The organism is Larkinella sp. (genome assembly GCF_965227735.1).
GTDB lineage: Bacteria > Bacteroidota > Bacteroidia > Cytophagales > Spirosomataceae > Larkinella.
Map to the genome: position 1 here is coordinate 7593602 of NZ_OZ245776.1, position 57671 is coordinate 7651272.

Below are 57671 nucleotides of genomic sequence, written 5' to 3' on the forward strand. Positions count from 1 at the left end.
CGCGTTTCAACCGGGCGAGTGCTTCCAGAAAAATACCCGGGTTGGCATACAGATCGGTTTGTCGGCCAAGCCGCTGAAACCGTTCGATGGCTTGGTCGTATTTATTGAGCCGCAGGGAAACAAGACCGGCGCGTTTTAGTGCTTCCGGATGCGCGGGCTCCCGCTCAAGCATGGTTTCAAAAACCGTTTCTGCTTTTCTGAATTCCCCCATGTTATAGAACTGAGAACCGGTTTTCAGGCTGTCGCTCTGGCCATCGAGCGAAACGGGCAGTTGGTCATAGTGTTCAGAGAGATATTGATCAGCCACTTCGCGGGCCGACGGGGACGTTTGCCAAACCGTCAGATACCAGCCCAGCAGCAGAAGCAGACAGGCGGCTACTGCTGCCAGCATCCGCACCGGCAATCGGCGAACCGGCAACGGTTGCAGGATCCGCCGGGTTTCCTGACGGGCGGTCTGGCGGGCCAGCAGGTAAAAGGCCACGGAGCGGGCCAGGGCCGGATTCCGGGGCAGGGTGGCTTCAAAGCGATCCCGATCCTCCGGTGACAGCCGCCCTGCAAAGTAATCGTCGATTCGTTCCAGTTCATTCATCACAGTTGCTGCATTTCCATATTGAAGATGGTGTGGTATGCGTTGGCCTCTTAGTCGTGTTTTTACCGGATTACGCTAACAGCTTGTCTGAAAATTCAGACAAGCTTACGGTTTACGGTATTCGGTTTACGGTATTCGGTATTCGGTATTCGGTTTTCAGTGTTCGGTGAGTCTATCGCCTTACACGCTATTCGCGGTTTTTTATGCGCCAGCCACCGAAAACCGAAAACTTGTTTCCAACACGCCCATTTCTGCCGACTAAGGAATTGAACCCAACCCAAGGAAATGTATGGCAGTCCGTATTGTGATTTATGAGGGAGATTGTAGTTTTCGAAAAGCCCTGTCGAGTCAGATCGCCGTCACGGCGGGCTATGTTTTGCTGGGCGCGTTTGCGGATACGCAGGAATTGGAAAACCAACTCCGCGGGCTGAATCCGCAGGTGGTTCTGCTGGATATTGAACTCTCCATAGAACTCGGAAAAACCGCTAACGGTCAACTGCAACGCGAATTTCCGGAAGTCGATGTGTTGTTGCTGACCAGCGATGACCTGGACGAACGGGTGATGGAAGGAATCTGCGCGGGCGCTTCGGGGTATTTGCTCAAAAAAAGACCGCCCGACCGGATTTTACGGGCCATTTGCGAGATTTACGACCGGTAGCAATGACCGAAAAAACCGGCTGGCAAAACCGGTTTTATAGTTTTTTAATCAGCACTTCGGCTTCGGTCTTTCCTTCCAGATTCTGCTCAATGACGGTTTTGAATAGCTTTTCTGCTTCACGAAGATCGTCGGGTTGTCCGCGTTTGAGTCGGGTCAGGGCTTCCAGAAACACACCTGGGTTGGCAAACAGGTCGGTGCGTTCACGCAGCCGGTGGAAATGATCGATGGCCTGGTTGTACTGGCCGGTTCGGAGGGCGACGAGTCCGGCCAGTTTCCGAGCGCGGTCGTCGGCGGGGTTGCGTTGCAGCAAATCATTGAAAACCGCCCCGGCCTCGGGTAGTTTCCCTTCGTTGTAGCGGGCAATCCCGGTTTGAAGGCTGTCGGCTTCCCCATTCATCTGGGTCGACAACTGGCTGTAATTCTGTTGAATATACTGATCAGCCATTTCAGCAACCGACGGCGTCTGACGTTGAAACAACCAGTAGCCCCCCAGTCCGAGGATGAGCATGGCACTCGCTGCCATCGCCAGCCAGGCGCGAGCAGGCAACTGACGAACCGGCCCCGACTTTTCCCGTAACGTTTCAAAGCGCGCTTTCCGGTCGGCGCGGGCTTCGTTTTGGGCTGCCTGCCGGGCGGTCAGGTAGAAAGCAACGGCTTCGGCCAGCGCGGAATCGGTTTCCAGGGACGATTCAAATCGCGCCCGTTCCTCCACCGGCAGGCGGCCCGAAAAATAGTCATCGATGCGTTCCAGGTCGTTCATTGGTATAAGTCCCTCAAACGTTCTAAACACCGCAACCGGCTGGTTTTGGCCACCGCAGCCGTGTTGTAATTCAATTGCCGGGCAATTTCCTCGTCAGAATACCCTTCGCCCCAGGCCAGAATCATTTCCCGGCACTTTTCACCGAGCGTACCAATGAGTTTACGCAGCCGCTCGACATCGCTTTGGGCAATGAGTTGCTGCACAACCGAGCGGGCCGAATCGGGCAGTTGCAGCAGCGAATCATCCAGTGAAATGGCATCATGAACCCGATCCCGCTGCGTTGATTTTTTCCGAATCAGGTCAATACACTTGTTGGTGAAAATCTGATAAATGTAGGTTTTGAGTTCCGATCGTCCTTCAAACCGCCCTGCAAGGATATTCTCGATGACGGTGAGAACCGTATCGGAATAGGCACTGGCGCAGTCATCCTCTCCCAAACGGTGTTTGCGGGCGCCGTCGGCGATCAGATAGGCGTATTTTTGGTACAGACGATCCTCGCATTGTCTGCGCTGAACACCACCGGCTTCTAGTCCGGCAATCAAGTCTGAATCGGTTGGCTGGCGAGCAAAAAACCGCATGAGTAGGAGAGTCTGCTGGAACCAAATATGCCGAAAATTGTGCGCTTTTCAATTTTTTCTGCACAAGATGTTACCAACGTGGGGAAAGAGTGCGACTAAGAAGTCAGAACAAAACTTCTGCACACACCATGAAAACAATTTTTAGTAGTTCACTTCTCTGCCTGCTTTCTGTTGGGACCTTACTCGCACAAACGAAGTCTTCTGGCGAAGACGTTACGTCAATCGACCGTCCCGGTTATTGGGAAGTCTCGACGGATTACCGCACCAACGGAACGGCCATCCGGTATTTCAATGCCGATAAGCAATTGATTCACCAGGAAATTCATGCGAACAAACTGGTCAAGCTAACGAAGAACAACGTACGACGGTTGAATGCCACAATGACGGAAGTGACCCGCAATCAGTTGCAATCCTCCCACGTCAAAACGGTGAGCCTGCCGACCAACAACGAAGACCCGAGAATTGTCCACGACCGCAAGCGACTGATGACTGCGGAACGCCGGGCCTCGACCGCCGACATCATGGCAAGGGTTGTGCCTGCAGCCGTTGGGTATGAAGCCTTCCTGAAGGTGTTCATCTACAACCCGCACGAAGAACGATTGCGGATCGAGATTCTCAACGCGAAGGGCTATTCGGTTTGTCAGGAGTTTAGCAACAGTTACCAGCGGTATTACCGGTTCAACCTGAGCAGTATGCCCGCCGGTGACTACCGGGTTCAGATCTACAAGGCGTCGGAAAGAAAGCCCAGTTTCGAAAATCTGGTTTCATTGAGCCGCAAACCATCACAGACCTTATTTTCGATGAAACCCGAACTACCGGTGGGCGCAAAAACCGACTCGCTTATTTCGAAAAAAGACTGATCATTCTGATAGGTAAATGAATCGGATTCCGGGAAGACGCGCTGTTTTTCCGGAATTTTCTTTGGTTGAACTGTTAAAATTTAGATGGTTTGCAAAAATGCCATCGTATCGACGCCATCGGCATAATCGCTCAGACCGGGGCGCTGCGTATGGCCGAGGGGAACACTGGCCGGATAAAAACCGTCTTTCGAAGCCACGCACTGAATTCGGTCGGAAAGGGCATTCAGTTTGCCGGTGAGGGTTTCCTGATCGGCGTAAGTCTGGTAATAAAGGGTTGAAATGGGTGAGACCAGGCCTTCGTTTTCGGTTATGAGCAAAAAACCGTTGTCGAAATGTGGCACACCGTTGATAAGGTAAATCGATTTGTTGTAGTCGTAGTTGTTGTTGTATTTATGGTGGCTCGTGAATTGAAAAGCGAGCGGATCCAGTCGTTGCAGGAACGGAATGAAATCGTAGTGTTCCGGAACGAACAGCGTGGAGACGTTGCGGCAACCCAGACCAAAATAATCGAGGGCGTCGTGGCCCAGCTTGTCCAGATCGCCGGTCGTTTCTTCGCCGGTCAGGATGGCGACAGACGAGCGGTTCCGGCGGATAATGTGCGGTTTTTTGGAGAAATAATATTCAAAGTACCGCGCCGAATTGGAACTGCCGGTGGCGATGAACGCATCAGCCTGGTTCAAACGCTCAATAACCTGGATTCGATCCGCAAATTTGGGGTTGATTTCAATGATTTTTTGTATTAAATAATTGATAAGTACAAAATCTGGCGTACTTAGCTTGGCCAGCAGGTGATGGCCACTCAGCAAGACACACAATAAATCATGAAAACCAACGGCGGGGATATTGCCCGCCATGACAACGCCCACATTTTTAGGGGTTTCAGTGGTGACGTTATAACCTTTTATCCATGCCAATAACTTTTCTTCATTCAGGTATTCATCAACAATGGCTAGCAGGGCTTTCAAGCTGTTTTCCGGCGTAAACCAGTGGTTGGAATAATAGGCTTTTTCGGCGATTTCAGGCAATTCAGACGTATTTTGGGCTTCTTTTAAGAAATTTCCCAACTGGACAAAAGTGGCAATGCGTTCGCTTAAATTCATTCTGATTTGGGATACTGGACGGACTATTGAACGGGCAAAATTAAATTATAGTTTGGTGTCAAACTTTAAATAATTATATTTGTTGATTAATTAACATTCACAATTAACCAGCAACCGTTTCGAAAGGTACGATTCTTTCCCGGAAGAAAGCGTTCCCCACGAATCATTAACTTTCTACCTGCAAATGGCAATCATGATCACAGATGAGTGCATCAATTGTGGTGCCTGCGAACCAGAATGTCCAAACACGGCCATCTACGAAGGTGGCGTCGAGTGGACCTGGGGCGGAGGAACCGAATTGGATGTCGTCGATTTTGGTGATGGTACGGTAGTCAACGGTAAAGATCCGCAAACCCCGGTATCCGACGAATTTTATTACATCGTTTCTGATAAATGTACGGAATGTGTTGGTTTCCATGAGGAGCCACAGTGTGCAGCCGTTTGTCCGGTCGACTGTTGTGTACCCGATCCGGACAATGTGGAAGAAGAAGATACGCTTCTGGCCAAAAAATCCTGGCTCCATGCCGAAGCGGCCTGATTGACTCACCAAATATCCCCGAAAAAACCCGGATCACCGATCCGGGTTTTTTTTTGCCCCAATTTTTAAAATCGTAGACAAAAATAGAACTATTCAAATAATTAATTGAATGACATGTTAAGGTGTAACTTGTATATTATTCCAAAATAACGTCGGTTTGCAAAATATGCTATATTGGTACATTTTACTTAAAAATACTTAATATGGCTTTAGTTTCGAGTGACTTTTGGCAATTTTAGTCCATTTTTAAGGAAAAACGGATTAAATTTTACCAAATACTTGCAAATTAGGTATTGAGTAATAATATTTGTGCGTCAATTTAATTAATCAGCTAATTCTCGAACAAACCAAAGAAAATTATGAAAAAAACTGTTTTACTGGTATGTTGTTCGTTTTCTATCTTATTGTCCAAAGCTCAGGACGCCACGACAACTACTTCTAAGCCGCAGGAAGTAGCTGCCACAGAGCCTGAAGCCGAAAACAAGGGTAAATTTTCTTTCTCAGGCTACATCGATTCGTTTTACAGCGGTAATCTCAATAATCCTCTTTCCGGTAGCAACCTCGGGGCTGCCGGTACTGCCCGCGTTTTTGACCAGCGGGCGGGTCAAATTTCTCTGGGTCTCATTCAAACCAAAATTGGGTACAGCACTGACAAGGTCGATGCCGTACTTGACCTGACCTTTGGTCCGAATGCTGATCTGGGTAACTATGGTAACGTGATCGGACCCCTATCGGGCGGTACGTCCCTGGCGGCCATCAAGCAGGCCTACATCAACTGGAAGACGTCCGACAAATTCTCGATCATGGTGGGTCAGTTCGGTACCCACATCGGGTACGAAGTAATCGACGCTCCGGTCAACTACAATTATTCTTTATCGAACCTGTTCAACAACGGTCCTTTCTACCACACCGGTATCAAGGGTACCTATGCTTTCAGCGACAAAGCGTCGTTGATGTTGGGTATTGTCAATAACGTCGATAGCTGGAGAGACAACAACAAGGCGAAAGGCATCATTGGTCAATTGTTCTTTGCACCGGTTTCGGGCTGGAATGTCTACCTGAATGGGATTGTGAGCAACGAAGCCAACCCGGATTCAACGGGAAAAGCTGTAAAAGGGATGTACTCCGTATTCGATTTGACGACGACGTACCAGATCACGGAGAAATTTTACCTGGGTCTGAATGCCGCCATCGGTTCACAGAAAGAAGATTTTCAAGGCTACGCACCGGTTAAGACGGGTACTTCCACCTGGAGTGGTGTAGCAGTTTACACGAACTACGCGTTCACGGGCAAATTTGGCCTGGGCGCCCGCTACGAGTATTTCGACAACAAAGACGGCGCCCGCGGTCTGCGCAATTATCTGGGCGAAGGTACGAGTGTCAACTCGATCACCATCACGGGTAACATTACGGCTGCCGACGGCAACCTGCTGATCAAACCGGAGTTCCGGCTCGACAGCTACGCCAAACCCGGTGGCAGCAATACCGCTGAAGCCCAGCAGTTTGAAGACAGCGACGGCGCATTTACCAAATCCTCGCAATCGACGCTGGGACTGGCCTTTATCTACAAGTTTTAGTACGCAACCCCACACTGGTCTTTCGGGACCTTTCTCAACCTAATGTACAACTAAACCGTTCAAGTATCATGCAAAAACCATCTTACTTACCGCTTGCCCTATTACTGATAGTCAGTGTATTGGGTGTGATTTTTCCAGCCGTTCCGAAGGGAATTGTCACCGAAGGCATCAATTCGGGAGATACGGCCTGGATGCTCGTTTCCGCTGCGCTGGTCTTGTTGATGACCCCCGGTCTGGCCTACTTCTACGGAGGTATGGTGAACAACAAAAACGTCATCTCGACGATGCTGCAAAGCTTCATTGCGATGGGTGTCATCAGTATTCTCTGGGTGGTAGTCGGTTTTAGTCTGGCTTTTGGCGAAAGCATCGGGGGTTTCATCGGAAACCCAACCACTTTCTTCATGTTCAATGGTGTACTGGATGGCAAACCATGGCCGTTGGCAGCAACTGTTCCCCTGGTCGTATTCGCGTTCTTTCAGTTAAAATTTGCCATGATTACCCCGGCTCTCGTAACCGGTTCGATGGCAGAACGGGTGAATTTCAAATCCTATGTATTGTTCATGATCCTGTTCAGCCTGATTGTGTACACGCCCCTGGCTCACATGACCTGGCACCCGGACGGTTTCCTGTTTAAACTGGGTGTTCTGGACTTTGCCGGTGGTACCGTGGTTCACATGTCGGCCGGTTGGGCTGCTCTGGCGGGTGCTTTGTACCTGAAACGCCGTAAATCACACATGGAAGCCAGCTACTTCCCACCTGCCAACATTCCCTTCGTTCTGCTGGGTACGGGTTTACTGTGGTTCGGCTGGTTCGGTTTCAACGCCGGTTCGGCAGTAGGCGCAACGCCCCTGGCCGCTTCGGCTTTCGCCACCACCAACACGGCTGCGGCTGCGGCTGGTTTGGGCTGGGTGTTGTTCGATGCTGCTAAAGGCAAAAAAGTATCCGGTTTGGGTTTCGCCATTGGTGCGGTTGTCGGTCTGGTTGCCATCACCCCGGCGGCTGGTTTCGTAACGATCCCGACGTCGATCTTTATCGGAACGGTCGCTTCTCTGGTTAGTAACACGGTGGCTCACCTGCGTACAAAATCAAGACTGGATGATACGCTGGATGTGTTCCCTTGCCACGGTGTAGGGGGTATGGTCGGGATGCTGATGACGGGTATTTTCGCATCAAAAGGTGTTAACTCGGCGGTTGTTGACGAAGGTCTGGCTTTCGGTGATACCAAATTGTTCTTCATCCACCTGATGGCCCTGGTGATCGTATCGGTTTTCGCTTTCGGTGCTTCATACCTGCTGCTGGTCATCACCAACGCCATTCTGCCGCTGCGGGTTAGCGAGGAAGACGAGAAAGTGGGTCTGGATGTTAGCCAGCACGACGAATTCTTAGTAGACGCTTAGTCCAAGATATACTGACAGAGCCACAGGGGTTGCCTGTGGTTTTGTTGTACTCGATGAAGGTATCTGTCTTTGACGGATACCTTCTTTTTTTGGAAAGGAATTATTAATTCCCTTAAAAGAAATGCTTCAATGAACATGAACGACGGCAGGTTCCGAGTCACTTTCCGTCACTTCCATTAACCCGGCATTGTTGAGGCCCGTCAGCAGAACGTGTTTGGTTTCGTTGATGAGCAATGGATCGTAGGTGGCCGTCACCCGAACGTAATTTTCGGTGAAGCCCAGCATCTGACCGTTTTCGATGTCTTCTTCAAATAAGACGGAGGCTTCCCGGCCGACTTGTTGTTCGTAGAAAAACCGCCTTTTTTTGTCGGAAAGGCTGTGCAGCATTTTCGAGCGGTCGGCCCGTTTGGACGGATTGACCACTGGTTTCAGGTTCAGAGCGTGCGTGTTGGGCCGCTCGGAATACGTGAAAACGTGCAGATACGAAACCGGAAGTTCGTTCAGGAAATGAAAGGTTTCCAGAAAAGCCTCGTCCGTTTCGCCGGGATGGCCCACAATCACATCGACACCGATGCAGGCATGAGGCATCAGCTCCTTGATTTTCGCCACCCGCTCGGCATAGAGTTCGCGCTTGTAGCGACGGCGCATCAACGCCAGCACCGCATTGGAACCCGACTGGAGCGGAACGTGGAAATGGGGGACAAACCGTTTCGAGCGGGCCACGAAAGCAATGATGTCGTCGGTCAGTAAATTGGGTTCGATGGACGAAATCCGGAACCTTTCGATGCCTTCCACCTCATCCAGAGCCTGAATCAGTTGCAGGAATGTTTCTTTCGGCGGAGAGTCAAGTCCGGTTTTGGGTTGTTGCCCAAAATCGCCGATGTTGACCCCGGTCAACACAATTTCTTTCACGTTGCGGGCGGCAATTTCGCGGGCGGCCCGCACCACATTGGCAATCGTGTCGCTCCGGCTGTTGCCCCGGGCAAGCGGAATGGTGCAGTAGGCGCAGGGGTAATCGCAACCGTCCTGCACTTTCAGAAAGGTGCGGGTTCGGTCGTTGAGTGAATAGGACGCGTGGTAATCGACGGCTTCTTCGATGGGCGAATTATAAACGGCGGTTTTCCCGGACGGTTCTTTCACAAAGTCTCCCAGCAATTCAGCCAGCCGAAATTTCTCGGAGGCTCCCAAAACCGCATCCACGCCGGGAATGGTAGCAATTTCCGCCGGTTTCAGTTGCGCGTAACAGCCCACAATGGCCACATAGCCATCGGGGTTGATGTGTTGCGCTTCCCGAACAATTTTCCGGCATTTCTTGTCCGCATTGTCCGTGACCGAGCAGGTGTTGATGATAAAAATATCGGGCTTTTGATTAAATTCTACGCGCTCATACCCCTTTTGCTCCAGGATGCGGGCCAGGGTGGAGGTTTCGGAGAAGTTGAGTTTGCAGCCGAGTGTATAAAAAGCAATTTTTTTCATTTGACTGCAAAATTACAAAACTATTCCGTACAGCCGCAATCAAACCGATAAGGTGGTGGAACGAAACCCGTAAGGTTTTCAAGCTTTTCGAAACTACTTATTCAGAAAATCCTGATAGGATTCTTCTTCGTAGGCTTCGCCCAGTTCGATATCCTGTTTTTGAATGACGCCATTGGAAGAAATGAGTTGGCGGCTGGTGTTGTCGAACAGCAGATGCCGGTTGGGCTGGACGACGCCAAAACCGTTGTTAAATGCAAAATAAGCAAACGGGCGGTTCTGGGGGTTGAGCAAATCCCGGCTCCATTTAAAATCGGTAGCGTCAACCTTCAATTGGTGTAACAAGGTGGCTGCCAGATCAGTTTGGGAGCCGATGCGGTCGATGACCTGCGGTTTGGCTTTCAAAGCGCCCCCCAGCCACAGCATGGGAATGTGGAAATCCCGCACGCGGTCGGTCGACAAAACCGGCAGCCGGTGGCCGTGATCCGCCGTAATCACAATGAGCGTGTTTGCCCACCACGGCTGTTTTTTGGCCTGGGCGATAAACTCACCCAAACTGCGGTCGGCATAATACATCGAATTCAGAAACAACGATTCTTCATCCGTGCCGGGAAACACCGTCGGCATCGGGACTTCAAACGGTTCGTGACTGCTTAAGGTGAATAAGGATACAAAAAAAGGCTGCTTTGCTCCGTTCAGATCCGACAGAATCCGGCTGTATACCACATGGTCGTGGGCGCCCCATTTGGAATTCCAGTCGCTGGATTTAAAATTCGGTTTGGAAATGATCCGACCAAACTGGTTGTGGTAGAGGTAGGATTTGATGTTGGCAAATTCGGTTTCACCGCCGTAATAGAACGACGTTTCGTAACCAGCTTTTCTGAATTTCTCCCCCAATGTCGGCAATTTTGACGATTTCGTTGGTAAAGTCATGATGGAAGCCGTGGCCTGCGCCGGAAAACCGCTTAGCAACGCAATCAACCCTTTTTCACTGCGGTCGCCACTGGCGAAAAGCTGGTTGAACAGGATGCCTTCGTGGCTGAGCTTTTCGAATTCTGGGGTAATACCGGCCCGCCCGCCTAAACCGGCAACGGTTTTGGCCGTAAAACTTTCCCAGACGATGAGGATGACATTCGGCTTTGGGTTAGTGAGCAACGATTGCTGGTTGCGAGCCGGCTGAAAAAGAGGCTTTAAAGTTAGGTTAGCCTGACCTTTTGGGAAAAAGGAGAAGGGGTTTTTGCCGTATTTATTACGCTCCAGAACGGAATGCATAAAATTCCATTGGGGGGTTACGGCGGCATAGTTCGCAAAAGCTACCGGTGAGAAGTAAACGGCGCTGACATTCATGGGAGCCAGTTGGAGTCCCCCCCGAATCGGAATAACCAGGGCTGCTGTTGCGACCAGCAAGAGGGGCGTTGCAACCCACCGCCGAACTGGTTTCAACCGAAGCAGCAGGGGGTGAATCAGCCGTTTAAAATAATAATCACCCACGAGTAACATGCCCACAAAGAGCGTAGTCAGCGATAAAATCGGCGAAGCCGCCACCGACGCGGCTGCTTCCCGCGGGGATTTTAAGTAGTGCAGTGGCGTAATATCCAGGTGAAAACCCCAGGTGCGAAACACCTCAAGATCGGCAACCGTAATCAGGGAAACGACGATCAGTTCGACGAGGGTGATGATTCGCAGGGACCGTGCGAGTTTCGGAGAAGACCAGTTGGGCAGCAAGGTGATGAACAGGGCAGGAATCGCGGTGAGGTACCCGGCCGTTGAAAGGTCCATTCGCAGCCCGTTGACAAAAACACCCGCAATAGCCGCGGGATTCAACTGACTGGTTTGGGGTTGATAGATCAAAAAAAGAACGTGACCCACCAGCAACCAGCCGGTCCAGCCCGTCAAATACGCCACCAGAATAAGCAAACGACTCTTCATTATTTTTGTAAATACAATGACCAGGGGGCCGCAAAGGTAACACGATTCTGGGCTCGATAATGCCTTATTATGTAAACGGTTATAGAATTGTGGTTTACTTTATCTTTTGTAGATGCAATTTGTTCTGGGGTAGATCCAAAATTTGGATGAAATAGGTATTTTCTCAGATGAAAGATTTTCAATTGTCAAAAACCTGTTTTTGTGATTTTTAGCAATTTCTCGTGAAAAATAGGTTAAAACGGATGTTATTTCTTGGAAATTACAACAAATAATCAGTATTTTTGGGTGTTTTTAATCTAAAAACCACCTCGAACCTAATATGTCAAACTTTCGGTTTAAAGCTCTCGAAATTGCACAAAGTCGGCAAGCCCTATCTGTTCCACCTCCGGCAGAACGTGTAACGGAATACTATGGCGCCTACACATTCAACAATGAGGTTATGCGTTCCCTGCTGTCGCCGGAAGCATATCTGAAAATCACCCAGGCCATTGACACCGGCGGTAAAATCGACCGCGACATTGCCGACGAAGTGGCAAATGCCATGAAAGCCTGGGCAACGGCGAAAGGTGCAACCCACTATACGCACTGGTTTCAGCCATTAACGGGAGCAACGGCCGAAAAACACGACGCTTTCTTCGATGTGACGATGGATGGAAAAGCCATCGAAAAATTCAAAGGTGGTGCCCTGGTTCAGCAGGAACCGGATGCCTCTTCGTTTCCAAGTGGTGGTCTGCGCAACACCTTCGAAGCGCGTGGCTACACCGGTTGGGACCCCAGCTCGCCGGCTTTTCTGATGGACAACGGTGCGGGTGGAAAAACCCTCTGTATTCCTTCTGTATTTATATCGTATACCGGCGAAGCGCTTGACTACAAAACACCTTTGTTGAAAGCCCTGCTGGAAGTTGACAAAGCCGCTACGGCAGTTTGTCAGTATTTCGACCGGAATGTTACCAAAGTAACCCCAACCCTGGGTGTCGAGCAGGAGTATTTTGTCGTTGACAAAGCTCTGTTCTATGCCCGTCCGGATTTAGTAATGGCCGGTCGGAGTGTTTTCGGACATTCTCCGGCGCGTGGTCAGCAATTGGAAGACCACTATTTTGGCACGATTCCGCCCCGGGTGAACGCCTACATGGTTGACTTTGAATTTGAAGCCATGAAATTGGGCATGCCGGTTCGGACGCGTCACAATGAGGTAGCTCCGGGTCAGTTCGAGGTAGCACCAACGTTTGAAGAAGTGAACCTGGCCATCGACCACAACGCGCTGTTGATGGATCTGATGGAAAAAGTGGCCGAAAAACACAACTTCAAAGTGTTGTTCCACGAAAAACCGTTTGCCGGCATCAACGGTAGCGGGAAACACAACAACTGGTCACTGGGAACCAACACCGGCGTTAACCTGCTGGCTCCCAGCTCGAAACCCAAAGAAAGCCTGCGGTTTCTGACGTTTCTGGTCAACGTGGTAAAAGCCGTTCACGATCACGCAGATTTGCTGCGCGCCAGCATTGCCTCGGCGGGTAACGAATACCGGCTGGGTGCCAACGAAGCCCCCCCGGCCATTGTTTCCATCTTCCTGGGCGAGTCGCTGACGAAAGCCCTGGAAGACCTCGAAACCAAATCGGAAGTGATTGTCAACAAAGGCGATAACGTCTATTACAAGCTGGGAATCAACCGCATTCCGTCGCTGTTGCGCGACAACACCGACCGGAACCGGACCTCTCCGTTTGCCTTTACCGGAAACAAATTCGAATTCCGCGCCGTGGGTGGTGGAGCCAACTCGGCGTCTACCATGACGGTTCTGAACACGATCGTGGCCGCTCAGTTGGTTACTTTCAAACAGGAACTGGATGCCCGTCTGGCCAATGGCGAGAAGAAAGAACTGGCCATCGTCGAAATTCTGAAAGAGTACTACAAGTCGTCGAAACGGATTCTGTTTGAAGGAAACGGCTATTCGGATGAGTGGGTTGAAGAAGCCGCCAAACGGGGTCTGTCGAACATCAAGTCGACACCGGAAGCGCTGGGCGTGTATCTGAAACCCGAATCGCTGGAATTGTTCGAGCGCGTGGGTGTTCTGAGCCATGCCGAAGTAGAATCACGCTACGAAATCGAACTGGAGAAGTACATCAAAAAAGTACAGATCGAGTCGCGGGTAGTAGGTGATCTGGCCATGAACCACGTGGTTTCAACAGCACTGAAATACCTGAACAAACTGGCGGAAACCGCCAAAGCGCTGGTTGATCTGGGCATGACTGACGAAGCCGAGCCGATCAAAGCCCTGATCAAGGAGATTTCGACCCGCGTCATCGCCATCAAGAAAAACGTCGAAGAAATGACGGAAACCCGCAAGAAGGCGAACAACTTGACCGATACGGCCGAAATGGCGAAAATCTACGCTACGGAAGTAAAAGACTTTTTCGACGTCATTCGCTACGAAGTTGACAAGCTGGAACTCATCATCGATGATGAAGACTGGCCTCTGGTAAAATACCGCGAGTTGCTTTTCGTCAAGTAATAGTAATTTTCCAACCATATCGTTACATAAAGCCTGCGCCAATTGGTGCAGGCTTTTGTTTTGGTACGGCATCAGGCTATTTTTTTAGCCCTGTTTGTCGGTTTTGACAACAATCAGTGGTTTATTTACATTTCTGCCTACAAGACCAAAAAACCGGTTTTGCGCGTTTAAAAAGGAAAGACCCAACCTCTAACCGAACTAGTAATGCCGTTTTCGATGGACATCCTGCTGCGCGATTTAAGCCGCCTGCCCCACCGGGGAGCGGCTACAGTTTACGAAGCGTCCGCGATTGAACGGTTGTCATCGGCTCTCCGTGAGCTGCAGGCGACTGTCACGGTTGAATCCTTCCGGACGCCCCGCACCTATGTAACAGTTGTTTACTGGCTGATTGCCGGCCTCGTTACGGGACTATTAACGGCGCCCTGGCTGGGCTGGCTGGCCGTTGTCTGGACCTGGGGATGGGTAACCCTGGCCTGGTTGTTTTTCAACTGGCGGTCTTCGCCCGTCACCCGGCTTCCTCCGCAGGTAACTTCCCACAATGTCATTGGCCGCTGGCGTGAAACCGGGTTTGGTTATGCTGGTGACCAGGAAAAACCGGTAATGAAAGTCATTTTGATGGCGCATTACGATACCGCTCCGATTTCGCTCTTATATCGGACCGGCACCGTCAATAGTTTCCATACCACCATTGTGCTGTCGCTGGTGTTGATGCTGGGGGCCGGGCTGTTGGTGCTCTTTGAACAACTGGGCGTAAACAGCGACTGGATGCCGTGGATTCGCTACGGCCTCATCGCGTATTTTGTTCTCCAGGCCCTGCTCGGAACACTCGGATACTGGCTCTATGGCTACACCAACGGAGCAAGCGACAACGCCACCGGCGTTGCGGCCGCCATCGCCACCGCCGAACGGCTAAAGCAATTGTATATGCCCGGACTGGAAACCGAGGTGGTGCTGACCGGAGCGGAGGAAGCAGGTATGATTGGCTCCCGGGCCTATCTGGACAAACACATCGACAGTTGGCCCCAGGGACGGACGGTGGTGGTTAACTTCGATACGCTGGGCAATGGGTCGCTGCGAATCATTAAACATACCGGAACCGTTGAAGTTATTGAGTACACCAACGATCTGATGAAAACGGCAGAGCGTTTGCTGGAAGAAAAACCGTTCCGGGGGGTGGTCAAACCCGGGCGCTGGCACACGGCCGATTTCGACAGCGTCTGGTTTGTGCGCCGGAAAATTCCGGTGATGACGCTGACGGCGATGGATGCCAAAGGCCGGATGCCCAACATTCATCGCCCGGAAGATCAGTTGCTGGTGACGGACGTTAGTGCCATTCCTACGGCGGTCGATTTTGCCATTCAGACGCTTGTGCGACATTACCAGACGTATGAAATCACCGCCGAGCGGTTGTGAATTGAACGGTCTGCCGGTTTTAGATGTTGAATTTTACGGGCGAGTTTGTAGATTTGCCCAATCGATCACACGCAAATTATAACGATTACGGCAATGAGTACGTATAAAAACGAGGGATTTGAACCCGCGACGATTCAACTTCTGAAAGAGGAATGCCAGGAGGAAGGAAGTTCATTCGTCTACGTAGAGGATGAAGATGACGATTTGGAGGTTCTGAATTCAGGCGAATGCGTTCACATTCAGTTTGTTGGTAAACATAAGGAAAGCGAAGTTATCTACGACGCCATAATTTATACACTGCGGCTTCACCACAGCAGCCTGGTGTATGAAATGGCAATGGAAAAAGTCAAGAAATCGTTTCCCCAGTATATTCCGGTGGAGGAACGGAAGCCCGATTACCGGATCGATGCGGAACTGGAAGAAGAAATCGAGTTGTTCTTGACCGAGTTGATCGAGGAAATTGAGGAGACCGAAGCGGTGAAAGTGCAGGAACACATTGAGATCGATCACGAGTTTGAATACGGAATCAGCCTGGATGTTTGCCTGAATGTGGAAGAAATTTCGGAAGAGGTCATCGAAGACTTTATTGCTCAGTTCAACAGCAACACGCTGAAACTGGACAAGACGATGTATTCCTTTACCAACGACGAACCCGAAGAGTAAGCGTTAATTTCGACGGTTCGTCCGCATTTATGCACCTGTTTTATCAGCCCGAAGCGGACACAAACGCTTTTCTGAGCGAAGAAGAATCCCGGCATTGCATCAAAACGCTGCGGCTGGCCAAAGGAGCTGCTATCGATGTGACCGACGGCCGCGGCAACCGTCACAACTGTGTCATTGAAACCGCCGACCCGCGCCGGTGTACTTTTCGGATTGTTGACACGCACAGCGAGGTTCCCCGTCCATACCGGATTCACCTGGCCGTGGCGCCGACCAAAAATATGGACCGGATCGAATGGCTGGTGGAAAAAGCCGTGGAACTGGGTGTCGATCAGTTCAGTTTTTTCGTCAGTCAGCACTCCGAACGCCGGTTGCTCAAAACCGATCGGCTGGAAAAGATTGCTGTTGCAGCCATGAAGCAGTCCCTGCAGTTGTTTCTGCCGGTAATTGATCCCGTACTGGATTTCAAAACCGTATTGACCCAGGCTGCCGACGAGCGGTTTATTGCGCATTTACCTGAAAATGAACCGGCGGTGTCTTTGCTGAAAGCCGCCAAACCGGAGCGGTCGACGCTGGTATTGATCGGTCCCGAAGGCGATTTTTCGGAGCGTGAAATGCAACAGGCGATTGAAAATGGGTTCAAAATGGTTAAATTAGGGGATACCCGGCTGCGCACTGAAACGGCGGCTCTGGCGGCCTGTCATACGATTCATCTGATTAATACAACAACCTGAACATGAAGCGACTTACTGGATTTCTGCTAACGGTTTTGTTTTTCACGTTGACGACAACGTTGTCGGTGAAAGCCCAGTATTCGTATAAAATTGCCAAATTGAAATACAACGGCGGGGGCGACTGGTATGCCAACAAAACGTCGATTCCCAACCTGATCAAGTTTTGCAATGCCAACCTGCGGATGAATATTTTTCCGGAAGAGGATATTGTGGAAGTGGGCAGCCCCGAATTGTTTTCGTATCCCTTCGTTCACATGACGGGTCACGGCAACGTCGTTTTTTCGGATGCTGAAGCCCAGAACATGCGCCGGTATCTGATGTCGGGCGGTTTTCTGCACATCGACGACAACTACGGGCTGGATAAATTCATCCGGCGCGAGATGAAAAAGGTGTTTCCGGAACTGTCGTTCATCGAATTGCCGTACAATCATCCGGTTTATCACCAGAAATTCAACTTCACAAATGGCTTGCCAAAAGTACATGAACACGATGGGAAGGCACCACAGGGATTTGGATTAATCTGGGAAGGGCGTTTAATCTGTTTTTACAGTTTTGAGTGCGATTTGGGGAATGGCTGGGAAGACCAATCGGTCTATAATGACCCGGAAGAGGCTCGTCAGCAAGCTTTACGCATGGGAGCCAACCTGTTACAGTATTCGACAACCGCTTTTTGAGAAAAATAATAAAAAATAAAAATTTGTCTTATTCGGTTAACTATCGACGTTATTGTTGTAGATTTGTAGAATCTAATTGCACTGAAGTTGGTTTTTAGCCATTCACCTTTAACTAATTTAATCCCGTGGTAATAATCCTTATTGCCTTTGTTGTTCACTGGTACGTATCGCTTTTCTGCCAGACATTTTTTCTGCACCGGTATTCGGCTCACAAAATGTTCACGATGAGCAAGGTATGGGAACGCTTTTTCTTTTTCCTGACCTATCTCTCACAAGGGTCCTCGTATTTGAGTCCTCGCGCTTACGCCGTTCTGCACCGGATGCACCATGCGTTCAGTGATACTCCCAAAGACCCACACTCTCCACACCACACGAAAAACGTGTTTACGATGATGTGGAAAACGAAAGATCTGTACAATGCAGTCCTGAACCGGGTGCGGCCGATAGAAGCCAAATTTGACCGTAACTACCCGGAATGGTATGCGCTGGAAAAAATCGGTGATTCCTGGATTTCCCGCGTAGCCTGGGGAACCCTGTATTCATTGTTCTACATCTTCGCCTTCGTTTACCTGGATATGCACTGGGCGTTTTTCTTCCTGCTGCCGATTCACTTTCTGATGGGACCGATCCACGGCGCGATTGTGAACTGGAGCGGACACAAGTACGGTTATGCCAACTTCGACAATCACGACCGGTCTAAAAACTCTATGTTTTTCGATTGGCTGATGATGGGCGAGTTGTTTCAGAACAACCACCACAAACGGCCAAATGCCGCTAACTTCGGTGCGCGTTGGTTTGAACTCGATCCGACTTACCCGGTGATCCGGTTGCTGTCGGCGCTGGGAATCATTAAAATGCGCCCCGCAAAAGTAACGACCAACGAATTCGAAACCGGGCACGATCGTCTGGTGGAACATAACGAGAAAATGTCGGCGTAATCTGCCCTGACTTTCCAACGAAAAATGCCCGCTAGTCTTGACTGGCGGGCATTTTTCGTTTGGAGAGTAAAGAGGTGAGACAAGAGAAGAAAGACAAGTCCAATCTGATAAAAGTCTTTACTCTCTTGTCTCACCTCTTTACTCTTTTTCACAACAACTCCTTCGCCACTTCATCCCACGAGAGCACCCGTTGAAAAATGGTATTGTCGCGGTTGTGGGGAGCGTCGAACAGGAGACCTTTCCCCTGAAAACTGACCAGATTATACGGCATGTCGTCGATCATGATGTCGGCCCGCAGAATGCTCTTGTCACCGCAGAAGACCCGGTTTTTCCAGTGAATGTGCGGAAAATGCTGATCCAGCCAGTCGTATTTTTCCGAAAGGGAATTGCGAAACTCCATAGCCGCCGACGTAACGAACAGGTCGTACTTGTCGGAAAGCGCCTTTGTTACTTCAATGGCACCGGGCATAACCGGAATGTCGGCGAAGAAACCCGGTTCGTGCACATAATCTGCCAGGCGTTTGTAAACGTCTTTCTCCAGCAGTTCATGAAACGAATTATCCCGGAATACGGTGGGCAGTGCCGTTGTATCGAAATCACGGCGGTAAATGGCAATAAACTTGCCGACGGTGTCCGCCAGCACATCATCCATGTCGATGGCAATACGTGGTTTCATTCTTTGAATTTTATGCCAATGGCTCTTTTGCCGCTTGAATAGACAATGGCATCGATGGGCCTCTTGGCTTCGGTTGCTTCTTTTTTGACTCGACGAACAAACTGTTCGACATCTTCTTCAATGGAATTGTTCACAATGCCACTGGTTAAGTAGGATTTGGCTTTCACACCCCCGGAAGCATCGACAACGGTTTCGTAATCCAGAAGCGGCTCATTCATGATGTAAACGGCCAGCCCATCAATTTTCCGAACCTTGGCGAGTCCTTTGTTGGCACCGGCGTCTTCTTTGAACTTGACGGCGATGGCGGTTTTTGAGCCTGAAATGACGACGGCATCGAACACTTTGTTGTCTTTTTTACCATCCTTGCTCGCCCGTCGGACAAACTGGGCGGCTTTTTCAGAAACTCCTTCGTTGACGACACCGCCGGTAAACAGCGACGCGGCTTTGGCACCGGATGCGATTTCGAACACGGTTTCGTAAGCGCGCAGCGGTTCGCACATCACGTACGTTTCAATGCCCTGAATTTTTTCAACCCGTGCGTTCACTTGCGCGAAAACGGTGGTAAAACTGAGAAGGCTACAAAAAACAGCGGGAAAAAACAGTTTCAATTTCATGAGTACAGTATGTTCTTTGAGTAAAATGACCTGAAACTACAATTCTCGCACTCCCAAAACCCGTATGAAATGCTTCGCCTGGCATTTTTGAGTCCTGAAAGGCACAAATGCCGGGATGAACGGTTAGACAATTTTTCGGTCCGGATCAAACCCTTCCAGGTAATCCGAAACGCGCTTGACAAACTGCCCGCCCAGCGAACCGTCGACCACCCGGTGGTCGTAGCTGTGGGAAATAAACATCTTTTGCCGAACCCCGATCAGATCGCCCTGGGGCGTTTCGATCACCGCCGGTTTTTTCTCAATGGCTCCAAAAGCCATGATGGCCACCTGCGGCTGCACGATGATGGGCGTTCCCATGACGTTGCCGAACGTGCCGATGTTGGAAACCGTGTAGGTGCCGTTGGCCAGATCGTCGGCGGTGAGTTTATTCTCTCTCGCACGACGGCTGAGGTCATTCACTTTCCGGGTCAATCCAACCAGGTTGTACTGATCGGCGTTGTGAATGACCGGCACAATCAGATTGCCGCTCGGCAGTGCCACGGCCATGCCAATGTTGATGGCTTTTTTAACAATGATCGTATCGCCGTTCACCGAAATATTGATCATTGGAAAATCCCGAATAGCCTTCACGACGGCTTCGATCAACAGGGGGGTGTAGGTAATATTTTCGCCGTACTGATGCTGAAAGGCCTTCTTGTTGCGTTCGCGCCATTGCACCAGAACCGTCATGTCGGTTTCGACAAACGAAGACACGTGGGGCGCAATCCGCTTCGATTCGACCATTCGTTCGGCGATCATCTTCCGCATCCGGTCCATCTGAATGATGTCGTTCTGGCCGGTAATGGAAGCAGCTTTTGGAAATGAAGAACCCGTTGAAACCGGCTCGCTTTTCCGTTTTTCAACGTACGCCAGAATATCGTTTTTGGTGATGCGGTTTTCGGCACCGGTTCCTTTAATGGACGCCAGTTCGGTCTGGGAAATCCCTTCGGCCTTGACAATGCTCAGCACCAGGGGCGAATAAAAACGGTTATTCTCGGCCACACTCGTTTCAGCATCGGTCCGGATTTCCGGATTGCGCGACGAAATCTGCGAAATATCATCTTCGAGTTTAGCCGCCACACTGGCCACGTCCTGCTCCTCGGTTTCTCCGAATGAGAGCGTGTCCGGCGTCGGGGATGTCGGCTGATCCTCCGCAACCCCCTCGACCTGTTCGACTTCAATCCGGGCCACCGGGCTGCCAATGGCCACAACGTCGCCATCGTTCACGAGAGTTTCTTTGAGAATACCGGCATGGGACGATGGCACCTCGGTGTCCACTTTGTCGGTGGCCACTTCCAGAATCGAGTCGTCGGCTTCAATGCGGTCGCCGGGCTTTTTGAGCCAGGAGATAATCGTGCATTCTACAATACTTTCGCCCATTTTGGGCATAACCATGTCAACAAGTGCCATTGGCAGGGAGTTTATTTTTCGTCCAGCAACGTTTGCCGGAGGAGGTTTAAAACTTGAACAGTCGTGTTTTGAATATTCTGCTCGCGGTAGGGCCCCAGTTTCAGCAAGCGGGCGACGGTCTGTTTTTCGGTCGAACAGGCAATCCAGATCGTACCGACCGGTTTTTCGGGCGTTCCACCATCGGGACCGGCAATGCCGCTGGTGGCAATGCCGACGTTGGCTCCCAGCTTCGTTCGAACGCCTTCCGCCATCTCCCGCACGGTTTGTTCACTGACCGCGCCGAACTGGCTCAGGGTCTCCGGTTGAACACCCAACTGGTTGACCTTGACAGTATTGCTGTAGCTGACCACTCCGCCGACGAAATACCGCGATGAACCGGCGTATTTGGTCATCTGACTCGCTACAAAACCGCCCGTGCAGCTTTCGGCGGTGGCCAGCATCCAGTTTCGTTCGGACAATAACTGCGCCACTTTGGTTTCCAGTTCATCGTCGTCATACCCAAACACAAAAGGCTGAATCAACGGCAGAACGGCTTCGACCTGTTCATCAATTTCCTGTTTCAGCACCACCGGATCGGTGCCGGTTCCGGTGAGCCGGAGCCGCACCTGGCCGAAATGGGGCAGGTAGGCCAGTTTGATGTGCGCGGGCAACGCATCTTCCCAGTTGGCAATCGTTTCGGCCAGAAAAGACTCGCCGATTCCCACCGTCCGAATCATCTTATGAACGATCGTCGGCGTTTCAAACTGGTTCTGCAACATCGGAATGATCCGGTATTGCATGAGGTTCTTCATTTCAAATGGTACACCCGGCAAGGAGACATAAATGGTTTCGTTTTCATTGAACCACATGCCCGGTGCGGTGCCCCAGTCATTCGGCACGTAGGTGCAATTGAGGGGCAGATCGGCCTGTTTGGCGTTAATTTCGGTAATTGGACGGCCCCGGCTTTCGAAAAACTTCGTCACAAACGCCAGCGCTTCGGGATTTCGGTCGAGGGTCGTATTAAAATACTCGCAAATGGTCACTTTCGTGATGTCATCTTTGGTGGGGCCGAGGCCACCGGTCAGAATGACCAGATCAGCGCGTTCGGTGGCTTCCTCCAAAATACTGAGAATCGCTTCCTTTTGATCGCCAACCGACGATTTCCGGACGGTGCGGATTCCGATTTTTGTCAATTCCGCCCCGATCCATTGGGTATTGGTATCGGTAATTTGTCCAAACAGTATTTCGTCACCAATCGTTATAATTTCGGCCAGGATGGGTTTCATGAAAAAAAATCTACGAGTTTTTGTGGCTCGACCCTTTACTTTTTGTCAGTTTTGCTGTCTTATAGAGAAAGGCCGATTGACAAACTAACAGAAGAACGCTGTCTTTCGAGCCAAAAATACGTAAAAAAACGGTTTATCTTTTGCCGACCGGCCATCGGCTAACGTTTCACAAAGAGAATCAACCTGAGAAGCACATGAAAAAAACAGTCCTTTTTGCTCTCCTGCTTGCCGGTTATTCCGGTGCCGCAATTGCCCAGTCCGATTCGACCCAACCGAAAAAGAAGGGCATCTTCGGACAAATTCTGGATAAAGTAGGCGATGTCGCTTCGGGCGGAAGCTCATCCAATGACGAAATTGCCAATGGATTGAAAGAAGCCCTTCGGATCGGGATCAGCAAAGGCTCCGATCAGGCTTCGGCCGTGGACGGATATTACAAAAACACGCTGATCAAGATTCTGATGCCGCCGGAAGCCCAGAAGGTGGAATCGGCCCTGCGTAAACTCGGCATGGGAAAACAGGTCGACCAGTTCATCATGTCGCTCAACCGCTCGGCGGAGGATGCGGCCAAAAAGGCCAAGCCGATCTTTCTGAATGCCCTGACGTCGATGACCATTCAGGATGCCGTCGGTATTTTGCGGGGGCAGGACAATGCCGCCACACAATACCTGAAACGCACTACCTCGGATCAGTTGATGGCGGCTTTTACGCCGGTCATCGACAGTACGCTGAAAAAAAACAACGCCACCCGGTATTACGGGGATCTGGTTCGCACTTATAACAAACTACCCATTGCCACCACCAAAGTCAATCCGGATCTGACCAATTATGCCGCCACGAAAGCCGTCGACGGTATTTTTACGCTGGTGGCTCAGGAAGAGAAGCAAATCCGCGAAAACCCGGCAGCCCGCGTCAATGATTTGCTGAAGAAAGTATTTGGTCAGCAGTAAACCTGCATTTAGCGGTTTTTTGGTTTTGAATCGTCGGGGCAGGATTGCAAATCCGTCCCACAAATGGTTACCTTTGAAGTCTTGAAACTCCGGTTAATTGCCCCCAACCCCTTAAAGGGGCTATAAATACAGCTAGTTTAAGCCTCCTTTAGGGGGGTGGGGGCAATTAACCGGAGTTCTTTACTGTACTGAAAAGCAAACGATGAAAAAATCAGAAATCAATTTTGCGGTTGAATTAGACGACCACAATATCCCCGAAAAAATTTTCTGGAACGCTACGGATAATCCCAATGAAGGACTGAGTGATACCAAAGCGGTAGTGGTTTCGGTATGGGATCATTACAACCAGGGAACGCTGCGCTTGAATTTGTGGACTAAAGACATGGCCGTCACCGATATGAAGCGGTTTTGCGTCGAAGTGCTTGGCAGCCTCGCCGACACCATCGTTACGGCCACGGGCGACCAGTCGATGGCCGATCAGATCGACAACCTCTGCCGGGCCCTGAGCAAAAAAGTGGAAGAAGAATACCGCGAGCAGCAGAAACAGGCATAGCGAACGACAGATTGTATTCGGTTTACGGTATTCAGTTTTCGCCGGGCCGCCGGAGCTGTGCGGTTCCCCTACGGAACTGACGCGATAAACCGAAAACTGAATACCGTAAACCGTAAACCCTTTACTGATGAAGATTTTGAGTTCAGTCGTGATTGTTGTTTGGCTGACGGTCGGTTTGGCCGTTGGGCAGGGGGTTCAGTTTCGGGCAGACCCGTTGACAGCGGTCTTAAGTGCGGCCCGGAAAGCCAAAAAGCCGGTTTTTGTGGAAGTGTATTCGGAAACCTGCCACGTTTGCCAGAGTTTCATTCCCACGTTTGCGAACAAAACGGTAGGGAAATTCTACAACACCCGCTTCATCAGTACCAAAATTGATATTTCCAACAAGAGTACCATCGCTTTTCTGGACAAAAACCGCCTGTTTGTTCCCTCTTTACCGCTGTTTTTATATTTCAATTCGCAGGGAGATCTGATTCACATGGCGATGAGTAACAACTCGACGGATGAGGTGATTCGGCACGGAACCACGGCGTTGAATCCGGAAATCCGGTCGTCGGCTATGCGGAAACGATTTGAAGATGGGGAGCGCTCCGCGAATTTTCTGATCGATTACGGGATGTATGCCCGGGTGACGCGCGATACGGTGACAAACATCCGGGTGATGAACGAGTATGCCTCCCGGCAGGCGGCCAATACTTTTACGAACCCAACGAACTGGCTCGTGTTGCAAAAGCTGATTCTGGACGTCGGCAACCCGCTTTTTCAGTACATGATCGGTCACCTCGATCAATTTATCAAACCCAACGGTGCGGAGCAGGTCAAAACGGTTGCGGAAAATATTCTCATGTCTTCGTTGTACAGTAGCCGGGGTAATCAGTATCCGGCCGCCAAAATCATCACCATCCGGAACCAGCTTCAGCAAGTGGGTATCGACGGACGCGTCGCCAGTAACCGCACGCTGCTGCCCGAAATCAACGCCTATTTTCGGGCGGGCCAGGCCACCAAAGCGGCCTCCCGAATGGACGATCACATGGCCCAGAACCAGTTCTCCACGCCGGAATACCTGTATGTGATTCGGTTATTCAACCGGAAAAGCCCGGATGCCAGCGATGCGCCGACGGTAGCCCGCTGGGCCAACAAAGCCATTCCGCAGGCAAAAAGCCCCGCCGAGCAGGCCGATTTGTATTTTGAACTGGCTGAGGTTTACCGCCGGGGTGGAAAAACCGCCGAGGGCTTGAAAGCCGCGCAAAAGTCGCTGGAAATGGCGAAAGCCGCTAAAATCGATACGAAGCGGAATACCGAGCAGCTAAGCCGGTTGAAGTGATCGTCAGGAATAAATGACGTTGGAGAAGGGCGGTTGTTTCAGCAGATACGCCGAATTTTCATCGCCCAGCTCGATGGCCCGAATCAGGTCTTTTTGGGCCGGACCATACTGGTCGAGCTGCATCCGGGCCAGTGCCCGCCAGCGGATGGCGTCGGGTTGCTGACCCCGGAAATACCAGACGGCTTTGTCAAACTCCTTGAAGGCTTCACCGAACTGATTCAGTTGGTAGAGGGCAATGCCTTTATCGAGGTATGAATCGGGAATGGTGTTGTCGAGGCTGAGGGCAACCGTCAGATCGAAAAGGGCCGAATACGCATTTTCATTCCGAAGGTGGCATTTTCCCCGGTAGGCAAACGCCAGGGACGATTTGGGATGTTGTTTAACGGCCTGATCGAAGTAGGCAAATGCTTCATCGTAGCGATGAAACTGGACGAGATTGATGCCTTCGGCAAATCGAACACGGTCTTTCTCCGCCTGCGTGTCGTGGTCGATCACAAAATACCGGACAACCAGGTAGAAAATAAAGAAGAATCCTATCAGCGCAACTTCCATAACCTGAAGCTTTCAGAAAACTACTGTAAACTAGCTGAAAAACCGGGCATTTGCAACCCGTATCCTATTTTTCCAGTTCTTGCCGAACGGTTTTTGGTAGACTGGCAACGATCAAGTCATAGGAATGGTCAATCCATGTTTTCAGATCAATTTCCCGAATCGTTCCGTTGATGAGAACGGTGTTCCAGTGTACTTTATTCATGTGATAACCGGGCCGAACTGCATCGTATTGCTCGCGTAATTCAACAGCCAGTTCCGGGTTGCATTTCAGATTGACCGACAGCGGGCGGGCCTCCAACGACGTTAAGGCAAACACTTTCCCGCCGACTTTGAAGACGAGTATGTCTTCGCCAAACGGAAATGACTCGTTGGCACCGGGTTTGCTCAGGCAGTAATTGCGCAGCGTTTCAATGTTCATCGCATGATGGCTCGGACAATCATCACAATCAGACAGAACAGAAACATGATGATGGAAATCCGGTTAATTCCGTGCATCATGCGAATGTTGGTGTTCGTCGGGCGACTGGGGTCCGGTTTCTGAAAAACCCGGTAGAAATACCGGAAGACGTCACCCAACTTGAAATAATCTCCAATCTTAGACATAGTGAGTTAAGAGTTAAGAGTTAAAAATCAAGAGTTAAATCGGTGAGAGAATGCAGAGTGGCTAACTCTTCACTATTAACTCTTAATTTATAACTCAGATTCCGGTTCGTTCCAGCGACCGTCTTCTTTTATCAATTCGATCAGTTCATCGACGGCGTGTTCGGCGGTGACCGACTTTTTGATCACTTGCTGACCCCGATACAACGAAATTTTGTCTTTGCCAATTCCAACGTAGCCATAATCGGCGTCGGCCATTTCGCCGGGTCCGTTGACGATACAGCCCATGATCCCGATTTTAATGCCTTTCAGGTGGTCGGTGCGTTTGCGAATTGTGGCCGTGGTTTCCTGCAAATCGAATAACGTTCGTCCGCAGGAAGGGCAGGAGATGTACTCGGTTTTCGACATCCGGGTTCGGGCCGCCTGCAAAATGCCAAATGCCGTCGAATTGTACCGGTTTGCCGTCGCCAGGCGCTCTTCAGTTGACAGGTTGGGAAGTCGATCTGTCGCCAGCCAGGCTCCATCGCCCAGGCCATCGACCAGCAATCCGCCGATGTCCGTGGCGGCATACAATTGCAAAGAGTCACCCTGACTATCCGGAAAACTCCGCAGCGTTACGACCGGGCAGGGAATTTCGCGGATGATCAACTCGACGTACAATCGCCGGAGTTCGGCCATCGCGTGGGCGTTTTCCGTTCGAACCACCAGCACAACGTGTTGATCTTCACGGAGCGCATTAGCCAGGTCATCTGAAAAGTCACCCAGGTGGGTCACAACGAAATTGAGAACCGGATGCAAACCGCCCGGTTTTTGACGGCTGTTCAGGTAGGTATTCGTGTTGAGCAGGGGGAATTTATGAACCTGATCGGGGGCGGAAAGCCAGGCCGAATAATCCAGAATTTCTTTCAACCCGTTGGGCAACATGAACGAAGCAGGCTGAGAACCGGTATACAGGTAATCGGCGCCCAGATCATTCATCCGCCATTTGTCGGGAACGGGCAAATAAAAATGGCCGATGGATCGGAGTTGTTCGTGGTGGGTAACTGGTATCTCGGAATAATCGGCAATGACGCGCGGTACATTGACGCCACCGAAATTGGCGACTTCTCTGGTTTTTCGCCGGGTATACTGATACGGGTTAATGGGGTAGTTCCGGATTTCCGGAATGGCTGTATGGCCCGCCCGTTTTGAGTAGCGGTCGATGAGCGCCTGCGCCACCGGGGCTTCCAGTTCGGGATCTTCCGTCAGCGAAACCCGGACGGTATCGCCCAAACCGTCTTCCAGCAGCGTACCAATGCCGACAGCCGATTTGATCCGGCCATCTTCTGCTTCCCCCGCTTCGGTAACGCCCAAATGCAGCGGATACGGTTTTAAGCCTTCGGCATCCAGTCGCTGAACCAACAGGCGGTAGGCTTCCACCATCACCTGCGGATTGCTGGATTTCATCGATAGGACAATGCTGTGGTAGTTTTCATCGTCGCAAATCCGCAGGAATTCCAGGGCTGATTCCACCATGCCGAGGGGTGTATCGCCGTAGCGACTCAGAATCCGGTCCGAGAGCGAACCGTGGTTGGTGCCAATCCGCATGGCCGTGCCGTATTCTTTGCAAATCCGGATCAGGGGAAGGAATTTGGCCCGAATGCGTTCCAGTTCGGCGGCATAGGACGCGTCGGTATACTCGATGACTTCAAACCGCTTCCGGTCGGCATAATTGCCGGGATTGATCCGGACCTTTTCGACGATCCGGGCGGCCAGTTCGGCGGCATTGGGTGTAAAATGAATATCGGCGACGAGGGGTGTTGTGTAGCCCCGGGCGCGTAGTTCCTTGCGGATGTTTTCGAGATTTTGGGCTTCTTTGACACTGGGTGCCGTAATCCGGATGTATTCGCAACCCGCTTCGATCATTTTGATCGACTGCTCGACCGAACCCAGGGTGTTCATGGTGTCGATGGTCGTCATCGACTGAACCCGGATGGGATAATCAGAGCCCAGCGGGACGTTGCCGATGGGAACCGTGATGGTTTTGCGACGGGAGTATCCGGTTAAGGAGTTGCAATAGAGAGCCGGTTTTTCGGCGGATGGTACTAAAGACGGTGTTGCGTAGTCAAGCATAGCCTAAACAGCGAGTGCGGAAGAGGACAAAGGTACAAAACCGGCGCGTTTTCCCCGCAAAAGCTAGTAATAGAACCCGCTTTTCTCCGAAATTGTTCATTTCGGAAAATCAGAAAAGGAAACCGAAATACGTTGATAATCAGTTGATTAGTCTATTCTTCAACTTTCGTGCCTTCGTCTACCCGAATAATATAGGCAGCACCGCCCTGGCGTTCAATGGCTTCGGCGACGGCCCCCGCGTGGCCGGGTGCGTAGGCAAACATACAGCCACCGCCACCTGAACCGTTGATTTTGCCGCCCAGCGCCCCGGCATTCAATGCCGCTTCGAGCATCCGGTCGATTTTTGGAGTCGAAATGCGTTGGGCATCCCGCAGATTGGTGTGGTGGCGATTGAGTAAATTGCCGAGCCGAATGTGATCCAGATCGGCCGATTCCAGCACCTGCCGGGCTTCACGGAGGAGATCGCGGTTCGAAACCGTGCCTTCCAGCAGCGTATTTTCTTCGTACGATAAGAAAGGGCGGTAGTCGTCAATTTCCAGAACATCCGTGGTATGGAGCGAGAATTCCGGGTTGACGGTTTTGATTTTCCGGACAATCCCGTTGACCCCGTTTCGCACCCGGCCCAGAATATCCAGTGTATCTTTGGCTTCCAGCGAGTCGCCCAGCACGAAAGCCCCGAGTTTGGGCCGTAATTCTTCGATTTCAATGTGCGGCTCCGACTCCAGGTAGATCACATCGCCGATGGCGGTGGAATAATGATCCATCATGCCGCCCGGTTCGCCAAACTCGAGCACTTCGGCTTCATTGGCCATGTTCCCGATTTCCTGCCGACTCAGCAGACGCGGACGGTCACTCAGGCGCATCAGAAAATGCAGCCAGGAAGCCACCAGCGCCGATGAACTCGACGTACCGGAATTGATCGGGATATTTCCGTGAACCTCACATTCAACCCCCTTCGAAAACCGGTAGCCGTGTTTCAACAAAACATTGTAACTGCTCCGAAAATAATCACGCGGTTTGGTATACACCAGACTGGAATCGGATAGCTCGAATTCTTCCCGCTCGTTAACATCCGGCAGGTTGATCACCACTTTTCGATCCGACCGGTGCGAACCGGTAATCCGGATTCGCCGGTTGATGGCTGCGGCAATGACGGGCAGCCCCAAGTAATCCAGGTGTTCGCCGAATAAACAGATTCTGCCGGGAGTTGAAACGCTTAATAGACTCATCACCAGGTGTGTTTTTTGCTTCCTGCCAGCGCGTAATATAAGATGTAGCTTAGCAAAGGCAGGATCATCGCGTAGGCTAGTTTCGGACTAACGGCGTCGGTCAGGTAGCCGTGCAGCAGGGGCAGTAACGCACCGCCGGAAATCCCCATAATCAATAAAGCAGAGCCCAGTTTGGTGAATTTACCCAGCCGATCGAGCGACAACGGCCAGAGGGCTGGCCAGATTGGTGCAATGGCGAATCCCAGGAGCGCGATGCACAGAACGGACGTAAACCCGTTGGTCAGTAAAGCGCCAATAGTCAGAACCAGACCGAGACTCGTGCCGATGATGAGTGATTTTTGTTGCGAAAGGAAACGCGGAATCAGGATGATGCCCAGAATGTAACCGCCCAGCATACCGTACAACGTGTAGGCCGTAAAGTATTTGGCTTGATCATTTGAAAAACCGAGCGCAACGCCGTAGTTGATGATCGTATCGCCCGAAATGACTTCAACCCCCACGTAGCAAAAAATGGCCAGAACACCGAGAACCAGGTTAGCATGTTGCCAGACACTATCGGTAGTTAACGGCTTGGCTGTTATTGCTTTATCTTCTTCCTGCTCTTCAGATACTTCAGGCAAAGTGGAGAACCGGATCAGCATGGCGAGCACCACCAGAACGCCCGTCAGAATCAAATACGGCGTTACTACTTTGTTCAGCGATTCTTCGGCCGAAATAACGTTGGCACCCGTTAACAACAAACCGCCGAAAATAAACTGGCTGATAATTCCTGCTAATTTGTTGGCAACACCCATGAAGCTAATCCGCTGGGCGGCACTTTCGCGGGGGCCGAGGATGGTCACGTAGGGATTGGAAGCCGTTTGCAGAACCGTCAAACCGATACCGATCAGAAACAAACCGACCAGGAACAACGGATACGAAACCGCCTTGGCCGCCGGGATGAATGTGATGGTGCCAATGGCCATGATGATCAATCCCAGCGACATCCCGTTTTTAAAGCCCGTTTTCTTGAGCAGCCAGGACGACGGAATCGCCATGAGCGTGTAGGAAATGAAAAACGCCGACACCACCAGGTTCGAACCCACGGTGCTGAGCTGAAAAGCCTGTTTGAAAAAGGTAATGAGCACCCCATTGACCCAGGTGACAAATCCGAAAATGAAAAATAACATGCCGACAATGAGCAGCGGCCCAAGGTAGCTATTGGTTGAATTCCGGGTTGCAGTCGGAGTCATTTTTTGTGAAGTTTGGAGAAATTAAGAAAGAGCCTGCAATATAACACGCAGTCGTTCAATATATTTTAAATTTTTTTATTAATTAAGAATTTTATTCTGATTATCGGGCCATCGCCGAATTAATAGTCATCTGTTAGTGCGAAAATAGGCTTATTCGTCTTCCATTTGCCGCGCGTAAAGTCCGGAATTTCAATCGGTTTGCTGCCTTTGGCGATGGATTCTTCCGAAAGGGGACTGATGGCGCTCCAAACCGCAGCGTCATACACGTCGATTGGGGGCGGCACTTTCCGCTTGACGGACTCGATGAAAGCCCGGATTACGAAAAAGTCGATTCCGCCGTGGCCCGCATTTTCGGCGGTTTGGGCGTGACGCTTCCAGATTGGGTGATCATATTGGTCCTGGTATTCTTTAAAAGGCTCCCACTGGTGCGGTTTGGCACTTTTTCCTTCAATATAAATGGTTTTGCCGTCGTCCATCCAGATGCCCTGGGTTCCCTGCGCCCGGAAGCCCAGCGAATAGGGGCGGGGTGAGTTCGTATCGTGCATAATGACGATGTTCTCGCCATTGGCACAGTTGATGACCGTCGTAACAATATCGCCCAGCTTGAAATTCACTTTGGCGTTCGGGTGATTGGCTCCGCCTTTGTCCACCACAAATTTGTGCAGACTCCGTGCTTTGGTGGCGGTGGACGTCAGGTACATAAACCGGTTGCCGCGATTGATGTCCAGCCAGTGAGCGACCGGCCCCAAACCGTGGGTAGGATACAGATCGCCGTTGCGGTCGACGGAATGCTGGGTCCGCCAGCGGGCTTCGGAATAGCCTTTGGCCCCGAATTCGACGCCTTCTTTGCCCATACCGCCATTGAACTTGACGGTCCGCAGGTCGTGCTGGTAGCCGCAGTGGGCATACAGCATTTCGCCGAACAGCCCCTGACGAATCATATTTAAAACCGCCATGACATCGCGCCGGTAGCAGACGTTCTCCAGAATCATGCAGGGCATCCCGCTTTTTTCCGACGCTTCGATCAGATCCCAGGATTCTTTCAGGGTAACCGTCGCCGACACCTCAACACCCGCGTATTTACCCGCTTTCATGGTGGCCACCGACATCGGCACGTGCCATTCCCAGGGTGTAGCAATCACGACGCCGTCGATGTCGTCGCGTTTGAGCATGTTCAGAAAATCTTCGTCTGTTTTGCCAAAAACCGCCGGCTCGGGTCGCCCGGCTTTGCTAATCATGGCTTTGGTGCGGTTGATCGCATCGGGATCGATGTCGCAAATGGCCGTAATCGCCACATCGTTCCGGTAAATGGCTTGATCGACATGGCTGCGGCCCCGGCCACCCACCCCGATAAAAGCCAGCCGGACTTTCTTGTCCTGGACCGGGGCACCGGTCAGAATGGTCGGAAACAAATGGGCGGAGGAAACGGTTGCGGCCGCAGAACGCAGAAAATGACGTCGATTCGTTTTCAAGGAGGTTCGGTCGTTAAGGGTTTGTTTAGGACTAAGCCGTAAAAAAAAGCAAAATATTGGTAGAGCCAAAAAAATGACGGGATTACTTGTGTTTTTAACTACAGAGTTGCCGACAGGCGTCTCAGGTAGACTTCATAATTTCTTAAAACCGCCGGTATATACGTATGAACCAAATCAGAAACCGGGCTGTTATCCCTGCGAAACTGACTGAAATTGCTTCCTGAAGGCGGATTATTCTACCGCTTGACGGCTCAAATGTGTTGCAGACATCCTTTCTGACGACATTTTGGTCGAGAATTAGTATCAATCGAAAAATCCGGGCGACCGGTTCTGACAGAATGGACAAAAAACGGGTAGCGGTGTTCCGCAAAGAACACTTCAACGCGGCTCATCGTCTCCACAATCCGGAATGGTCGGATGAAGAGAACAAACGGGTTTTTGGCAAGTGCAATAATCCTCATTACCACGGCCATAATTATGAACTGATTGTTCAGGTCACCGGCGAGGTGGACCCCGTCACGGGTTTCGTCATGGACATGAAATTGCTCAGTGATTTGATCAAAGACCGTGTTACGGACCAGTTTGACCACAAAAACCTCAATATAGATACGGAAGAATTTAAAACCCTCAATCCAACTGCCGAACATATTGCTATTGTTATTTACGATTCGCTGCGCAGTCAGCTAGATTCATCTCTGGATTTGAAAATTAGACTCTATGAAACCGAACGGAACTTCGTTGAATACCCGGTCTAACGGCCATCATCCTGCTTATGACCTGCTTCATGACATGACGGTCGATGAAATAGGCGATGACCACGTGGCGTCTTCCATCGAAACTCCGTTGCGTGACGATGCCTTTGACCTGAGCGATGAGGCAAAAGTGGACCTGATTGAAGACCATTTTCGCGACATCATGAACATTTTAGGCTTGGATTTAACCGATGACAGCCTGAAAGGCACACCCCGGCGCGTCGCTAAAATGTACGTCAAGGAAATTTTCAGCGGTCTCGATCCGGCGAAAAAACCGCAGGCGGCCTTGTTTGAAAATAAATACCAGTACAATGAAATGCTGGTGGAAAAAGGCATCACCGTCCATTCACACTGTGAACACCATTTTGTCCCGATCATCGGCCGCGCCCACGTGGCCTATATTTCGAGTGGTAAAGTGATTGGATTGTCAAAACTCAACCGCATTGTGCAGTATTTCGCCAAGCGCCCCCAGGTGCAGGAGCGGTTGACGGTGCAGATTGCCAATGAGTTGAAAACCGTGCTGGAAACTGAAGATGTGGCGGTGGTGATCGACGCCCGGCACCTGTGCGTTTCGATGCGCGGGGTTCAGGATGTCAACAGCTCGACGGTGACGGTGCATTACGGCGGCAAATTCAAGACCGACGAAGCCACCCGGCAGGAATTCCTGCGCCACGTCAGCGAACCAACCGCTGCGCTTTAATTAAAAGTACCTGCTCGATTTGATTTCGTCATCTACTTTTAACGAAGCTGTTTAAGATTTCACTCCCCTTCAAAATACAATAAATAGAAAGGGAATAGTAAATGAAAAATGATGAATACTAACTGTAAAAGTAGCTCCCAATCCAGCACTTTTACAGTTAGTATTCATCATTTTTCATTTACTATTCTTTTCCTATGCAATCCTAATCTAACTCAATTTTTAACTTATACCATTGTCCCTACGCGCTCCAGGAGCGCTTTTGTTTTTTTGATGCCTTCGTATTCGCTCAGGTTTGAGCCTTCGTATTCGATCCCGGCGATGCCTTTGAAACCGCTGTCTTTCACGATTTTCATCATGCGCATATAGTCGGTGTCCGTACAGTTGCCACTGGCGTCGAAATCGTGGGTTTTGGCACTGACGCCCTTGGCGAACGGCATCATTTCACCCACGCCCTTGTAGCGGTCGTATTCTTCCACACACTTGCCGCCCCATTCAGAATTGTCGCTGCGTTTGATGCAGAAATTGCCGAAATCGGGCAGAATACCCACGTTTTTCATGTTGACCTGCTTCATAACGCCCGTCAGCCACTGCCCGTTGGACGAGTAACTGCCGTGGTTTTCGACAATCACGTTGATGTTCATGGTTTTGGCAAATTCGCCCAGTTTTCCCAGTCCTTCCACGGCGGCTTTGGCCACTTCTTCTGCCGTTCCTTTTCCGAACGCATTGACCCGAATGGTTTTGCAGCCCAGTGTTTTGGCGCATTCGACCCAGGGCTTGTGTTTTTCAACGGCTTCGTTGCGTTTGGCCGCATCGGTTTCGCCCAGATAGCCCTCGCCGTCGATCATAATGAGGTGATTTCGAACTCCATTGTCTTTGCAGCGCATCATCAATTCTTTCAGATACGTCGCATCCTGCGCCTTGTCTTTGAAAAACTGGTTGACGTATTCGACGATATCGATGCCAAATTCATTTTTAGCGAGGGCGGGGAAGTCCAGATTCGTAATTTTTTTCTCGTTGAACAACGCCTTGTGCAGCGACCATTCGGCCAGCGAAATCTCAAAGAACGGTTTTTTTGCAGCGGCTTCGGCCAAAGCGGGAAGGGCAGATGCCGTGGCAGTCAGGACGCTGAGTTGTTTTAAAAAGGAGCGACGCGAAGTCATAGGTTAATCGTTTTAAATGGGTTAATCACGAAATTAGTACATGTATCAGGAGGAAAGATACTAAAATTTAACCACCAGCTGAATGGATTTTGAAATCAGTTCGGAATGCAATACATTTGCGGTGTATTATGTATCTAATACACTAGTACAGGTTGAGAGTAACCTCACAATGACCATTAACGTAACATTGACTACACCTTGTTAACCTTACTCGTATGTTCAGAAGCTTTTTGATTACGGCATTCAGGAATCTAAAAAAGAACAGATTATACGCTGTTATTAATTTACTGGGCCTGTCTCTCGGCGTTGCTTGTTGTATGGTTATTTTCGTAATCGTCAGATATGAAACTTCCTTTGATAAATATCACAGCAAATCGAGTCGAATTTACCGGGTGAACTTATACCAGCAAACTGAAAATGGAACCCAGTTTAATGGTTGTAATTATTCACCTTTGGCAGAGGCAATCCGAAAGGATGTTGCTGGGCTCGAAGAGGTGACCGGTGTCTATTGTCTACAAGTTTACCAGTTTTCCAGAGGAACCGATCTATTTGAAGATCAATACGCTTTTTTTGCTGATCAGCACTATTTTGATGTCTTTGATGTGAAGTGGATAGCTGGTAATAAAGCGGACGCGTTAACCAATCCGAATTCTGTGGTTGTTACGGATGTTTTCGCCGAAAAATTTCTTGGCGGAGCACGTGAAGCTTTAGGTAAAACGTTTATGTTGGAAAATAAGCTAAACCTGACTGTGTCGGGAATTGTTGAAGCTCCCCCTACCAACACGGATCATCCGTATAGTATTCTGATATCGTATCCGTCACTGGCCAGGTTTGTCCCAGACCAGGTCAATAATTGGGAAACAGTTGGTGCTGGAGCAACTTACGTGGTGTTTAACCACACCACGAAAAAGGATAAGATCGATAGTCAGTTCAAAAATGTTGTCAATAAATATCTGAGAGAAGACAGAGCGAAAAATACAACATTTTTTTTACTGCCCCTGGCAGATAACCACGACAGGAATTACGATTACACCAGTTTTACCTACGACTTCCCCGTACCGGCTATGACAATTCTGGCCATTATTGCCGGAATGATTGCGTTTATTGCCTGTATTAATTTTGTGAATTTGGCTACAGCCCAATCATTGAGAAGAGCCAGGGAGGTGGGCGTTAGAAAAACCATGGGCAGCAGTCGTCGTCAGCTCATTATACAGTATATGACTGAAGCTTTCATCATTACGTTGTTAGCTGTTGTTGTGGGATTGGTACTGTCAAGGGCAAGTTTAACGCAGCTTAATCAGACATACGGGGTAAATTACCAATTAAATCTTTTAAACGATCCCTCTACAGGGCTGTTTAGTGCCTGTGTGACTGTTTTTGTAACCTTTCTGGCTGGTTTTTATCCTTCCTTTATCCTATCAGGATACAAACCGGTTTTGGCACTGCAATCCCCAACTTTTATAGGAAAATCCAAAGGGCTCCCGATCCGAAGAGCCCTCGTTATTTCACAATTTGCCGCTGCACAGCTATTGATCATAGTAACGACCATTATGATCAATCAGGTCAGTCATTTCAAGGATCGTCCAACCCGTTTCGATCCAAAGAAAATGGTTGTGATTCCATCGCTTCGGGGGAATGAAAAGCAGCAACATCAGAAGCTGCGGTATGAATTACAAAAAGTCCCGGGTTTGGTTAACTACAGTTTTGGAAACGTGGGCAACGAAATGGGCGAAATCTATATCGACAAGCAAAAAAAACACGCTGGAATAATCAGCTATGCCGACACCTCATACATTCACACCTTTCGTATGGAATTGTTGGCGGGAAGGAATTTGTTTTCCGATACGGACGGAACTTCTTCGCAGGTCCTGGTCAACCAGGCTTTGATCAAGACGTTGGGCCTTGCAAATCCCGCATCCGCTGTTGGGAAAACCTATGTGTTGAGGGGAAAGATCGTTGTGATCCGAGGAGTCATCAGGGATTCTTATACACAGCCAATGAGCAATAAAGTTGATCCCGTAAGCATTCTGTTTAACCCACAGAAATTTACAGGCGTAGCGATGAGTATCTCCGCCAATAACGCATCTGAAACCCTGGCCGGTATAGAGAGGGCCTGGAAAAGCGTTTACCCGGATTACCTTTGCAAATACCAGTTTATGGATGATTCTTTGAACCGGGAGTATGGATCGTATAATGTAATGTTTTCCATTCTCGGAACCGCTTCTTTCCTGGCCATATTGATCGGATGCCTGGGTTTGTATGGATTAGTTTCCTTTATGGCGATACAGCGTACAAAAGAAATTGGGATTCGCAAAGTATTTGGGGCTACGATCTCGAATATCATGATGATGTTCACAAAAGAATCGGCAGTACTGATTATGATCTCTTTTGCAGTTGCCGCCCCACTAGCCCATTTTGTGAGTATCGGAATGTTGATGGAATTTCCTGAGCGCGTGGAGCCAGGAATAGGAATTTTCATAACTGGTTTTTTTGCTTCGCTGCTGATCGCACTGTTTACGGTAGGTTACCGCTCTTTTATTGCTGCCATTCAAAATCCTGCTGAAAGTCTCAAAAGTGATGGCTGAAAGATCCTGCAGACAGGAAGATCGGAAAAGCCGAATAGTTTCCGCTTGGTTTAGAATGCCGCTTGATAAATATCTATTTCCGGGAGATGTATAACTAAAGGATAACTAAAAAAGGAAAAAGGCCCTCAGCAGCGTGTGCGGGGGCCTTTTTAACCGAGATATGAATACAACCTGAATTAAGTATCTCATTTGAGCACTAAATTCTCACCGAAAATTACAAAAAAGTTGATAACGGCCAACTTTTTTAATCGGATTTTTGTGAAATTTTTTTGAAAAAGAACCGCATCAATTCGGCTCGGCTGCCGTAACAAAGTGTTTCTGGTTGGTCGAAATGTTGGCAATCGTCCATTCCACATCACCGGAGAATGCGTGAGCCCGCACCGGACAGTCGGCAATGCGGCAATAGTGGCAACATTCCGGCAAACACGGATCGACGTGAATGAAAATTTCCACTTCCGTGTCGATTTCCCGCTTCAGCACCTCTTCAAACTCGTGAACTTCCTGGTGAACCTGCGCCAGCGTCCAATAGTAAGGCAGTGTCAGGTGGCAGTCGATGTGCAGATCGGCCCCGTACCGCTGCACGCGCGTGTTGTGAATATCGATCCAGTTGCTGCGCTTGTGATTATTCAGAATGTTGAGAATGCGTTGCAAAAGGGCCAGGTCGGTTTCGTCCATCAAACCCGCCACCGAGTGCCGGATCAGGCCGAGGCCGTTGAAGATGATCACGCCCGACAGAATGAGCGATAACATGCCGTCGAACCAGGTCAACCCGGTGAGCCAGATGAGCCCAATGCCCACCACCACGATCAAACTGCTGAGGCTATCGACCAGCAGGTGACGGCCATCCGCGATGAGGGTGATCGAATTCGTAGCGCGCCCGTTTCGGATCAGCAGCCAGCCCACCAGCGCATTGGCCACCGTGGTCAGGGCGATCAGCGCCAGACCCCAGTCCAGGTTGGTGATGGATTGCGGATGTGAAAAGGATTGAATGGCCTGAAAAATGATGAAAAGCCCCGCCGAAAGAATTAATGCCCCTTCAAAACCGGAGGAGAAAAACTCAATTTTTCCGTGACCGTACGGGTGGTTTCGGTCGCGGGGCTGGCCGGAAAGGTAAATGCTGTATAGAGCAAACCCACTGGCAATCACGTTGATAATGGATTCGAGGGCATCCGTCAAAACCGCCGTGGACGACGTCAGCCACCAGGCCGTGAATTTGAGAATCATCAACGTCACACTCAGTCCCAATGAGATCGACATCCACTTATATTTGATTCGCTGACTGGGTTGCATGAAGCCGTTGGCTGGTTTATAGCCTGCAAAGGTAGCAAACTGTAAAGGATTTCTCTTTACATTTGCTGGTATGGAGTTTACGGAAAATCCCTGGAAAACGCTTACATCAACGGTTGTGTACGACAACAACTGGTTGAAAATCAGACACGAAGAGGTGGTTACCCCCGCCAACACACCCGGCATCTATGGGGTGGTCAGTTTCAAGAATAAAGCCGTGGTCGTGGTGCCCATCGATCAGGATGGGTATACCTATCTGGTAGGCCAATACCGCTATCCGCTCGATGAATATTCCTGGGAGGTGCCGGAAGGTGGTGCCCCCATTGGTACGGATATGCTGGAATCGGCCCGGCGCGAACTGAAGGAAGAAACCGGTCTGGAAGCTGAAAAGTGGACGATGATTGGTCGCATTCACACCTCCAACTCGGCCACCGACGAGGAAGGCTTTCTGTACATCGCGGAGCAACTGAGCCAGGGAGCGCACGAACCGGAAGAAACGGAACAATTGCAAATCCGGCGGGTTTCCTTAGCGGACGCTGTTGATATGGTGATGAATAGTGAAATTACCGATGCCCTCAGCGTCTGCGCCCTGCTGAAAGTAGCGCGCTTGAAACAGATCTGATCGCATGATGATTGAAGCTATTTTCTACGGTTTTATTGCGGGTATTCTGCTTTGCCTGACATTCGGAACCGTATTTTTTTCCCTAATGCAAAACAGTGTCGACAATGGCTACCGCTCGGGCATCAAGATTGCCTTTGGCGTAGTGGTTTGCGATGCCATTTTTGTCGTTTGTGCCTTGTTCGGTACGGCCTTTCTCCCTCAGATCGACGGTTTTGAGTTTTATCTAACGCTGTTCGGCGTGATTCTCCTGATGGCGATGGGCATTGCCAACCTCTTCAAAGGAACGCCCCGGCTGGCGTATCCGAAAACCCGCTTCGGTAATTTCCTCTACTATTTTACGACGGGGTTTGTGCTGAATGCCATCAATCCGATCAATTTTATAACCTGGGTCACGCTGGCGGCTTACCTGACCAATTCGCTTCACTACAGCCACCAGGAACGCTACGGTTTTATGATTGCCAGTCTGGTCAGTATCTTCCTGACCGAATCGGCTCTGGCGGTTTTTGCCCACAAATTGAAGCGGTTTTTTACGCCCAAAGTCGTATTGATCTTCAACCGGGTCACTGGTGTCGTCTTCATTTTCATTTCCCTGCAACTGGCCTGGACCCGGCTCTACGATCCGCTGATTGCGATGTTGAAGCAATAAGCTTTCTAACCCTGTCAGCGGTCGTAGACCCTGACAGCGGTTAAAAGGCTTATTGCTTAGTCAAGGTCCGGACGTAACCCTGTCAGCGGTCGTAGACCCTGACAGCGGTTAGAAGGCTTATTGCTTAGTCAAGGTCCGGACGTAACCCTGTCAGGGTCTACGACCGCTGACAGGGTTACGTCCGCGCAGCACCCACTTCGATGCCCTGCGTTTTCAGAAAACCTTCCCAGTCGGAGATCATGTTTTTCTTCAAAACCCGCGGAAATTTGTTCTGACCGCCCATTTTCCCCTTGGCTTCCATCCACTTATAGAACGTCGTGGCGGGTAACACGGTTACAAACACATCCTTGAGGGCGTGTCGACGTTCTACGGCGTAATCATCATTCAGTTCTTTCAATTTGGCGTCGATGAGGTTTTTCAAAACCGTTTCATCGACCGGGTCGTTGGTGCCAATGTACCAGTGGTGTGCGAAAAGGGTATCGTGGGAAATACCGGCGACCGTAAATTCCCGCACATCGATGTTGAGTTCCTGCGAAGCCAGTTCAACGGCTTTGTTCATGTTATCCACCGACAGGTGTTCCCCGCAAAGGCTCAGGAAGTGTTTGGTTCGTCCGGTAATGACGATCTCGCTGTGTTTTTTGGAAACGAACTTGATCGTGTCACCAATCAGATACCGCCAGGCTCCCGAACAGGTTGAAATCAGCAGGGCGTATTCCTTGCCTTCCTCCACTTCGTCGATCATCAGCGCCTGTGGTTTGTCGATCACCTCGCCGTCGGCATTGAAATTTTCGCCGTTGAACGGGATAAATTCGAAGAAAATGCCGTTGTCCAGCACCAACTGCATGCCTTCCGCATTGGGGTGCGTCTGGTAGGCAATGAAGCCCTCCGACGCCAGGTACGTTTCGATATAGGTGATCGGACGGGCCAGCAGGTGCTCAAAACCGTGCCGATAGGGTTCGAACGACACCCCGCCGTGGCAGAACACCATCAGATTCGGCCAGATGTCGTGAATGGTTTTGACCTTATAATGAGCAATGATTTTCTCCATCAGCAACTGAATCCAGGCCGGAACGCCCACCACAAAACCGATGTCCCACTGACTCGCCTGTTCCGTAATTTCGTCCAGCTTCAGGGCCCAGTCTCGTTCCTGCGCAATTTCTTTGCCCGGTTTATAAAACTGCTGGAACCAGAACGGAATCTGGCTGGCCGTAATTCCGCTCAAATCGCCTTCAAAATGGTTGTCACGGTAATTCAGCGTTGTGCTGCCGCCCAGCATCAGAAAGCCCTTTTCGTAGAGTTGCGAAGGCAGGTGCTGGTAACGGCCCAGGCTCAGAATTTGCCGGATGCTGGTTTTCTGAATCGCCTTCGACATGGTTTTCGTGACGGGAATGTATTTGGAAGCTGCTTCCGAGGTGCCGGAACTCAGCGCAAAATACTTCACCCGACCCGGCCAGCAGACGTTCTTCTCGCCATTGATCGACCGCTGCCACCAGTCCTTATAAATCTTGTTGTAATCATAAATGGGAACGATCTCCCGAAACTTGTTATAAAACGCCTTTTCGTCTTCGAAGAAAGCGGCATTCTCAATATCTTCAAACTGAAAAGCCTGTCCAAATTGCGTGTAACGGGCTTTCCCGATCAGCTTGACGAAGGTTTTCTTCTGTAATTTGAGGGCATTCAATTTTTTCCGCCGAACCACGTTGGTCAGCGAAATACCCCGTTTCAATAAGCTTCCTAATAAGGCCATAGGGCAAAATCGTTAGGATTGTTGTTTACCGGTTTCGAGCAGTTCATTCGGTTCAGCGGGCGCCGGGATGGCCGAATTCCGCTCGTTGATATTCCAGGATTTCATGGTTTCAATGATCTTGTAATCCGTCAGATCCAGTTGGCAGGGAACCACCGACGTGCAGTTTTGCGAGAGCGCGTATTCGTCGGTATCCTCGCCGGTGTCGTCATTGACAAATTTTCCGGACATCCAGAAGTAGCTCCGGCCGTAGGGATCCTGGCGTTGATCGAATTCTTCCTGCCAGCGCGCATCCGCCTGCCGACAGATCCGGATTTCCTGCAAGGGCTGTTCCGATTTGGCCGGAAAATTGACGTTCAGCGTAACGCCTTTGGGAATACCGTGTTCGAGAGCGTGTCCGGCAATTTTCAGGATATGGTCGTGGGTATGCGAGAAATCGGGTTCGTGGGCGTAATCGCAGAGCGAAAAACCGATTGCGGGAATGCCTTCGATGGCCGCTTCGATGGCCGCCGACATGGTTCCCGAATACAGCACACTGATGGACGTATTGCTGCCGTGATTGATGCCGCTCACCACCAGGTCCGGGCTGCGGTCTTTCAGCACAAAATGTTTCGCCAGCTTGACACAATCGGCGGGCGTCCCGGAGCATTCATAGGCGGGTGTTCCCGGATATAGGTCGACTTCGTTTAAGCGGAGGGGAGAGGCAATCGTGATGGCGTGACCCATGCCCGATTGTGGGCTGTTGGGTGCAACCACCACAACGTCACCCAGTTGTTTCATCAAACCCACCAGCGTTCGAATGCCGTGGGCAGTAATGCCATCATCGTTTGTGACTAGAATAAGCGGTTTTTGTTCCGACATGATACTTCGGTTTGCGTGTTTACTGGATGCCAAAGGTAAGGGTTTCGTCTCTTTTCCCGCTCGTCTCTCCTCTTTTCCGTTAATTTTGTACGGCTAAACCGTAAACTACATGTCACTCGAGTTCAAAACCGCAACGCTTTCCGACATCGAATCCATCATTGCCCTGCAGGAACAAATCTGGGAGCCCACCTACCGTGCCATTCTCGACCAGGAACAGATTACGTATATGTTTCAGGCCATTTATTCACAAGAGGCCCTCCGGGAACAAATGACCGTCGAAAAACAGGAGTTTATTCTGGCCTTTTCCAATCTGAAATTGACCGGTTTTGCGGCATTCTCGCGGAATGAAGCCGACGACGAGCGGTTTAAGTTACACAAAATCTACGTATTGCCGACCGAACAGGGCAAGGGAACTGGTCGGCTTTTGCTGGAGGAAGTCATCCGTCGGTGCCTGGCGGCTGGCGGAAACCGCCTGTATCTGAACGTAAACCGGTATAACAAAGCCCGGCAATTCTACGAACGGCTGGGCTTTGAAGTGGTCCGGGAAGAAGACATTCCGATTGGACCGTACTGGATGAATGATTTTGTGCTCGAAAAACCGTTAGTGACTCAGGGTTGATTGCTGACTCCGGTAGCCCAACAGGGGTGAATAGCCCCGGGTTTCCTTCGCGTAATAGCCGGTGCCGTCATAGGGGCGCAGGGCCGGATCCTGTTTGCAGGCATCCGCGCAGGTTCCCTGGTGTTCGGCTCCACACGCTTCGCAGAGCGTGACGTGGTTGTTGCAGGCCGGGCTGGCGCAGTTAATCATCCGGTCAGTGTGCGTTCCGCAGCGGAAACAGGTTGAAATGACCACCGGGTTCACCTGGTTGACATCCACGGCAACGCGGTTATCGAACACGTAACACTTGCCGTCAAAGTCTTCACCGCCTTCTTCAATGCCGTATTTGATAATACCGCCGTGAAGCTGGTAGACGTTCTCAAACCCCTGATCGAGCAGGTAGGCACTGGCTTTTTCGCACTTGATGCCGCCCGTGCAGTAGGTGATGATTTTCTTGTTTTTCAGGTGTTTGATTTCGTCCATGTGCTGCGGCAGCTCCCGCAGATTCTCCATGTCGAACGTAATGGCTCCTTTGAATTTGCCGACGGAATGTTCGTAATTGGACCGCATGTCGATCAGCACCACGTCTTCATCGTCCTTCATCTGCCGGAATTCCTCCGGTTCGAGGTGAATGCCGGTTTTTATGCGTGGGTCGACCGGCAGGTCGGAGTTGACGATCTCGTCTTTCAACCGCACGTTCAGTTTCTGAAACGCGTGGCTGGCGTAATCATCGACCTTGAATTCCAGGCTGTCAAACCGCGGGTCGGACTTCACAATCCGCATGTATTCGTCGCAATCGGCGGGCAAACCCGAAACCGTGCCGTTCAAACCCTCGGGCGCGATGATGATGCGGCCCAGTAAATTGAGCCGGATGCACAGCCGGTGGTGTTCATCCCGAAACTGCTCCGGGTTTTCAATGGTTGTATAGCAGTAATATAATAAAACGCGATAGGGCTTCATAACACAAACAATTCCTGTCACTGAATAACGCACAAAGATACAAAAAGTATCCCTGACGTCCACGTTTGGGTAACTGATGACCGCTATGCACATCGCGATAACCGGAAATATTGGGGCTGGCAAAACGACACTGGCCCATTTATTGGGCAATCATTATGGGTGGGAAGTCCTGAAAGAAGCCGTCGATGATAATCCGTATCTGGTGGATTTCTACGAAGATATGAGCCGCTGGTCGTTCAACCTCCAGATTTATTTTCTGAACAGCCGGTTTGAGCAGATGCTGACGATCAATACCGGAAACCGATCGGTGGTGCAGGATCGAACGATTTATGAGGATGCCTCCATTTTTGCCCGCAACCTGCACGAGAGCGGTTTGATGAGCCCGCGCGATTACCAGACCTACCGCCGGGTGTTTGAAAACATGCTGGAACTGGTTCGGCCGCCGGATCTGATGATTTACCTGCGCGCGGATATTCCCAAGCTGCGGGAGCAGATCCGCAAGCGGGGCCGGGACTATGAGAAATCCATTAGCCCGGATTATCTGGCGAATTTAAACCGGTATTACGAAGCCTTCACCGCCGACTACACCGCTGGAAAGTTGCTGGTAGTCGACGTTAATGAGTTGGATTATGTAAACCATCCGGACGACTTACGGGCGGTTATTGAGCGGATTGATCGGGTATTGGGTGTAAGTTGACAGTCAGGCAGTCACCTCGGCTCTCATCAGCCCGTCGTCCAGTGGTTGCATCAGCTCCCTGATTTCGGCTTTAGTCAGATCCGGGTCAAGCCAGCGTCGTTCTTCTTCGCGGCTCAGAATGAGCGGCATGCGCTTTTTGGTGTTGTGGATGTATTCCATCAGTGGGTTGGCTTTCGTGGTTACAATCGAGAACGTCGGCTGGTTTTTCCAGACCGAATAAATGCAGCCCAGCGCAAACGGTTTTTGGTCCGTTACGGTGATGTAATACGGAATTTTCTGTTTCCCTTCGTGACGCCATTCATAAAAACCGTCGATCAGCAGCAGGCAGCGTTTGGAACCGATGCTATCGCGGAAAGACGGTTTTTCGAAAATTGTATCTTCCCGCGCATTCAAAGTCATGTTGGACAATTCGGCGGCCTTATCTTCTGTGACCCAGGCGGGTAGTAATCCCCACTGAAAAAGCTGAATTTCCTGCGGATTTTTCTGAGTAATCACGGGTAAAAGGGGATGGGCAAAACCGGAAATTTTCCCGACAGGAATATAGCTGTCCGGGTAACGGGTAATTTTATTCAATTTAGCCAACTCGACAAGTTCAGTTAGGGCGTGGACGGAATAACACATAAGGAAAAATGGACGTTGAGTACTCTCAAGATACAAAAAATCTCATAAAGGAAGAAGAATAAGGCGGGCCGTACGCTGGAAAAGTAGGGGGGAAGGCTAAAAAAAAGCACCGTAAAAATAGCTAGTGGTCAATCCCGAAAATCAGGATCAATTTTTGTTAGACATAGCAATTATCAGACAGCTATATAAAGTATCTAAGAATAAACCTATATTGCACTTTTAGAATCTCTGGGCCTTTTCATGAAAATCTTTATTCTCTCGCTGCTGGCCTTTTTCCTGGTTTCTTCCGTTTCCGTAGCCCAGACGGGGCCGGTACGGTTTAAGCACATTACCACCCATGACGGACTTTCCCAAAGCAATGTCACCTGTATTATTCAGGATCAGCAGGGCTTTATGTGGTTTGGGACGCAGGATGGACTCAATCTCTACGACGGTTATTCATTTACGGTGTACCGTAATGATCCGCATCGGCACAACAGCCTGAGTGATAATTACATTCGCTCCCTCTATGAAGACCTGCAGGGCCGCTTGTGGGTCGGAACCGACGCCGGAGGCTTGTGTTTATTTGATAGAAAAACCGGGGGCTTTACATCGTACAAACGGATTGAGCGAGATTCTAAAAGCTTGAACAACAACCGGGTAACTGCCATTGCCGAAGACCGGAGCGGCCATCTCTGGATCGGCACCGACGGGGGACTCAACCGGTTCAATCCCGTCGACCACACCTTTACGAACTATAGCCACCAACCCGGTGTTCCCGGCAGTTTGAGCAGTGATTTGGTTCAGGACGTGGTGATCGACCGCGCGGGCCGGATCTGGGTATCGACTTTTGGCGGAGGGCTCAACCGGCTGGATACCACCACGCAAAGGTTTCAGCACTATGAAAACCGCCCCGCCGATCCGTCATCGCTGAGCCACAACAAACTTCGGCAACTGTTTGAGGATTCGAAGGGGCAACTCTGGATTGCTACGGAAGGGGGTGGGCTCAACCGGCTGAATCCCGATCAGGAAACCTTCACGCGGTATCAGCACAACCCGGCCAATCCGGGTACCATTAGTCACAATGACCTGAATTCGCTCGGAGAAGATCGCCACGGGAATTTATGGATCGGAACCGAAAACGGCGGCATCAGTGTGCTCAATAAAAACCGCACCATGTTTACCCGGTATCTGTACGACGAAAACCAGGAAGATGGCATCAATGATGCGTCGGTGTATGCCATTTGCCGGGACCGAAGCGGCAACATGTGGATTGGTACGTTTAACCAGGGAATCAATTTTCTGGATCACCAGCCAGCCAAGTTTGTGCTCTACAGGCGGGATAAAAATAATCCGAATACGCTGAACAACACCAACATCATGTCGATGCTGGTGGACCCGCAGGGCAATCTGTGGATGGGAACGGATGGGGGCGGTTTGAACGTCCTGATGAAAGCCACGCAAAAATACCAGTACTACAAACACAGCCCGACCGATCCGAACAGTGTAGGCAGTAACTTTATCATGAGTGTCTATCAGGATTCCGACAACGATATTTGGGTGGGAAATTACAAGGGAGGGCTGAGTTTGTTCAATCAATCGACCGGCACGTTCACCAATTTCCGGCAAACCAACAATGCTAAAGGACTTAGTCATGAAACGGTTTGCACCATCATCGAGGGAAAAAAAGGAGAAATCTGGCTGGGAACGCTGGGTAGCGGGATCAGCCGGTACGACAAAAAAAACGGTCAGTTCACGCACTTCCGGCCTGACCCGGCCCGGCCCGGCAGCATCAGCGAGGGCTACATCAGTTCACTCTGCTACGACCGCACCGGCACCTTGTGGGTAGGGACGGAAGGCGGTGGTCTAAACCGGCTCAATCCCGACACCGGCACTTTTACGGTGTACCGGCACGACCGGCAGGTGGCCGGTACGATTAGCCACAATTTGATCAACAGCCTGTATGAAGACCCCACCGGCAAGCTCTGGGTGGGCACCAACGGCGGTTTGAACCGGTTCGACCCACAAAAACAAACTTTTGTGGCTTTCCGAACGAAAAACGGACTGACCAACGAAGTGATTCGCGCCATTACCAGCGATCGGCGCGGAAACATCTGGATCAGCACCAACAAAGGACTCGCCCGCTTCGATCCGAAAAACCAGACGTTTCGCAATTATGACGCCGGCGATGGGCTGCAACGGGGTTTTTTCAACCGCATGTCGGTTTTCAAAACAAAGCAGGGCGACCTGTACTTCGGGGGCATCGGGGGCATGAACGCATTTTCGCCCGATAGTCTGCGGGACAATCCCGACGTTCCACCGGTTTATATCACGAGCCTGCACGTTTTCGACCAGCCCGTCTGGCTCCGGTCGAACAAAATCAGCCTTTCGGCCGAGCAATCGACGCTTACTTTCGAATTTGCTGCTTTAAATTATTCCCTTCCCGAAAAAAACCAGTATGCCTACAAACTGGAAGGGTTTGATCAGAACTGGAACTACAAAAATCACAAACGGGTGGTTACCTACACCAACCTCGACCCCGGTTTTTACACCTTCCGGGTGAAGGCATCCAACAACGACGGTGTCTGGAATGAACGCGGAACCGCCTTCCGGGTCATGATTAAACCGCCGTTCTGGCAAACCTGGTGGTTCGGATCGCTGATGGCCCTGGCGTTTCTGGCCAGCCCCAACCTCATTATCCGCTGGCGAACCCGGGCGCTCAAAGCTCAAAAAGAGAAACTGGAGGAAATCGTGACCGAGCGGACGGCTCAGGTGCTTTACCAAAAGGAAGAGTTGCAATCCCAGTCGGAACATTTGCAGGCCCTTGTCGAAGAGATTCACGAACAGCAGATACAGGAAAAAAAGGCCCGGGAAGAAGCAGAGCAAGCCAACCAGGCCAAGAGCGTTTTTCTGGCCACGATGAGCCACGAAATCCGGACGCCCATGAACGGTGTGCTGGGCATGACCTATTTGCTGCAGGAAACGGAGTTGTCGGAAGAACAGCACGAATACGTCGATACCATTCACCAGTGCGGAACCAACCTGTTGGGCGTAATCAACGACATTCTTGACTTTTCCAAGATCGAATCCGGGAGTCTGGAACTGGAAGAAGGTGACATCGACCTGCTCCATTGCGTGGAGGACGTTCTGGATTTGTTTGCCGGAAAAGCCGCCGAAAACGGGCTGGACCTGGTCTACCAGTTTGAACACACGGTTCCCCTCCACGTGATTGGGGACGGATTGCGGCTGCGTCAGATTCTGATCAATCTGGTCGGGAATGCGGTTAAATTCACCCACAAAGGCGAGGTGTTTGTGCGGGCCGACGTTCGTCAGCGCATCAACGACAACGAGCTGGAACTGGCCTTTCAGGTGCGGGATACGGGCATCGGCATTCCCGAAGACAAACGGCAGCGGCTTTTCAAGGCGTTCTCCCAGGTCGATTCATCCATGACCCGGCGCTACGGCGGGACGGGTTTGGGGCTGGCCATCAGCGAGCGGCTGGTCAAGTTGATGGGTGGCACAATCGACGTCGAAAGCGAGGAGGGACGGGGTACCACCTTTACCTTTACGGTTCGTTGCCGCGTCAGTCAACAGGCCAAGCGGCATTACATTTTATTCAATACTGCCGAAAACGAGGGGAAACGGGTGCTGGTGGTCGATGATAACCAGACTAATCTGACCATTCTGAAATCGCAGCTTGAGCAGTGGAAGCTGGTTCCGGTTACGGCCTTGTCGGGCGTCCAGGCGCTGGCACTTCTGTCGGCCAATCCGTTGTTTCAACTGGTTGTTACCGACATGCAGATGCCGGGAATGAACGGGGTGGAACTGGCCCGGAACATCCGGATGCAGCATCCCCGGCTGCCGATCATTTTGCTGAGTTCGGTGGGTGAAGAAACCCGGAAATCGTATCCGGATCTTTTTTCGGCGATATTGACCAAGCCCATCCGTCAGCAGCAGCTTTTCGATCTGGTGCAACGGCAACTGAAACAGCCCGACGAAAACCAGTCGACGGTTTTCCGGCCCGTGCAGCATAGTTTGTCCGAGGAGTTTGCCCGGCAAAACCCCCTCGATATTCTGGTTGCGGAGGATTATCTGGCCAATCAGAAACTCATTCTGAATATTCTAAGCAAGTTGGGGTATCAGCCCGATCTGGCCCAAAACGGAAGCGAAGTGCTGGACATGTTGCAGAAAAAACCGTATGATGCCATCCTGATGGATGTTCAGATGCCGGAAATGAACGGTCTGGAAGCTACCCGGCGCATTCGCCGACAGGCTGGTCCGCAGCCCATTATCATCGCGATGACGGCCAATGCCATGAAAGAAGATGAACAGGAATGTCTGGAAGCCGGCATGGACGATTACATCTCCAAACCGCTTTTGCTCGATGTGCTGAAAACCGCTCTGGAAAAAGCGTCGGTTCGGCGGCAGCAGCGGGTGTAGGATACATCTGGCAAACGGGCAGCAGAAGATAAGCTTAAGAAAAATTAATCTAATCTTCAGTCAACCTTTATGCTCCCCCGATACTTTCGCTGGCACCAACCGGCTAGTATATTCTGTACAGTTTCAGACCAATTTATTCACTAGACGGGTAAGAATCAGTATCTAATCCGTCCAGTGTATGAAATTTAGTTTACTGTCTGGTTGTATTTTCAGCCTCTTGAGTACGATTGCCGCTGGTCAGCAGGTCGACTGTGGAAACATTGGATTTGAGCAAGGCACAACCACCGGCTGGTTACTGACCAACGGTAAGGTTGCCAACGACGGTCAGAATGTTATTTTCCAGCAGGAGACCGTGGGAACGCTGGAAGCTGGGCATCGGATTACCAGCCTGAGCGACGGAAATGATCCCAGGATCACGGCCGAAGCCATTCCGATGGTTGCGCCCGGCAGTACCCATTCCATTCGGATCGGTAATGTGACCCGGGGCAGCCGTTTCGATCGCATCAAAACCTCCTTTGTTGTTTCGGCAGAAAATACACTGTTCCAGTACAAACTAGCGGTTGTTCTTCAGAATGCCAACCACGAAGCGTACGAAAAACCGGGTTTTACCATTCGCATCACCGACCGCGACGGACAGGAGTTGCCCTGTAGCTTTTATGATGTCCAGGTGTCGGCCGCAGGAACCGTCGACGGCTTCAAAACGCAGGGTGACATTCAATACCGCAACTGGACCGTGGGCGCGATGGATCTCAGCAACTACATTGGCAAAACCATCACGGTGGAAGTTACCGCCCACGGCTGCACACACAACGGTCATTTTGGATACGCGTATTTCGATGCCCAGTGTCTTAAATCGGAAATCATTCAGGTGTCAGCCTGCCCCGACGCGGAGGGCTATGTGGTTTTGAAAGCACCGGACGGTTTTGAAAAATATACCTGGAACACCGGCCAGACCACCGCATCGATTCGGGCCAAACCGGTTCCGGGGCAGAAATACTGGGTCAAACTCGTGCCCTACTCCAGTTTGAATGCTTCCTGCGAACTTCAGTTGGATCATCAGATCAAATTTCAGGCGGTTGAAACCCAGGTGATCAAATCAATCTGCGCGGGCGATGGATTTGCCGTGGGCGATACGGTATACCGGACCAGCGGACAATTCACCCGGAAAGTTAATCGGAATGCGGTTTGCGATAGCACCGTTCATCTCTCACTGGTCGTGCATCCCATCCAACAATCCAGTCAGCAGGTGACGATTTGCGAAGGCGGGAAGCTAACGGTCGGTGATTCAACCTATCAGTTGCCAGGCACGTATGTCTATGCGTTCAAAAGCGTTGCCGGTTGCGATAGTCTGGTCACTACATACCTGTCCGTCAACAAACTGGATGTGACGTTAACTGCTAATACCCTTATCGTTCGGGGCGACAGTACCTTGCTGCAACCCCTGGTGACTCCTTCCGGCTCTTATTCTTATCGGTGGGAGCCGCCCGGCGGATTGAGTTGCACCACCTGCGCCCAACCCTGGGCTCACCCATCGGCTACGACACAATACCGGTTGCTGGTAACTGATTCCGACCAGGTTTGCCAACGCAGACTGGCCACAACCGTAACCGTAATTCCCTGTGCAATTCAAACGCCAAGCGCGTTTTCGCCCAATGCTGACCGGCTGAATGATTACTTTTTCATCAAGGAAAACCGTTGTGTAAAACAGGTACGTGAGATGAGTGTCTTCAACCGGTGGGGGGAAGTTATTTACCACAAAAAAGATTTTGTTCCCACGGATCCGGGGGCGGGCTGGGATGGCATGTATCAGGGGCAGCGGGCGCTGACGGGGGTCTACACATATACGTTCCGGATCGAACTGAACAATGGCGATCTGATTACCCACAATGGGTTTGTTCACTTGATTCGCTAGGAGCCAAGTCGCTCCCCGGGATATCGAATCCGCTTCACATTAGAAACCAGCCACCCGAAAGACCAACCATGAAATTCAGAAACCGCTTTGGGGTCGTTGGCCTGCCTTTTCCGGTTCGCGAAACGAGGCAGCTTCTGTTCGTTGCGGGGATCAGTGCCTGGCTGGTTTCACTCCCGGCCCGGGCTCAGGAAAATACAATTCGCGGTACGTTCAGGGATAAAAACAACATTGGTCTGGCTGGCGTTTCGGTTGTGCTGGTTGCCCAGCGTGACACCACCCAAAAGCAGTATCGGCTGACCGATACGACCGGAGGCTTTCACTTCGAAGGACTGGCGGCCCAATCCTATCTGCTCCGGGCGACCTGCCTCGGGTTCAGCCGGTTTATAAAAGCAATTTCCATACCGCAGCCTCATCAGGATATTGGCATACTGGTGTTGCAGGAACAGGTCAACACACTCCGGGCCGTGACCGTTGTTGGAAAACTGGCCAGTGTTGTGCAAAATTCTGATACTGTGCAGTTTAATGCAGCTGCTTACCAGGTTAATCCCGATGCCAGCACTGAAGACCTGGTTCGGAAACTGCCCGGTATCAGTCTGGAGAATGGAACCGTAAAAGCGCAGGGACAAACCGTGAAGCAGATTCTGGTGGATGGCAAACCGTTCTTCGGCGATGATCCCGCCATTGCGCTCCGGAATTTACCGGCGGACGCGGTTGCTAAAGTGGAACTGTTCGATCAATGGAGCGAGCAGTCGAAATTCAGTGGTATTAACGACGGAAACACAGTCAAAACGATCAACATCGTGACGCGGGCCGACCGGAAAAAAAGTGTCTTTGGCCGAGGGTATGCGGGCGCCGGAACGGCGGGTACCTATACCGCTGGGGGTAACCTTAACTTCTTTAGCGGCAAGCAGCGTTTGTCCCTTATCGGTCTCGGAAATACCATCAATGAGCAGAATTTTTCCACGCAGGATTTAGTGGGCGTTGGAAGTGGTGATGCGCCGAAACCGCCCATACCGGGCGGTGGTTTTCAGGTCAGCCCACAAACCGGTATTAGCCAGACGCATTCGATAGGGGTTCAATTTTCGGATGAATGGGGCAGGAACATGACCGTTCAGGGAAGTTACTTCTTCAACCACAGCACGAACCGAAATCAGCAGTCTGACTACCGGCAGTATTTTCTGCCGGGGAGCCGGAATCTGTATTCCAGAACGCAGACGGAAAGCAAAACCCGGATGGATAACCATCGGATGGATATTCGGGTGGAGTATGCGCTTGACGACCGGAACAGCCTGGTGTTCGCGCCCCGGCTGAGTGTACAATCCAATCAGCCGGATCAGACGAGTCATGCGCAGACGTTGCAGGCCGACAGCACCTTGCTCAATCGGACTGCCAGCCATTATCAGGACCGGAACCAGGGCTATTCACTGGCGAATAAGCTGTTGTTCCGGCACCGTTTTGGCAGGCCGGGCCGAACCCTTTCCCTGGACTTGGGAGCTACGCTTTCGAACCGGCAGGCCAGGGGGGAACAGGCGTCGCAAACGGATTATTTTGACGACAGCACGACTTCCCAGACCATTCAGCAACACAATCTGACCACTTTATCGACCCGGCAATTTGTGGTAAATGCGGTGTACACAGAACCGTTGAACGCCGTCAGCCAGTTGCACCTGAGTGGTCAGCAGGCCACTTCATACAGTGTGTCCGTCCGCGACATACGCTCTCTGCGTCCGGAAACCAGCCCGCAGGATTGGCCGAACGTGTTGCTGTCAAATACGTTGTGGAGCAACTACACGACCCGTCGCATCAGGATGGGGTACCACCTGCATTCGGCAAAAACGAGTTTGGTCGTCGATCTCGCTTACCAGCATGCGACGCTCTTTGCCGAACAGACGGACCCGGATCAGTCCAAAAGCCGGACCTCGTTCGTGCATTTTCTGCCGGCGGCAGATTTTCGTTACCTGCCCAATGCGGATACCCGGATCCAGTTGATGTACCGGACTACCACACAGGCTCCTTCGGCCACGCAGTTGCAGAATGTAATCGATACGACAAATCCCCTGCTGATCAGCACCGGAAATCCGGCTTTGAAACCAGTTTACAACCACACCTTTACCGCGAATTATACGCTTACCCGCTCCCGTCAGGGCAGTAGTGTATTCATCGAGTTGATCGGAAACCTGGCCCGTCATTACATCGGTAGCGCAACGGTATTCAGCGAAGGAATGAGCCAATCTGGCAGTGACTCGCTCGGAATGCAGGGCGTACAACGGGTACGCCCTGTTAACCTGAATGGCTACCACACCGTTGGTTCCCAGTTGACTTATGGCCTGCCGCTGCAGTTTATCAAAAGCAATCTGAACCTGAATGCCGGTTACGCCTACAGTCAAATTCCGAGTCAGATTGCCGGTCACGTCAATTTTCTGCACGGTTTTACCTTCACCCAGGGCACCAGCCTGAGTAGCAACATCAGCCCCAAAATTGACTTCTACGTCGCGTATCTGCTCAACTACAACCAGATCAGAAACACACTCCAGACCAGATCGAACAGCCGGTTTGTGTCCCAAACGGTGTCGGCCCGTCTTTCCTGGTGGATGGGGGCGGGGTTTGTGTGTCAGTCGGATATGACCAGCCAGACATATCGCTCGTTTTCCAGTCAGCAGACCCAGCATCTTGCCGTCTGGAATGCGGCCCTGGGAAAGAAGTTTTTAAAAGACCGGCGGGGCGAACTAAAAGTATCGGTGTTTGATTTGCTCAGGCAAAACGCCCGCATCAGCCAGGTGTTAACCGATACGTATTTTCAAACATCCCAATCGAAGCTCTTGCAGCGCTATTTCCTGCTAACATTCACGTATACGATTCGGCCATTGAAAAAAGGGAATTTGTCCGAACAAAATCTAAATTCGCAGGCCATTCCCGGCAGGCCGGAAAAACCATGATGCCGATTGCTGGTTTATTTTGTAGACAGATTGCCAGAATCACCAAGGCATCCTTTTGGCACCCCGTGGTATACGAAGAACGATCGATGATGAAAGCATTACGCGGTTTAGGCTGGCTGGTCGTTCTTCTGCTTGGCGGGACGGGCACAACCGCTCAGCCGCCCGATTCGGTGTCAGGGCGTGTGCAAGGGTATCTATCGAACCGAATCGGAGATTACGATGGAATTCGGCTGCGAACGAACGCCGGCGAAATCCGGCTTCACTTTCCACCGCATACCGCGGCAACAATTCGTCGGCTGGCGGCAGCAGGGCAGTTTATCAGCGCGCAGGTTGAACCGGAACCGCCCCGGCCCGGCCCGGCCCGACCGGGCTCCGAAAATTCACCTACAGCAACTGTAGCAAGCCGTGAATCTGCTGGTGGTACGTATCGAATAATCCAGTTGAAAAATCCGGCATCAGGCAAAGCAGTCCGCGTGGCCGACATTCCGCCACCTCCTCCGCAGTTGGGACGGTTGATCCAGATCGAAGGGCCGCTGGTCAAGATTCTGCGCGCAGAAACCGGGCAGGTGATTGCCTTGCTCACGGATAAATACATGATTGAACTGAAACCGCACCAGGGCGAGCAGATCAGCGCGCTGCTGGGGGGCGTCAAGCGGTTGGGCGTGGTGGGGTATGAAAGACCCACCGACGGATTTGTTAACCGGAGCGGCCGACCCCTGGTTTTTCCGACAACCCTGACCATTCGGGGACAAACCTTTGCACTTTGATGAAAATCCTGCTGATTGACGACGAAGAAAAATTAGTCCTGCACTTGCAGAAGGGCCTTCGACAGGCTGGGTATTCGGTCGACACGGCCTCGTCGGCAGCCGCGGGGCTGGAACAGGCGGCAGTGGGTGACTACGACCTGATTCTGCTGGATTTGATGTTGCCTGGCGCGAGTGGCTTCGACGTGCTGCGTACCTTGCGCGAATTTGGGATCGACGCCCCCGTCATGATTCTGAGTGCGCTCAACCAGTCGCAGCATGTGGTGCGCGGGCTGGACCTGGGAGCCGTTGACTACCTCCGAAAGCCATTTGAACTGGACGAACTGCTCGCCCGAATCCGCACCGTACAGCGTGGGCAGGCGGGGAGTCGGCTTGCCATCTGGCGCGTCAGTGACCTGACGATGGATCTGGCGACCCGGCAGGTTAGCCGTGCCGGTCAGCCGATTGCCCTGACCCCCCGGGAATACCAATTGCTGGAACAACTCATGCGCCAGGCGGGGCGGGTGATTGCAAAAGCGCAGTTGACTGAAAAAGTGTGGGAGTCTGATTTCGACCGGGGCAGTAACGTCGTGGAAGTGCATATTCATCAGCTCCGGAAAAAAATTGACCGGGGATTTCCGGCGACCCTGCTCGAAACCGTGGTGGGGGTCGGCTACCGGCTGCGCGGTTCACTGGAGGTGGATTCCTAACCCTGCATCCCTATGTCGGTTTGGCGCCCCATCCGCAGCATCCGTCTGAAAATTGGCTTTGTGTTTGCCCTATCCTTTTTTGTCGGGTTTAGCGGAGCCGCAGCCTATGTTTTCTACCGGATGCGCGGGGTATTGATTCAGCAGGACAACCGGACTCTGACAGACCGGGCCACGCGGCTGTTGGAACGGACGTCCATTTATCCTCTGGTCATTCCACTCCCGGAACGGGGCGAGGTGGTGGCGTTGTGGTATGTCAGCGAAAATTTCAGAAAACGCCTTTACCAATCTCCCGCGTTCCCCACCGCCTATGCGGGCGCCAAACGATCCGCTATTACCCAGATCGATACGTTTCGGCTGGCCCGCGTTGTACGTACGGCCAGCGATGGCTATGGGAAAATCGCGATCGTCGTGGGGCGGAGCGACCGTCCGCTGATCCGACAGTTGCAGGAAATTGGCTGGCTGCTCATCATCACGCTCGTAATCAGTATGGTCATTTCCGGACTTGGTGCGTGGTGGCTTGGTGGATGGCTGTTAAGTCCCCTGCGGACGATCATCAACTCGGCGCGGTCGGTCAACCGGGCTGAGCAGGTTACCTCCATTCCCACGCCGAATACCAGCGATGAATTGCAGGAACTGGCCGATACCATCAATGACATGCTGGCGCGCATCCGTCAGGCGGTCGATACCCAGCAGAATTTTTTTGCCGCAGCCTCACACGAACTGCGAACTCCCCTCAGCATTCTGCGCACCGAAATCGAAGTCGCTCAGCGGGAAGCCGTCGACGAACGCGAACGTCATTTCTTGGCTAGCCAGCTTACAGAACTTCGCCGGTTGAGCCGCCTGGTCGATGATTTGCTGGCCATGAGCCAGCTCCGGGCTGGAACGCTGCACCTGCGCCCGGAACCCATCGAACTCGACGACCTGACTCTCTACCTGACCGAAAGGTATCATCGTCCCATCAACGAGCGACAACTTTACCTGTCGATTCGGCTGGATGAAACCGCTCTTTCGCTCACCGTGCTGGCCGATCAGGACAAACTGATCAATGTATTGCTGAATTTACTCGACAATGCCGTAAAATACGCCTTGCCGCAAACCCGGCTTGAACTCAGCATTCTTCAGGAAAACCACTCGATTGTCTGGTCACTTTCCAACCGGACTGCCGTGCCGATACCGGATCCCAATCGACTTTCCAGTGAATTTTACCAGGCTGATGCTCGGTACGATGGCTACGGACTGGGGCTCTGGATCAGTCACCAGATTGTTCGGTTGATGGGGGGAACACTTACCGTAGCCGTTGCCGATGGGT

The 57671-nt window shown here is 51.1% G+C and carries 50 protein-coding genes (2 of these 50 running past the window's edge); 27 read left to right on the top strand and 23 right to left on the bottom strand.

Annotation, left to right across the window (positions count from 1 at the left end; translation table 11 throughout):
• Positions 1–589, bottom strand: partial view of a tetratricopeptide repeat protein gene (locus tag ACO064_RS30090; RefSeq protein ID WP_421830870.1) — the 5' portion only. 113 nt of this gene lie to the left of the window's left edge; only the first 589 of its 702 coding nucleotides appear in the window; its start codon is at positions 587–589; the stop codon falls past the left edge of the window.
• Positions 590–878: 289 nt separating this feature from the next.
• Between ACO064_RS30090 and ACO064_RS30095 the strand changes: the two genes are divergently transcribed.
• Positions 879–1247 (top strand): response regulator, encoded by a 369-nt coding sequence (locus ACO064_RS30095; RefSeq protein WP_421830871.1) that lies wholly within the window; start codon positions 879–881, stop codon positions 1245–1247.
• A 34-nt stretch (positions 1248–1281) separates the two neighbouring features.
• Here the strand turns inward: ACO064_RS30095 and ACO064_RS30100 are convergent, their stop codons facing one another.
• Positions 1282–2007, bottom strand: a complete 726-nt coding sequence (locus tag ACO064_RS30100; RefSeq protein WP_421830872.1) for a hypothetical protein — start codon at positions 2005–2007, stop codon at positions 1282–1284.
• On the bottom strand, positions 2004–2549 hold the full coding sequence (locus ACO064_RS30105; protein WP_421830873.1) for an RNA polymerase sigma factor: 546 nt from the start codon (positions 2547–2549) through the stop codon (positions 2004–2006). Before ACO064_RS30105 ends, ACO064_RS30100 begins: the two co-directional genes overlap by 4 nt.
• 164 nt (positions 2550–2713) lie before the next feature.
• Here ACO064_RS30105 and ACO064_RS30110 point away from each other — a divergent pair, with 164 nt between their 5' ends.
• The gene (locus ACO064_RS30110) at positions 2714–3445 is read left to right on the top strand and encodes a hypothetical protein (protein WP_421830874.1); all 732 of its coding nucleotides are present in this window, start codon (positions 2714–2716) and stop codon (positions 3443–3445) included.
• Between the two features lie 80 nt (positions 3446–3525).
• Here the strand turns inward: ACO064_RS30110 and ACO064_RS30115 are convergent, their stop codons facing one another.
• Positions 3526–4545: an acyl-CoA reductase gene (locus ACO064_RS30115; protein WP_421830875.1), complete on the bottom strand. Its 1020-nt coding sequence runs from the start codon at positions 4543–4545 to the stop codon at positions 3526–3528.
• Positions 4546–4729: 184 nt separating this feature from the next.
• Between ACO064_RS30115 and ACO064_RS30120 the strand changes: the two genes are divergently transcribed.
• From ACO064_RS30120 to ACO064_RS30130, 3 genes are all read left to right on the top strand, one after another.
• Complete coding sequence (locus tag ACO064_RS30120; RefSeq protein ID WP_114406544.1) at positions 4730–5083, top strand: 4Fe-4S dicluster domain-containing protein; 354 nt, start codon at positions 4730–4732, stop codon at positions 5081–5083.
• A gap of 359 nt (positions 5084–5442) precedes the next feature.
• Positions 5443–6660: a porin gene (locus tag ACO064_RS30125; RefSeq protein ID WP_421830876.1), complete on the top strand. Its 1218-nt coding sequence runs from the start codon at positions 5443–5445 to the stop codon at positions 6658–6660.
• A 68-nt stretch (positions 6661–6728) separates the two neighbouring features.
• A complete protein-coding gene (locus ACO064_RS30130) occupies positions 6729–8057 on the top strand; it encodes an ammonium transporter (RefSeq protein WP_421830877.1) in 1329 nt (442 codons plus the stop codon).
• A 126-nt stretch (positions 8058–8183) separates the two neighbouring features.
• On the opposite strand, the gene mtaB is transcribed toward ACO064_RS30130, so the two are convergent.
• Entirely contained in the window at positions 8184–9533 is a 1350-nt protein-coding gene (mtaB, locus tag ACO064_RS30135) for a tRNA (N(6)-L-threonylcarbamoyladenosine(37)-C(2))-methylthiotransferase MtaB (RefSeq protein ID WP_421830878.1), read from the bottom strand.
• 93 nt (positions 9534–9626) lie between these two features.
• Positions 9627–11459: an LTA synthase family protein gene (locus ACO064_RS30140; RefSeq protein ID WP_421830879.1), complete on the bottom strand. Its 1833-nt coding sequence runs from the start codon at positions 11457–11459 to the stop codon at positions 9627–9629.
• A 319-nt stretch (positions 11460–11778) separates the two neighbouring features.
• Here ACO064_RS30140 and ACO064_RS30145 point away from each other — a divergent pair, with 319 nt between their 5' ends.
• The 6 genes from ACO064_RS30145 to ACO064_RS30170 all read left to right on the top strand — a co-directional run bounded on the left by ACO064_RS30145 (position 11779) and on the right by ACO064_RS30170 (position 18387).
• The gene (locus ACO064_RS30145; protein WP_421830880.1) at positions 11779–13968 is read left to right on the top strand and encodes a glutamine synthetase III; all 2190 of its coding nucleotides are present in this window, start codon (positions 11779–11781) and stop codon (positions 13966–13968) included.
• 204 nt (positions 13969–14172) lie between these two features.
• Positions 14173–15381 carry a M28 family peptidase gene (locus tag ACO064_RS30150; RefSeq protein WP_421830881.1) on the top strand — a complete coding sequence of 403 codons (1209 nt, stop codon included), beginning with the start codon at positions 14173–14175 and terminating at the stop codon, positions 15379–15381.
• 93 nt (positions 15382–15474) lie between these two features.
• On the top strand, positions 15475–16044 hold the full coding sequence (locus ACO064_RS30155) for a hypothetical protein (RefSeq protein ID WP_421830882.1): 570 nt from the start codon (positions 15475–15477) through the stop codon (positions 16042–16044).
• Positions 16045–16073: 29 nt separating this feature from the next.
• Entirely contained in the window at positions 16074–16775 is a 702-nt protein-coding gene (locus ACO064_RS30160; protein ID WP_421830883.1) for a 16S rRNA (uracil(1498)-N(3))-methyltransferase, read from the top strand.
• A gap of 2 nt (positions 16776–16777) precedes the next feature.
• Entirely contained in the window at positions 16778–17449 is a 672-nt protein-coding gene (locus tag ACO064_RS30165) for a DUF4159 domain-containing protein (protein WP_421830884.1), read from the top strand.
• A 125-nt stretch (positions 17450–17574) separates the two neighbouring features.
• A complete protein-coding gene (locus ACO064_RS30170) occupies positions 17575–18387 on the top strand; it encodes an acyl-CoA desaturase (protein ID WP_421830885.1) in 813 nt (270 codons plus the stop codon).
• A 148-nt stretch (positions 18388–18535) separates the two neighbouring features.
• On the opposite strand, the gene ACO064_RS30175 is transcribed toward ACO064_RS30170, so the two are convergent.
• From ACO064_RS30175 to ACO064_RS30190, 4 genes are all read right to left on the bottom strand, one after another.
• The gene (locus ACO064_RS30175; protein WP_421830886.1) at positions 18536–19063 is read right to left on the bottom strand and encodes a 5' nucleotidase, NT5C type; all 528 of its coding nucleotides are present in this window, start codon (positions 19061–19063) and stop codon (positions 18536–18538) included.
• Positions 19060–19608 carry a hypothetical protein gene (locus tag ACO064_RS30180; protein WP_421830887.1) on the bottom strand — a complete coding sequence of 183 codons (549 nt, stop codon included), beginning with the start codon at positions 19606–19608 and terminating at the stop codon, positions 19060–19062. Before ACO064_RS30180 ends, ACO064_RS30175 begins: the two co-directional genes overlap by 4 nt.
• A 192-nt stretch (positions 19609–19800) precedes the next feature.
• On the bottom strand, positions 19801–21126 hold the full coding sequence (locus ACO064_RS30185) for a dihydrolipoamide acetyltransferase family protein (protein ID WP_421830888.1): 1326 nt from the start codon (positions 21124–21126) through the stop codon (positions 19801–19803).
• A gap of 11 nt (positions 21127–21137) precedes the next feature.
• Entirely contained in the window at positions 21138–22391 is a 1254-nt protein-coding gene (locus ACO064_RS30190; RefSeq protein ID WP_421830889.1) for a competence/damage-inducible protein A, read from the bottom strand.
• A gap of 194 nt (positions 22392–22585) precedes the next feature.
• Between ACO064_RS30190 and ACO064_RS30195 the strand changes: the two genes are divergently transcribed.
• The 3 genes from ACO064_RS30195 to ACO064_RS30205 all read left to right on the top strand — a co-directional run bounded on the left by ACO064_RS30195 (position 22586) and on the right by ACO064_RS30205 (position 25212).
• Positions 22586–23338 carry a DUF4197 domain-containing protein gene (locus ACO064_RS30195; protein WP_114406559.1) on the top strand — a complete coding sequence of 251 codons (753 nt, stop codon included), beginning with the start codon at positions 22586–22588 and terminating at the stop codon, positions 23336–23338.
• 202 nt (positions 23339–23540) lie between these two features.
• On the top strand, positions 23541–23891 hold the full coding sequence (gene gldC / locus ACO064_RS30200) for a gliding motility protein GldC (RefSeq protein ID WP_114406560.1): 351 nt from the start codon (positions 23541–23543) through the stop codon (positions 23889–23891).
• A 127-nt stretch (positions 23892–24018) separates the two neighbouring features.
• Positions 24019–25212: a DUF255 domain-containing protein gene (locus ACO064_RS30205; RefSeq protein WP_421830890.1), complete on the top strand. Its 1194-nt coding sequence runs from the start codon at positions 24019–24021 to the stop codon at positions 25210–25212.
• A 3-nt stretch (positions 25213–25215) separates the two neighbouring features.
• Here the strand turns inward: ACO064_RS30205 and ACO064_RS30210 are convergent, their stop codons facing one another.
• The 7 genes from ACO064_RS30210 to ACO064_RS30240 form a co-directional block, all read right to left on the bottom strand.
• Positions 25216–25764 carry a tetratricopeptide repeat protein gene (locus ACO064_RS30210; RefSeq protein WP_421830891.1) on the bottom strand — a complete coding sequence of 183 codons (549 nt, stop codon included), beginning with the start codon at positions 25762–25764 and terminating at the stop codon, positions 25216–25218.
• Positions 25765–25828: 64 nt separating this feature from the next.
• Positions 25829–26182 carry an MmcQ/YjbR family DNA-binding protein gene (locus tag ACO064_RS30215; RefSeq protein ID WP_421830892.1) on the bottom strand — a complete coding sequence of 118 codons (354 nt, stop codon included), beginning with the start codon at positions 26180–26182 and terminating at the stop codon, positions 25829–25831.
• The gene (locus ACO064_RS30220; protein ID WP_114406564.1) at positions 26179–26367 is read right to left on the bottom strand and encodes a DUF6728 family protein; all 189 of its coding nucleotides are present in this window, start codon (positions 26365–26367) and stop codon (positions 26179–26181) included. Before ACO064_RS30220 ends, ACO064_RS30215 begins: the two co-directional genes overlap by 4 nt.
• Positions 26368–26454: 87 nt before the next feature.
• Positions 26455–28476: a (E)-4-hydroxy-3-methylbut-2-enyl-diphosphate synthase gene (gene ispG, locus ACO064_RS30225; protein WP_421830893.1), complete on the bottom strand. Its 2022-nt coding sequence runs from the start codon at positions 28474–28476 to the stop codon at positions 26455–26457.
• Between the two features lie 152 nt (positions 28477–28628).
• Positions 28629–29705 (bottom strand): mevalonate kinase family protein, encoded by a 1077-nt coding sequence (locus ACO064_RS30230; RefSeq protein WP_421830894.1) that lies wholly within the window; start codon positions 29703–29705, stop codon positions 28629–28631.
• Positions 29705–30937 (bottom strand): sugar MFS transporter, encoded by a 1233-nt coding sequence (locus ACO064_RS30235; protein ID WP_421830895.1) that lies wholly within the window; start codon positions 30935–30937, stop codon positions 29705–29707. Before ACO064_RS30235 ends, ACO064_RS30230 begins: the two co-directional genes overlap by 1 nt.
• Before the next feature lie 119 nt (positions 30938–31056).
• On the bottom strand, positions 31057–32349 hold the full coding sequence (locus ACO064_RS30240) for a Gfo/Idh/MocA family protein (protein ID WP_421831083.1): 1293 nt from the start codon (positions 32347–32349) through the stop codon (positions 31057–31059).
• A 398-nt stretch (positions 32350–32747) separates the two neighbouring features.
• Here ACO064_RS30240 and ACO064_RS30245 point away from each other — a divergent pair, with 398 nt between their 5' ends.
• Together ACO064_RS30245 and folE are read left to right on the top strand one after the other, a co-directional pair.
• Entirely contained in the window at positions 32748–33164 is a 417-nt protein-coding gene (locus ACO064_RS30245; protein WP_421830896.1) for a 6-carboxytetrahydropterin synthase, read from the top strand.
• Complete coding sequence (gene folE, locus ACO064_RS30250; protein ID WP_421830897.1) at positions 33127–33861, top strand: GTP cyclohydrolase I FolE; 735 nt, start codon at positions 33127–33129, stop codon at positions 33859–33861. The genes ACO064_RS30245 and folE overlap by 38 nt, the downstream gene beginning before the upstream one ends.
• A gap of 224 nt (positions 33862–34085) precedes the next feature.
• On the opposite strand, the gene ACO064_RS30255 is transcribed toward folE, so the two are convergent.
• Complete coding sequence (locus tag ACO064_RS30255) at positions 34086–35021, bottom strand: sugar phosphate isomerase/epimerase family protein (RefSeq protein WP_421830898.1); 936 nt, start codon at positions 35019–35021, stop codon at positions 34086–34088.
• A 215-nt stretch (positions 35022–35236) separates the two neighbouring features.
• Here ACO064_RS30255 and ACO064_RS30260 point away from each other — a divergent pair, with 215 nt between their 5' ends.
• The gene (locus ACO064_RS30260; protein ID WP_421830899.1) at positions 35237–37606 is read left to right on the top strand and encodes an ABC transporter permease; all 2370 of its coding nucleotides are present in this window, start codon (positions 35237–35239) and stop codon (positions 37604–37606) included.
• A gap of 285 nt (positions 37607–37891) precedes the next feature.
• Here ACO064_RS30260 and ACO064_RS30265 read toward each other — a convergent pair whose 3' ends face one another.
• On the bottom strand, positions 37892–38896 hold the full coding sequence (locus ACO064_RS30265) for a cation diffusion facilitator family transporter (protein WP_421830900.1): 1005 nt from the start codon (positions 38894–38896) through the stop codon (positions 37892–37894).
• 70 nt (positions 38897–38966) lie between these two features.
• On the opposite strand from ACO064_RS30265, the gene ACO064_RS30270 reads away from it, so the two are divergent.
• The gene (locus ACO064_RS30270; RefSeq protein ID WP_421830901.1) at positions 38967–39515 is read left to right on the top strand and encodes an NUDIX domain-containing protein; all 549 of its coding nucleotides are present in this window, start codon (positions 38967–38969) and stop codon (positions 39513–39515) included.
• Between the two features lie 4 nt (positions 39516–39519).
• Entirely contained in the window at positions 39520–40161 is a 642-nt protein-coding gene (locus ACO064_RS30275) for a LysE family translocator (RefSeq protein WP_421830902.1), read from the top strand.
• 175 nt (positions 40162–40336) lie between these two features.
• Here ACO064_RS30275 and ACO064_RS30280 read toward each other — a convergent pair whose 3' ends face one another.
• Both ACO064_RS30280 and surE read right to left on the bottom strand, forming a co-directional pair.
• A complete protein-coding gene (locus ACO064_RS30280) occupies positions 40337–41908 on the bottom strand; it encodes a GH3 auxin-responsive promoter family protein (RefSeq protein ID WP_421830903.1) in 1572 nt (523 codons plus the stop codon).
• Positions 41909–41920: 12 nt separating this feature from the next.
• Entirely contained in the window at positions 41921–42766 is an 846-nt protein-coding gene (gene surE / locus ACO064_RS30285) for a 5'/3'-nucleotidase SurE (RefSeq protein WP_421830904.1), read from the bottom strand.
• A 109-nt stretch (positions 42767–42875) separates the two neighbouring features.
• Between surE and ACO064_RS30290 the strand changes: the two genes are divergently transcribed.
• Positions 42876–43385, top strand: coding sequence for a GNAT family N-acetyltransferase (locus ACO064_RS30290; protein ID WP_421830905.1), 510 nt, complete (start codon positions 42876–42878; stop codon positions 43383–43385).
• Here ACO064_RS30290 and ACO064_RS30295 read toward each other — a convergent pair.
• The gene (locus ACO064_RS30295) at positions 43368–44324 is read right to left on the bottom strand and encodes a rhodanese-related sulfurtransferase (RefSeq protein WP_421830906.1); all 957 of its coding nucleotides are present in this window, start codon (positions 44322–44324) and stop codon (positions 43368–43370) included. The genes ACO064_RS30290 and ACO064_RS30295 overlap by 18 nt on opposite strands.
• 85 nt (positions 44325–44409) lie before the next feature.
• On the opposite strand from ACO064_RS30295, the gene ACO064_RS30300 reads away from it, so the two are divergent.
• Positions 44410–45021 (top strand): deoxynucleoside kinase, encoded by a 612-nt coding sequence (locus ACO064_RS30300; protein WP_421830907.1) that lies wholly within the window; start codon positions 44410–44412, stop codon positions 45019–45021.
• A gap of 3 nt (positions 45022–45024) precedes the next feature.
• Here the strand turns inward: ACO064_RS30300 and ACO064_RS30305 are convergent, their stop codons facing one another.
• A complete protein-coding gene (locus tag ACO064_RS30305; RefSeq protein ID WP_421830908.1) occupies positions 45025–45516 on the bottom strand; it encodes an SOS response-associated peptidase in 492 nt (163 codons plus the stop codon).
• A gap of 366 nt (positions 45517–45882) precedes the next feature.
• On the opposite strand from ACO064_RS30305, the gene ACO064_RS30310 reads away from it, so the two are divergent.
• The 6 genes from ACO064_RS30310 to ACO064_RS30335 form a co-directional block, all read left to right on the top strand.
• Positions 45883–50061 (top strand): two-component regulator propeller domain-containing protein, encoded by a 4179-nt coding sequence (locus tag ACO064_RS30310; RefSeq protein ID WP_421830909.1) that lies wholly within the window; start codon positions 45883–45885, stop codon positions 50059–50061.
• Positions 50062–50239: 178 nt separating this feature from the next.
• A complete protein-coding gene (locus tag ACO064_RS30315; RefSeq protein WP_421830910.1) occupies positions 50240–51973 on the top strand; it encodes a gliding motility-associated C-terminal domain-containing protein in 1734 nt (577 codons plus the stop codon).
• 68 nt (positions 51974–52041) lie between these two features.
• A complete protein-coding gene (locus ACO064_RS30320; protein WP_421830911.1) occupies positions 52042–54909 on the top strand; it encodes an outer membrane beta-barrel protein in 2868 nt (955 codons plus the stop codon).
• Between the two features lie 86 nt (positions 54910–54995).
• Complete coding sequence (locus tag ACO064_RS30325; protein WP_421830912.1) at positions 54996–55676, top strand: hypothetical protein; 681 nt, start codon at positions 54996–54998, stop codon at positions 55674–55676.
• Positions 55676–56362 carry a response regulator transcription factor gene (locus tag ACO064_RS30330; RefSeq protein ID WP_421830913.1) on the top strand — a complete coding sequence of 229 codons (687 nt, stop codon included), beginning with the start codon at positions 55676–55678 and terminating at the stop codon, positions 56360–56362. Before ACO064_RS30325 ends, ACO064_RS30330 begins: the two co-directional genes overlap by 1 nt.
• Before the next feature lie 12 nt (positions 56363–56374).
• Positions 56375–57671, top strand: the 5' portion of a protein-coding gene (locus ACO064_RS30335; protein WP_421830914.1) for a HAMP domain-containing sensor histidine kinase. The gene runs 35 nt beyond the window's last position; only the first 1297 of its 1332 coding nucleotides appear in the window; the start codon lies at positions 56375–56377; its stop codon lies off the right edge, out of view.

Bases quoted from the DNA above. Each gene is read 5' to 3' on its own strand.
- ACO064_RS30255 (WP_421830898.1), bottom strand. From the start codon at position 35,021: ATGACTTCGCGTCGCTCCTTTTTAAAACAACTCAGCGTCCTGACTGCC.
- ACO064_RS30280 (WP_421830903.1), bottom strand. From the start codon at position 41,908: ATGGCCTTATTAGGAAGCTTATTGAAACGGGGTATTTCGCTGACCAAC.
- ACO064_RS30210 (WP_421830891.1), bottom strand. From the start codon at position 25,764: ATGGAAGTTGCGCTGATAGGATTCTTCTTTATTTTCTACCTGGTTGTC.
- ACO064_RS30235 (WP_421830895.1), bottom strand. From the start codon at position 30,937: ATGACTCCGACTGCAACCCGGAATTCAACCAATAGCTACCTTGGGCCG.
- ACO064_RS30160 (WP_421830883.1), top strand. From the start codon at position 16,074: ATGCACCTGTTTTATCAGCCCGAAGCGGACACAAACGCTTTTCTGAGC.
- ispG (WP_421830893.1), bottom strand. From the start codon at position 28,476: ATGCTTGACTACGCAACACCGTCTTTAGTACCATCCGCCGAAAAACCG.
- mtaB (WP_421830878.1), bottom strand. From the start codon at position 9,533: ATGAAAAAAATTGCTTTTTATACACTCGGCTGCAAACTCAACTTCTCC.
- ACO064_RS30115 (WP_421830875.1), bottom strand. From the start codon at position 4,545: ATGAATTTAAGCGAACGCATTGCCACTTTTGTCCAGTTGGGAAATTTC.
- ACO064_RS30295 (WP_421830906.1), bottom strand. From the start codon at position 44,324: ATGAAGCCCTATCGCGTTTTATTATATTACTGCTATACAACCATTGAA.
- ACO064_RS30130 (WP_421830877.1), top strand. From the start codon at position 6,729: ATGCAAAAACCATCTTACTTACCGCTTGCCCTATTACTGATAGTCAGT.
- ACO064_RS30290 (WP_421830905.1), top strand. From the start codon at position 42,876: ATGTCACTCGAGTTCAAAACCGCAACGCTTTCCGACATCGAATCCATC.
- ACO064_RS30195 (WP_114406559.1), top strand. From the start codon at position 22,586: ATGAAAAAAACAGTCCTTTTTGCTCTCCTGCTTGCCGGTTATTCCGGT.
- ACO064_RS30260 (WP_421830899.1), top strand. From the start codon at position 35,237: ATGTTCAGAAGCTTTTTGATTACGGCATTCAGGAATCTAAAAAAGAAC.
- ACO064_RS30215 (WP_421830892.1), bottom strand. From the start codon at position 26,182: ATGAACATTGAAACGCTGCGCAATTACTGCCTGAGCAAACCCGGTGCC.
- ACO064_RS30315 (WP_421830910.1), top strand. From the start codon at position 50,240: ATGAAATTTAGTTTACTGTCTGGTTGTATTTTCAGCCTCTTGAGTACG.
- ACO064_RS30150 (WP_421830881.1), top strand. From the start codon at position 14,173: ATGCCGTTTTCGATGGACATCCTGCTGCGCGATTTAAGCCGCCTGCCC.
- ACO064_RS30270 (WP_421830901.1), top strand. From the start codon at position 38,967: ATGGAGTTTACGGAAAATCCCTGGAAAACGCTTACATCAACGGTTGTG.
- ACO064_RS30310 (WP_421830909.1), top strand. From the start codon at position 45,883: ATGAAAATCTTTATTCTCTCGCTGCTGGCCTTTTTCCTGGTTTCTTCC.
- ACO064_RS30110 (WP_421830874.1), top strand. From the start codon at position 2,714: ATGAAAACAATTTTTAGTAGTTCACTTCTCTGCCTGCTTTCTGTTGGG.
- ACO064_RS30205 (WP_421830890.1), top strand. From the start codon at position 24,019: ATGAAGATTTTGAGTTCAGTCGTGATTGTTGTTTGGCTGACGGTCGGT.
- ACO064_RS30175 (WP_421830886.1), bottom strand. From the start codon at position 19,063: ATGAAACCACGTATTGCCATCGACATGGATGATGTGCTGGCGGACACC.
- ACO064_RS30125 (WP_421830876.1), top strand. From the start codon at position 5,443: ATGAAAAAAACTGTTTTACTGGTATGTTGTTCGTTTTCTATCTTATTG.
- ACO064_RS30300 (WP_421830907.1), top strand. From the start codon at position 44,410: ATGCACATCGCGATAACCGGAAATATTGGGGCTGGCAAAACGACACTG.
- ACO064_RS30275 (WP_421830902.1), top strand. From the start codon at position 39,520: ATGATGATTGAAGCTATTTTCTACGGTTTTATTGCGGGTATTCTGCTT.
- ACO064_RS30100 (WP_421830872.1), bottom strand. From the start codon at position 2,007: ATGAACGACCTGGAACGCATCGATGACTATTTTTCGGGCCGCCTGCCG.
- ACO064_RS30185 (WP_421830888.1), bottom strand. From the start codon at position 21,126: ATGGCACTTGTTGACATGGTTATGCCCAAAATGGGCGAAAGTATTGTA.
- ACO064_RS30265 (WP_421830900.1), bottom strand. From the start codon at position 38,896: ATGCAACCCAGTCAGCGAATCAAATATAAGTGGATGTCGATCTCATTG.
- ACO064_RS30145 (WP_421830880.1), top strand. From the start codon at position 11,779: ATGTCAAACTTTCGGTTTAAAGCTCTCGAAATTGCACAAAGTCGGCAA.
- ACO064_RS30140 (WP_421830879.1), bottom strand. From the start codon at position 11,459: ATGAAGAGTCGTTTGCTTATTCTGGTGGCGTATTTGACGGGCTGGACC.
- ACO064_RS30230 (WP_421830894.1), bottom strand. From the start codon at position 29,705: ATGAGTCTATTAAGCGTTTCAACTCCCGGCAGAATCTGTTTATTCGGC.
- ACO064_RS30095 (WP_421830871.1), top strand. From the start codon at position 879: ATGGCAGTCCGTATTGTGATTTATGAGGGAGATTGTAGTTTTCGAAAA.
- ACO064_RS30155 (WP_421830882.1), top strand. From the start codon at position 15,475: ATGAGTACGTATAAAAACGAGGGATTTGAACCCGCGACGATTCAACTT.
- gldC (WP_114406560.1), top strand. From the start codon at position 23,541: ATGAAAAAATCAGAAATCAATTTTGCGGTTGAATTAGACGACCACAAT.
- ACO064_RS30245 (WP_421830896.1), top strand. From the start codon at position 32,748: ATGGACAAAAAACGGGTAGCGGTGTTCCGCAAAGAACACTTCAACGCG.
- ACO064_RS30220 (WP_114406564.1), bottom strand. From the start codon at position 26,367: ATGTCTAAGATTGGAGATTATTTCAAGTTGGGTGACGTCTTCCGGTAT.
- ACO064_RS30165 (WP_421830884.1), top strand. From the start codon at position 16,778: ATGAAGCGACTTACTGGATTTCTGCTAACGGTTTTGTTTTTCACGTTG.
- ACO064_RS30320 (WP_421830911.1), top strand. From the start codon at position 52,042: ATGAAATTCAGAAACCGCTTTGGGGTCGTTGGCCTGCCTTTTCCGGTT.
- surE (WP_421830904.1), bottom strand. From the start codon at position 42,766: ATGTCGGAACAAAAACCGCTTATTCTAGTCACAAACGATGATGGCATT.
- ACO064_RS30120 (WP_114406544.1), top strand. From the start codon at position 4,730: ATGGCAATCATGATCACAGATGAGTGCATCAATTGTGGTGCCTGCGAA.
- ACO064_RS30330 (WP_421830913.1), top strand. From the start codon at position 55,676: ATGAAAATCCTGCTGATTGACGACGAAGAAAAATTAGTCCTGCACTTG.
- folE (WP_421830897.1), top strand. From the start codon at position 33,127: ATGAAACCGAACGGAACTTCGTTGAATACCCGGTCTAACGGCCATCAT.
- ACO064_RS30190 (WP_421830889.1), bottom strand. From the start codon at position 22,391: ATGAAACCCATCCTGGCCGAAATTATAACGATTGGTGACGAAATACTG.
- ACO064_RS30325 (WP_421830912.1), top strand. From the start codon at position 54,996: ATGATGAAAGCATTACGCGGTTTAGGCTGGCTGGTCGTTCTTCTGCTT.